Annotated in this window: 46 protein-coding genes and 1 pseudogene (1 of these 47 running past the window's edge); 27 read left to right on the top strand and 20 right to left on the bottom strand. The window is 56.0% G+C overall.

Annotated features, from left to right (window positions below):
* A protein-coding gene (gene pcs, locus ACP5OT_RS13375; RefSeq protein ID WP_424676047.1) for a propionyl-CoA synthase subunit Pcs crosses the window boundary here: on the bottom strand, positions 1 to 476 show its beginning. It extends 4,996 nt beyond the left edge of the window; the window shows 476 of its 5,472 coding nt (coding positions 1-476); the start codon lies at positions 474 to 476; its stop codon lies beyond the left edge, outside the window.
* Positions 477 to 937: 461 nt separating this feature from the next.
* Between pcs and ACP5OT_RS13370 the strand changes: the two genes are divergently transcribed.
* A complete protein-coding gene (locus tag ACP5OT_RS13370) occupies positions 938 to 3,136 on the top strand; it encodes a serine/threonine protein phosphatase (RefSeq protein WP_424676048.1) in 2,199 nt (732 codons plus the stop codon).
* A gap of 53 nt (positions 3,137 to 3,189) precedes the next feature.
* Here ACP5OT_RS13370 and ACP5OT_RS13365 read toward each other — a convergent pair whose 3' ends face one another.
* Complete coding sequence (locus tag ACP5OT_RS13365; RefSeq protein ID WP_428132394.1) at positions 3,190 to 3,627, bottom strand: hypothetical protein; 438 nt, start codon at positions 3,625 to 3,627, stop codon at positions 3,190 to 3,192.
* Positions 3,628 to 3,889: 262 nt separating this feature from the next.
* On the opposite strand from ACP5OT_RS13365, the gene guaB reads away from it, so the two are divergent.
* On the top strand, positions 3,890 to 5,371 hold the full coding sequence (gene guaB, locus ACP5OT_RS13360) for an IMP dehydrogenase (protein ID WP_424676050.1): 1,482 nt from the start codon (positions 3,890 to 3,892) through the stop codon (positions 5,369 to 5,371).
* 15 nt (positions 5,372 to 5,386) lie between these two features.
* Positions 5,387 to 6,556: a diphosphomevalonate/mevalonate 3,5-bisphosphate decarboxylase family protein gene (locus ACP5OT_RS13355; RefSeq protein ID WP_428113067.1), complete on the top strand. Its 1,170-nt coding sequence runs from the start codon at positions 5,387 to 5,389 to the stop codon at positions 6,554 to 6,556.
* A gap of 48 nt (positions 6,557 to 6,604) precedes the next feature.
* Here ACP5OT_RS13355 and ACP5OT_RS13350 read toward each other — a convergent pair whose 3' ends face one another.
* Together ACP5OT_RS13350 and ychF are read right to left on the bottom strand one after the other, a co-directional pair.
* The gene (locus ACP5OT_RS13350; RefSeq protein ID WP_424676052.1) at positions 6,605 to 7,966 is read right to left on the bottom strand and encodes a glycerate kinase type-2 family protein; all 1,362 of its coding nucleotides are present in this window, start codon (positions 7,964 to 7,966) and stop codon (positions 6,605 to 6,607) included.
* Entirely contained in the window at positions 7,959 to 9,041 is a 1,083-nt protein-coding gene (ychF, locus tag ACP5OT_RS13345) for a redox-regulated ATPase YchF (protein ID WP_424676053.1), read from the bottom strand. The genes ACP5OT_RS13350 and ychF overlap by 8 nt, the downstream gene beginning before the upstream one ends.
* A 386-nt stretch (positions 9,042 to 9,427) precedes the next feature.
* Between ychF and ACP5OT_RS13340 the strand changes: the two genes are divergently transcribed.
* The 7 genes from ACP5OT_RS13340 to ACP5OT_RS13310 all read left to right on the top strand — a co-directional run bounded on the left by ACP5OT_RS13340 (position 9,428) and on the right by ACP5OT_RS13310 (position 17,511).
* A complete protein-coding gene (locus ACP5OT_RS13340; protein WP_015942078.1) occupies positions 9,428 to 10,087 on the top strand; it encodes a cytochrome c3 family protein in 660 nt (219 codons plus the stop codon).
* A gap of 79 nt (positions 10,088 to 10,166) precedes the next feature.
* Positions 10,167 to 13,256, top strand: coding sequence for a TAT-variant-translocated molybdopterin oxidoreductase (locus ACP5OT_RS13335; RefSeq protein ID WP_428132392.1), 3,090 nt, complete (start codon positions 10,167 to 10,169; stop codon positions 13,254 to 13,256).
* A 2-nt stretch (positions 13,257 to 13,258) separates the two neighbouring features.
* Entirely contained in the window at positions 13,259 to 14,728 is a 1,470-nt protein-coding gene (nrfD, locus tag ACP5OT_RS13330) for an NrfD/PsrC family molybdoenzyme membrane anchor subunit (RefSeq protein WP_424676055.1), read from the top strand.
* A gap of 12 nt (positions 14,729 to 14,740) precedes the next feature.
* Positions 14,741 to 15,280, top strand: coding sequence for a DUF3341 domain-containing protein (locus ACP5OT_RS13325; RefSeq protein WP_428132389.1), 540 nt, complete (start codon positions 14,741 to 14,743; stop codon positions 15,278 to 15,280).
* 9 nt (positions 15,281 to 15,289) lie between these two features.
* Complete coding sequence (locus ACP5OT_RS13320; protein WP_428132387.1) at positions 15,290 to 15,907, top strand: c-type cytochrome; 618 nt, start codon at positions 15,290 to 15,292, stop codon at positions 15,905 to 15,907.
* A gap of 18 nt (positions 15,908 to 15,925) precedes the next feature.
* On the top strand, positions 15,926 to 17,161 hold the full coding sequence (locus ACP5OT_RS13315; protein WP_428113060.1) for a hypothetical protein: 1,236 nt from the start codon (positions 15,926 to 15,928) through the stop codon (positions 17,159 to 17,161).
* Positions 17,162 to 17,184: 23 nt separating this feature from the next.
* Positions 17,185 to 17,511: a hypothetical protein gene (locus ACP5OT_RS13310; protein ID WP_424676059.1), complete on the top strand. Its 327-nt coding sequence runs from the start codon at positions 17,185 to 17,187 to the stop codon at positions 17,509 to 17,511.
* A 302-nt stretch (positions 17,512 to 17,813) separates the two neighbouring features.
* On the opposite strand, the gene ACP5OT_RS13305 is transcribed toward ACP5OT_RS13310, so the two are convergent.
* Positions 17,814 to 18,269, bottom strand: coding sequence for a GIY-YIG nuclease family protein (locus ACP5OT_RS13305; protein WP_424677413.1), 456 nt, complete (start codon positions 18,267 to 18,269; stop codon positions 17,814 to 17,816).
* Between the two features lie 104 nt (positions 18,270 to 18,373).
* Between ACP5OT_RS13305 and purD the strand changes: the two genes are divergently transcribed.
* Together purD and purN are read left to right on the top strand one after the other, a co-directional pair.
* Positions 18,374 to 19,618 (top strand): phosphoribosylamine--glycine ligase, encoded by a 1,245-nt coding sequence (gene purD, locus ACP5OT_RS13300; protein ID WP_424677412.1) that lies wholly within the window; start codon positions 18,374 to 18,376, stop codon positions 19,616 to 19,618.
* A 3-nt stretch (positions 19,619 to 19,621) separates the two neighbouring features.
* Positions 19,622 to 20,239: a phosphoribosylglycinamide formyltransferase gene (gene purN / locus ACP5OT_RS13295; protein WP_424677411.1), complete on the top strand. Its 618-nt coding sequence runs from the start codon at positions 19,622 to 19,624 to the stop codon at positions 20,237 to 20,239.
* Positions 20,240 to 20,252: 13 nt separating this feature from the next.
* Here the strand turns inward: purN and ACP5OT_RS13290 are convergent, their stop codons facing one another.
* Both ACP5OT_RS13290 and ACP5OT_RS13285 read right to left on the bottom strand, forming a co-directional pair.
* On the bottom strand, positions 20,253 to 21,926 hold the full coding sequence (locus ACP5OT_RS13290) for an ABC1 kinase family protein (RefSeq protein ID WP_424677410.1): 1,674 nt from the start codon (positions 21,924 to 21,926) through the stop codon (positions 20,253 to 20,255).
* 165 nt (positions 21,927 to 22,091) lie between these two features.
* Positions 22,092 to 22,487, bottom strand: a complete 396-nt coding sequence (locus ACP5OT_RS13285) for a diacylglycerol kinase family protein (protein ID WP_424677409.1) — start codon at positions 22,485 to 22,487, stop codon at positions 22,092 to 22,094.
* 192 nt (positions 22,488 to 22,679) lie between these two features.
* Here ACP5OT_RS13285 and ACP5OT_RS13280 point away from each other — a divergent pair, with 192 nt between their 5' ends.
* Positions 22,680 to 23,321 carry a histidine phosphatase family protein gene (locus ACP5OT_RS13280; protein WP_424677408.1) on the top strand — a complete coding sequence of 214 codons (642 nt, stop codon included), beginning with the start codon at positions 22,680 to 22,682 and terminating at the stop codon, positions 23,319 to 23,321.
* A gap of 52 nt (positions 23,322 to 23,373) precedes the next feature.
* Here ACP5OT_RS13280 and ACP5OT_RS13275 read toward each other — a convergent pair whose 3' ends face one another.
* Both ACP5OT_RS13275 and ACP5OT_RS13270 read right to left on the bottom strand, forming a co-directional pair.
* Positions 23,374 to 24,837 (bottom strand): glycosyltransferase family 39 protein, encoded by a 1,464-nt coding sequence (locus ACP5OT_RS13275; protein ID WP_424677407.1) that lies wholly within the window; start codon positions 24,835 to 24,837, stop codon positions 23,374 to 23,376.
* Between the two features lie 242 nt (positions 24,838 to 25,079).
* Positions 25,080 to 25,208 carry a hypothetical protein gene (locus tag ACP5OT_RS13270; protein ID WP_428132383.1) on the bottom strand — a complete coding sequence of 43 codons (129 nt, stop codon included), beginning with the start codon at positions 25,206 to 25,208 and terminating at the stop codon, positions 25,080 to 25,082.
* Positions 25,209 to 25,348: 140 nt separating this feature from the next.
* Here ACP5OT_RS13270 and ACP5OT_RS13265 point away from each other — a divergent pair, with 140 nt between their 5' ends.
* The 3 genes from ACP5OT_RS13265 (at position 25,349) to ACP5OT_RS13255 (ending at position 29,810) form a co-directional block, all read left to right on the top strand.
* Positions 25,349 to 26,437 (top strand): imelysin family protein, encoded by a 1,089-nt coding sequence (locus tag ACP5OT_RS13265; RefSeq protein ID WP_428132381.1) that lies wholly within the window; start codon positions 25,349 to 25,351, stop codon positions 26,435 to 26,437.
* A 42-nt stretch (positions 26,438 to 26,479) separates the two neighbouring features.
* Positions 26,480 to 28,825 carry an FTR1 family iron permease gene (locus tag ACP5OT_RS13260; protein ID WP_428132379.1) on the top strand — a complete coding sequence of 782 codons (2,346 nt, stop codon included), beginning with the start codon at positions 26,480 to 26,482 and terminating at the stop codon, positions 28,823 to 28,825.
* Between the two features lie 67 nt (positions 28,826 to 28,892).
* Positions 28,893 to 29,810 (top strand): nitroreductase family protein, encoded by a 918-nt coding sequence (locus ACP5OT_RS13255; protein ID WP_428132377.1) that lies wholly within the window; start codon positions 28,893 to 28,895, stop codon positions 29,808 to 29,810.
* A gap of 109 nt (positions 29,811 to 29,919) precedes the next feature.
* Here the strand turns inward: ACP5OT_RS13255 and ACP5OT_RS13250 are convergent, their stop codons facing one another.
* From ACP5OT_RS13250 to ACP5OT_RS13225, 6 genes are all read right to left on the bottom strand, one after another.
* On the bottom strand, positions 29,920 to 32,241 hold the full coding sequence (locus ACP5OT_RS13250) for an exo-alpha-sialidase (protein ID WP_428132375.1): 2,322 nt from the start codon (positions 32,239 to 32,241) through the stop codon (positions 29,920 to 29,922).
* Positions 32,242 to 32,301: 60 nt separating this feature from the next.
* Positions 32,302 to 33,072 (bottom strand): hypothetical protein, encoded by a 771-nt coding sequence (locus tag ACP5OT_RS13245; protein ID WP_424677565.1) that lies wholly within the window; start codon positions 33,070 to 33,072, stop codon positions 32,302 to 32,304.
* 252 nt (positions 33,073 to 33,324) lie between these two features.
* Positions 33,325 to 35,670 (bottom strand): sialidase family protein, encoded by a 2,346-nt coding sequence (locus ACP5OT_RS13240; protein ID WP_428132373.1) that lies wholly within the window; start codon positions 35,668 to 35,670, stop codon positions 33,325 to 33,327.
* Between the two features lie 22 nt (positions 35,671 to 35,692).
* Positions 35,693 to 36,463 carry a hypothetical protein gene (locus ACP5OT_RS13235; protein WP_428132371.1) on the bottom strand — a complete coding sequence of 257 codons (771 nt, stop codon included), beginning with the start codon at positions 36,461 to 36,463 and terminating at the stop codon, positions 35,693 to 35,695.
* 37 nt (positions 36,464 to 36,500) lie between these two features.
* Positions 36,501 to 37,769, bottom strand: a complete 1,269-nt coding sequence (locus ACP5OT_RS13230) for a glycosyltransferase family 4 protein (protein WP_424677075.1) — start codon at positions 37,767 to 37,769, stop codon at positions 36,501 to 36,503.
* Positions 37,770 to 37,881: 112 nt separating this feature from the next.
* The gene (locus tag ACP5OT_RS13225) at positions 37,882 to 38,733 is read right to left on the bottom strand and encodes a class I SAM-dependent methyltransferase (protein ID WP_428113045.1); all 852 of its coding nucleotides are present in this window, start codon (positions 38,731 to 38,733) and stop codon (positions 37,882 to 37,884) included.
* 348 nt (positions 38,734 to 39,081) lie between these two features.
* On the opposite strand from ACP5OT_RS13225, the gene hemN reads away from it, so the two are divergent.
* From hemN to ACP5OT_RS13210, 3 genes are all read left to right on the top strand, one after another.
* A complete protein-coding gene (hemN, locus tag ACP5OT_RS13220; RefSeq protein WP_424677073.1) occupies positions 39,082 to 40,455 on the top strand; it encodes an oxygen-independent coproporphyrinogen III oxidase in 1,374 nt (457 codons plus the stop codon).
* Between the two features lie 12 nt (positions 40,456 to 40,467).
* Positions 40,468 to 41,892, top strand: coding sequence for a protoporphyrinogen oxidase (hemG, locus tag ACP5OT_RS13215; RefSeq protein WP_424677072.1), 1,425 nt, complete (start codon positions 40,468 to 40,470; stop codon positions 41,890 to 41,892).
* 113 nt (positions 41,893 to 42,005) lie between these two features.
* Positions 42,006 to 42,932: an ADP-ribosylglycohydrolase family protein gene (locus tag ACP5OT_RS13210; RefSeq protein ID WP_424677071.1), complete on the top strand. Its 927-nt coding sequence runs from the start codon at positions 42,006 to 42,008 to the stop codon at positions 42,930 to 42,932.
* A 9-nt stretch (positions 42,933 to 42,941) separates the two neighbouring features.
* Here ACP5OT_RS13210 and ACP5OT_RS13205 read toward each other — a convergent pair whose 3' ends face one another.
* Entirely contained in the window at positions 42,942 to 44,081 is a 1,140-nt protein-coding gene (locus ACP5OT_RS13205) for an MGDG synthase family glycosyltransferase (protein ID WP_424677070.1), read from the bottom strand.
* A 4-nt stretch (positions 44,082 to 44,085) separates the two neighbouring features.
* Entirely contained in the window at positions 44,086 to 45,225 is a 1,140-nt protein-coding gene (locus tag ACP5OT_RS13200; protein ID WP_424677069.1) for an MGDG synthase family glycosyltransferase, read from the bottom strand.
* A gap of 309 nt (positions 45,226 to 45,534) precedes the next feature.
* Between ACP5OT_RS13200 and pyrR the strand changes: the two genes are divergently transcribed.
* The 7 genes from pyrR (at position 45,535) to ACP5OT_RS13165 (ending at position 53,669) form a co-directional block, all read left to right on the top strand.
* Positions 45,535 to 46,083, top strand: coding sequence for a bifunctional pyr operon transcriptional regulator/uracil phosphoribosyltransferase PyrR (gene pyrR / locus ACP5OT_RS13195; RefSeq protein WP_015942053.1), 549 nt, complete (start codon positions 45,535 to 45,537; stop codon positions 46,081 to 46,083).
* The gene (locus ACP5OT_RS13190) at positions 46,076 to 47,002 is read left to right on the top strand and encodes an aspartate carbamoyltransferase catalytic subunit (RefSeq protein ID WP_424677068.1); all 927 of its coding nucleotides are present in this window, start codon (positions 46,076 to 46,078) and stop codon (positions 47,000 to 47,002) included. The genes pyrR and ACP5OT_RS13190 overlap by 8 nt, the downstream gene beginning before the upstream one ends.
* 12 nt (positions 47,003 to 47,014) lie before the next feature.
* Positions 47,015 to 48,481 carry a dihydroorotase gene (locus tag ACP5OT_RS13185; protein WP_424677067.1) on the top strand — a complete coding sequence of 489 codons (1,467 nt, stop codon included), beginning with the start codon at positions 47,015 to 47,017 and terminating at the stop codon, positions 48,479 to 48,481.
* Positions 48,482 to 48,575: 94 nt separating this feature from the next.
* On the top strand, positions 48,576 to 49,235 hold the full coding sequence (locus tag ACP5OT_RS13180; protein WP_424677066.1) for a response regulator: 660 nt from the start codon (positions 48,576 to 48,578) through the stop codon (positions 49,233 to 49,235).
* A gap of 511 nt (positions 49,236 to 49,746) precedes the next feature.
* Positions 49,747 to 50,640, top strand: a complete 894-nt coding sequence (locus tag ACP5OT_RS13175; RefSeq protein WP_424677065.1) for a zinc metalloprotease HtpX — start codon at positions 49,747 to 49,749, stop codon at positions 50,638 to 50,640.
* 171 nt (positions 50,641 to 50,811) lie between these two features.
* On the top strand, positions 50,812 to 52,812 hold the full coding sequence (locus tag ACP5OT_RS13170; protein WP_428113052.1) for a hypothetical protein: 2,001 nt from the start codon (positions 50,812 to 50,814) through the stop codon (positions 52,810 to 52,812).
* A 38-nt stretch (positions 52,813 to 52,850) separates the two neighbouring features.
* Positions 52,851 to 53,669 carry a hypothetical protein gene (locus ACP5OT_RS13165; protein ID WP_428132369.1) on the top strand — a complete coding sequence of 273 codons (819 nt, stop codon included), beginning with the start codon at positions 52,851 to 52,853 and terminating at the stop codon, positions 53,667 to 53,669.
* 60 nt (positions 53,670 to 53,729) lie between these two features.
* Here ACP5OT_RS13165 and ACP5OT_RS13160 read toward each other — a convergent pair whose 3' ends face one another.
* From ACP5OT_RS13160 to ACP5OT_RS13150, 3 genes and pseudogenes are all read right to left on the bottom strand, one after another.
* A complete protein-coding gene (locus ACP5OT_RS13160; RefSeq protein WP_424677062.1) occupies positions 53,730 to 55,148 on the bottom strand; it encodes a malic enzyme-like NAD(P)-binding protein in 1,419 nt (472 codons plus the stop codon).
* A gap of 288 nt (positions 55,149 to 55,436) precedes the next feature.
* Complete coding sequence (locus ACP5OT_RS13155) at positions 55,437 to 55,730, bottom strand: helix-turn-helix transcriptional regulator (protein WP_424677077.1); 294 nt, start codon at positions 55,728 to 55,730, stop codon at positions 55,437 to 55,439.
* A gap of 72 nt (positions 55,731 to 55,802) precedes the next feature.
* A pseudogene (locus tag ACP5OT_RS13150) lies at positions 55,803 to 56,375 on the bottom strand (cupin domain-containing protein); the annotation flags it as partial.
* A 175-nt stretch (positions 56,376 to 56,550) separates the two neighbouring features.
* On the opposite strand from ACP5OT_RS13150, the gene ACP5OT_RS13145 reads away from it, so the two are divergent.
* Positions 56,551 to 56,919 carry a DUF2269 family protein gene (locus tag ACP5OT_RS13145; RefSeq protein WP_424677076.1) on the top strand — a complete coding sequence of 123 codons (369 nt, stop codon included), beginning with the start codon at positions 56,551 to 56,553 and terminating at the stop codon, positions 56,917 to 56,919.
* The last annotated feature ends 752 nt before the right edge of the window (positions 56,920 to 57,671 follow it).

Here is a 57,671-nt window from a genome sequence, read left to right as displayed (position 1 = left end):
AAGCGTCGCCGGGTAATCGTCTCTTGTACAACCGGCCCACCACGCCCGTTGTTGAGCGAGTTATCCCAACGGTCGCCTTCAAAATAGTAAGCGACCTCATCGCCGTAACCCATCATAACGTGCCGATCAACCTCGTTGAAGCAGGCGTTCGTCAGACCACCATAAAACCAGCGGTAGAACGGTGCTTCACTATCGTCAAAAGCCTGCTGCCACGGCTGATAGTCGGCGGGATAATCGACCGTGACCGGTGTACCGGTAGCAGCATCGAGACCTTCCCAACGCTGGCTACTCTCATCGAAGCGAATCCAGCAATTGTGCTTCGGATCGTACCAATGGATTACCGTGCGGGCAATGGCACCGTGAAACGCGCCGGGATTAGCAAGCGCTACTGCGCGCTGGGTTTCCCAATCAACACGATCCCGTATTGGGTTGGAACGGGGCGCCCGTGAGGGGGCAGGGGGCGCAGTGTCGATCATCGACAGTCCTCCTCCATGCAAGTCATGATCTGTACCGGTTGTGATAGATATAACAAGGGGTGCATACTATAGACTACTCTCGATAACGCACTTCGTCAAGCCCTCAATAATTGAGAATTGTTCACTATTTGCCCAGAATGAGCGAACAAAACCGTGATCTAGGCTCAATCACGGTAGATCAAATCGAGAATAGCGGTATGCACGTCATGCATTGCTCTTTCAAAACGCTTATTCGCATCATGAAAACAACCTAGGAAGTTCCCGTTACGGTACTCCGTCACAAGTTCAGACTTACCGGCTTAGGTGGTATACTCTATAATATACAGTGCAGTTACAAACAATCATACTCCATCTCACCCTTCAACTCGGCACTGTACACCGTACACATGGGCAACGATGCTCTACCAACCGGCCACACACCCAGGCTAACGTAGCGCTGAGTTTATACATCTTTACAATCCATGTTCTTTCAACCAGTGATCGACGACCAATTAATCATCGATGGGATTACCTATCAGGTTTGCGCCCACCCGGCCATTCCCGGTCGACCGTTCGTCCAAGCAGGCTCCCATAGTCATGTTGTTCAATTGCGAACCGCAGGTGGGTTTGTCGCGCTCAAGGTGCAATCGCAATTGCGCGATCCGGCTCTTGTAAACCACGCGCAACAATTGCAAAGTCTGAGCACCATTCCCGGTCTCCAGGCAGCACGCCGCCTGGTCATTACCGCAGCGAATCAACCGTCACTGGTAGCAGCATGGCCTGAACTCGACTATGCCATTCTGATGCCCTGGTTACACGGACCAACCTGGCAAGAGTTGATCCGGCACCGTCGTCCGCTCAGCCCTACCCAAAGTTTGAGCCTTGCCCGCGCTCTTGCCAATCTGCTCACCGAGATTGAGCAGCGTGGTCTCGCCCACGGTGATTTGCAACCGGCGAACATAATGCTCCCCGGCCTGATCGATCCGGCGGCCACTGCTCCCATCGCCCTCGTCGACCTTGAAACTATGCACGGCGTTGGGATCCGACATTTACCGTTATCAACACCAGAGGGGCCATACCAACACCCAGTTGCCACAACGGGTTTGGCCGTGGATCGCTTCGGCGGTGCATTACTTATACTTGAACTACTCGGTTGGTGTGATGAACAGGTACGTGCGGCATCGGCTGATGAAAGCTTCTTTGCGCCAGAAGATTTGCTGCGGCCTACCGAACGCTTCCACATTCTGCGCGATGCGCTGGCGCAACGCTGGGGACTCGGTCCGGCTCAAATGCTTGAACGTCTCTGGCAATGCCAAACCCCAATGGCCTGCCCGCTGCTCAAAGAGTGGCAAGCTATCTTGCCATCATCGTCGCTGGCAATAGATGAACCGCTGAGTCCTGAGTCCACAATGCCGTCCTTTCCCGATCCGGTGATTGCGTTGATCGACAACGCCGATACGTTGCGCTCTCAAGGGCAACCTGCCCAAGCCCTCAGTATCTACCGCGACGCACTTGATCGACTGCCCACCGGCGATCCGCGCACGAGTGAGGTGATGCGCACCATCGACTCGCTCGAACGCGAAATCGCCCAAACGAGCGCATTGCCTGAGCAACAAGCCACATTGAGCTGGTCGCTCCCCCTGGCAATTGGCATCATGACGATTGTGATATTGATGATCCTTGCGGCAATTGGCCTGAATCGCACGACGCTTTCGACGATAACAAACCTACCAACCGCTGAACCAACTGCCAACTCGTTACCGACACCGGAGCCATCGCTAACATCGGTTTTACCATCTCCCACCAGCCCGCGTCTGTCGCTCACGGTCGATAGGATCACTCCGGCTGAACTTTATATCGGGACGAGTCCGCTTGAACTTACCGTACAGGGAGACGGTTTAAGCACGGTGAAGACCGCTATCTTGCGTGCCGCCGGCTATGAGCCGATCGCTCTCACCATTGTGGCCGGCAGCAGCAACCGAGAATTGCGCTTGCAGATCAACAATCTGAATATTGATATCGTCGGTGCGATTCCATTTACCCTCGAACTGAATGGTACACCGGTACCCGGCGCTGCCATTACGTTACGCGACTACAGCAGTGTGCGGGTAATCGCCGGTGTCCGACCTGAATACGTCTACACAGAGCGGATTACCGTGGATGCAAACGGGGCATTTACCCTCATGCACGAAGAACCATCACCGGAAAGCGCATTAACCTATCCGGTGCGTAATGGTGATGAGGTTGAAGTCTTGAGTACCCAACCTGAAGGCTGGTATCAGTTACGCATCCGCACCAGCGGCGATCAGAACTTGATCGGGCAGATCGGTTACCTTGAACGCTGGCTGGTCGACAATACTGATGTACCGACGCCACCAACCCCAACGCCGACCGTGCCATCTGAGCTGCCTCGTCTGCGCTTCGTCAAATTGAGCGAAAATGAAGATACGCGCTGCATTTTAGTTCAAATTACCGGTATCAGTACGTTCGGATGGGGCATAAGTATTGATGGATTACAGTTACGCAGCGCTTTCGATAGCAATGGCAACGCGCGCGTCTGTGGCCTGCGTGTCCGCCAAGAAGTAACGTTTACCGTCCGTGATGAACAGGGTGTGGCTGTACGTGGTGGGGTTGGGGTACCGACCCGCGGTGGCGATGTGATGTTCGCCGAGTGGCGATGAAGATGTCGATAGAGGCGGATAGGTTCCGCCTCCGCCTCACAGGTGTCGCCGTTCTACACCAAATGACTGTAATCAGCGTGTGGTTCAGGCGTCGAGGGGTTGAGTTTGTCAACCAGTACCTCTTCCAGAACTACAGCAACAATGGGCAAGATTGGCACCAGACTCAGATTATACCGTTCACCGGTTTCACCCTGAAGCCGCAATACCCGCTGACCGAAAAAGATCAGTGCCGGAAGTAAGCCTGGTAATACAGCCATGACGATCCCGCGCGGCAACCAACGCTCTCGTGGCAACTTACCGATAAGGGCTTGTCCAGCCGTAACCACCAGCAGAGTGTTGAACAGCAGGCGCGAGTGCTCCAATGTACTTTCGTTACGTAAACTCAGATAGGGAATCTTCGGCCAAAATTGGCGTGAGTTGCCATGCAAGATGATCATGACGATCACATTGGCGACGACGAAGGCCAGCCCACGGAGAATTCGCTTACCCATAATCACTACTCCTTACCCATGCTGCATTGTGTTATGCTTTATCATAGCATCTCTTTTCTCATAAGAGAATACCCGTCATGACAGAGTAGTAGCAAGTTTTCATGCTAACGTACACTCCTTTGTTTGACGAGGCGGCGCGGTCGGAGTATAGTTAAGATCAATCGGCACGTATCTATACGGTGCCGTTCTGTGTCAGCAGTCGTTCATTCCCCTGCGCTGGCCGCGGGGGTTTTTTGTACATCTTCGTTCTACGGAGGCAATCATGGGTATCGCATGGGAAGAAAAGTTCGCCCGCGAAGGACTCACGTTTGATGATGTGCTCCTCATCCCGGCCGAATCGAACGTCTTACCCTCTACTGTTGACGTTTCAACTTGGCTCACCCGCACTATCCGTCTGAACATTCCCATCGTTAGCGCCGCGATGGATACTGTGACCGAACATCGCTTGGCAATCGCACTGGCCCGTGAAGGTGGGATTGGCATCATTCATAAAAACATGCCGATTGCACAGCAGGCCGAGATGGTGCGTAAAGTCAAACGTTCGGAAAGTGGGATGATCACCGATCCCATCACGTTACCACCCGACCGTACCGTCGGCGATGCACTCGACTTGATGGCCGAATACAAAATCTCCGGTGTACCCGTCACCACTGCCGATGGTGATCTGATCGGTATCATCACTAACCGCGATCTCCGCTTCGAGACCGACCGCACTCGCCCCATCCGCGAACTGATGACATCGCGCAATTTGGTCACAGTACCGGAAGGAACAACTCTCGAAGAAGCGAAAGAGGTCTTGCACCGTCATCGGATCGAGAAAGTGCTCGTCGTGGACGAACGTGGCAAGCTGAGCGGGATGATTACCGTGAAAGACATTATGAAACGGATCGAATACCCGAACGCTTGCAAAGACGAGAAAGGACGGCTGCGCGTCGGCGCAGCCGTTGGTGTTAGCGGCGATTATATCGAGCGGGCCACTGAACTCGTGCGAGCCGGTGTTGATGTGTTGGTGATTGATACGGCCCACGGCCATTCGCGCGGTGTGCTCGATGCCGTCGTCAAGTTACGCGAACTCTTTCCGCGTGTTCAACTCATCGGCGGCAATGTTTCTACCGCAGTCGCGACCATCGCGCTCATCGAACGTGGTGTCGATGGCGTGAAAGTCGGTCAAGGGCCGGGTTCGATCTGCACGACCCGTGTCGTCACCGGCGCCGGGATGCCACAGATCACGGCGATTTTCGACTGCGCACGTGCTGCTGAGCCGTATGGCATTCCCATTATCGCTGATGGTGGGATCAAGTATTCCGGTGATATTCCGAAAGCAATCGCTGCCGGTGCCCATAGCGTGATGATCGGTTCGATTTTTGCCGGAACTGAAGAGAGTCCGGGCGAACTGATCCTCTATGAAGGCCGCAGCTACAAGAGCTATCGCGGTATGGGCAGTATTGGGGCTATGCAGCGCGGTGGTGGCGATAGGTACTTCCAGACCAACGTTACTGAAGCACGTAAACTAGTAGCTGAAGGCATCGAGGGTATGGTTCCGTTTAAAGGTCCACTGAGCGACACAGTGTATCAGCTAGTAGGTGGGTTGCGCGCCGGAATGGGGTACGTTGGAGCTGCCAATATCGAGGCCCTCCGCCGCGATGCGCGTTTCATCCGCATTACCACCGCCGGCCAGATCGAGAGCCATCCGCACGATGTAGTTATCACGAAGCAAGCCCCTAATTATAGTGGTCGCCAGTAAGATGAGGAACGCACCGTGAATGAGTCGTCAATCCCGCAAGGTTTTGCCGATCTAGTGGTCCCGATGCGGACGGCACACGAACGGATCATAGCCGATCTGCGTCGTCACCACATTGAGTTGCCGTCACCACCGCACCTCCCACCTGCTCGCAGGCAGGGTATTGCTGCCGCGCGCGCCTTTCCAATGCAGGGAGTGCTGAAGTATCACGGTCTCAGCGACTGGGTACAACGCATTGCGTTTTTGCCATCGATCTCGATCAACAACGCTGCTGCCCACACCACGACCCTGGTCGAGTTTGATCCGGCGCTTCCCGCCGATAGTGCGGTTATCGGTGGTGTCCCTGCCCACGGGCGTGAACTTGAGCGGATCGTACACGTACTCGATACGATACGATCATTGGGCGGTATCACCAGCCACGCGCGCGTTGTGTCACGCAATATCGTGCGTACTCGCACGACCGGCAAGGGGTTGGGGACAAGTGCCTCTGCTGCTGCTGCCCTTGCCTGTGCAGCGGTTGGGGCGATCTTTGGCCCCGAACTCGCCGGTCACACCCGCTTTCTGTCAATCCTCGCCCGTCGGCTGGCCGGTTCTGGCTGCCGAAGTGCTGCCGGTGGCCTTGCCCTTTGGCTAAGCTATCCCGGTATTCCACCCGACGAAAGTTTTGCCGTTCGTCTCGACCAAGATCACGAACTCGACGATCTCGCCTTAATTACGGTCCCTATCGATTCGCGGATCGGGCTGAAGACCGAACAGGCGCACCACGACGCGCCGCAGAGTATTTTCTTCCGCGCCTGGATGCTCGCTCGCGGTGACGAAGTTCGCGAATGTATCGCCGCTGCCCGGCGTGGCGATTGGCAAACGATCGGTCAATTGGCCGAACTCGACAGTATACGTCTCCACGGTGTCACGATGTCCGGTTCGCGTGAACAGAAGATTATCGGGTGGGAACCGGAAAATATCACCCTGTTCCGCCTTTGTAACGATCTGCGCGCCCGTGGCGTGCCGGTCTATGCCAGCACCGATACCGGCCCGACGGTAGTGTTCATCACCCGTCGCGATTTCGCCCCGATTGTGACGGATGCGATTCACCATTCGGGGTTGAATGTGGAGACAGTCATAGCACCGATCGGTGGCCCGGCCCATCTCATCCCGGTCGAAGAGGCGCTCAGCGAGCTGCAATCGTAAGCATTTCATATGACGAAGGGGCGCAACACAGGCGTCCCTTCGTCATCTTTAGCCGGCTACGACAAAGAGCAGATCGTTCACATTTGTCCCCGTAGGACCGGGAAGGAGCAAATCACCCAGCGTGGCAAAGAAGGGATACGCATCGTTATTACGCAGATGAGCCACTGGATCAAGACCCAGGATACGCGCCCGCAACACCGTATCACCGGTCGCAACCGCACCGGCAGCATCGGTTGGCCCATCACCGCCATCGGTTGCCAATGCGACTACCGCCACATCGGTCAACCCTTCCAACGCAATTGCTGCACTGAGCGCCAACTCCTGGTTTCGGCCGCCACGTCCGCTCCCACGGAGCGTCACGGTCGTTTCACCGCCGGCAATCATCAGCGCCGGTCGGGACAATGGACGATGATGGGTCGCAATCTCGCGTGCAATCGCGGCCAGCACCTGACCAACGTCGCGCGCCTCACCTTCGAGATAGGTGGTCAGCAGCATAGCGTTAAACCCGACCGCCCGTGCAGCCACCAATGCTGCCTCTGCCGCCTGCGCATTACTGCCGATCAGCACATTCTGCACTGATGCCAAACGCGGATCATCTGGCTTGAGGGTTTCCGGGCGCTCACCCCGTACACCGGCGCTCAGATAATTGATAATGGCCGGCGGGCAGTCGGCACGCAGGTCGTACCGATCGAGCAACGCCAACGCCTCGGCAAACGTCGTTGGATCGGCTACCGTCGGCCCAGACGCGATCACATCGAGCGGACTACCAACCACATCAGAGAGGATCAGGGCGACAACAGTAGCGGGCGCAGCCAAACGGACAAACCCACCACCTTTAATCTGATCGAGATGTTTACGCAGCGTATTAATCGCACCGATCGGCGCACCACAGGCAAGCAATTTATGGGTCAGACCCTGAATATCGGCGAGCGAGACACCGGCGACCGGTAGATTAAGCAAGGCAGAACCACCACCCGAAATCAGCGCCAGCACCAAATCGCGCTCACCAGCCTGCGTCAACAGGGTCGCGATTTGCTGTCCGGCATGTACGCTTCGCTCATCAGGGGTAGGATGGGCAGCGCGCACCATGTCTACACCGACCAATACGGGCAACGGTGCGCCATCATCTTTCACCACAATAATCCCGCCACTCAAGCGATCACCTAATACCGTCATCGCCGCTTGGGCCATCGCTGCACCGGCTTTACCGGCCCCAACCAACCACACGTGGTCATACGCAGTCAGATCGTACTCCCGCGTACCAACCAACAATCGGTCACCATCACGTCGCAACGCAGCGGCAGTCGCCCGCGCCGGTTCGATGGCGGCCAATGCAGCCGCCATCACCTGGGCCACTGCATAGCCCCACGGCACGGAGCGCAGGGACGTCGTCAATAAACGTTCAGACATTGAAGAGAAAGTGGCAGATGTCTCCATCTTGGATAATGTATTGTTTACCTTCCATGCGCACGTGGCCCGCCTTTTTCGCCTCGTGCATACTACCGGCAGCAACGAGGTCGTGGTACGCAACAATTTCGGCTCGGATAAACCCACGCTGAATATCCGAATGGATCACACCTGCTGCTTCCACAGCCGGAGTACCGCGAGGGATTGGCCATGCGCGCACCTCGTCGGGGCCGGCGGTAAGGAAGCTGATCAGGCCGAGCAACTGATAACTAGCAGCAATCACCCGGTCACGGGCAGGCGCCGTAATACCCAGATCATCCATAAATACTCGGGCCTCGGCATCGTCGAGCTGCGCCAACTCAGCCTCGATCTTGCCACAGATCGGCTCGACGGCACTATTGCGGTGCGGATAGGCAATGGACGGCGGATTGGCAATCTCCGCTTCGCCAATATTCGGCACGATCAGCAAGGGCTTGGCCGTCAAGAACTGATAACCGCGAATCATCCGCGCTTCGTCGTCGGTCAACTCAAGGGTACGGATCGGAACCTCACCTTCGAGCACCTCTCGCAATCGCTGCAAGAGATCACGTTCGGCGATCCGCTGTTCCTTCTCTTTAGCCGGCAATTTCGGAATCTCAGCGTTCAGTCGGTTGAGTCGGCGCTCAATAATACTCAAATCAGAAAACGCCAATTCTAGATCAACAGCGGCAATATCACGTTGCGGATCAATCGAACCGTTCGGATGGGGAACGGTAGGATCATCAAATGCACGCACCACATGCAGCAATGCATCGGCGGAAGCAATGTAATTGAGCAATACCGGTGGCAAACCACTACCGCTGCGTCCACTACCGCTCAGACCGCCAATATCGACATACTGCACATCGGCATAAGTCACTTTACGCGGTTTAAACATCTGCACCAACACCTCAAGACGTGGATCGGGCACTTTGACCGTCGCCAAATTCGGTTCTAATTGCCCTGACGAATACGCCGCCGTCTCGGCATGACCGCGGGTAAGAGCGTTAAAGACGGTCGTTTTACCACTGTTCGCTAAGCCAATAATCGCAATTTTCATCGGACATTCCTTGTGGACTGCGGTTCATCGCTGCACCACTATACCATAACTTTCAGCCCAATTCCGGTGCGACCGGCTCGTCAAATTTGCGACACTTGTCACAGAATTGCCGACATTTTGCACACAAAATTGTGGTACTATAGGAACAGAAGTTGGTCATCGTTATGAAGCACAACGAGGGTACACGTATGACAAGTCACCGACAGTCAATGCAAAATATGCAAAAAACCTGCAACTTAAACCACGCTGTCTGTTTCGTATTTCCAGCATCAGACTAGGTAAAAAATGATAAGTTCGCGTCCAAGTATTTGACGCAAAAGCAAAACAGTTCTATAATACTGGCAGGCCGACACCGTGCAATTCGCTTCCTGGATAGGGTACGCAGCATGGCACAGATCTTTCCCCGCAACGCCAATCTTCTAGCCCGTCTCAGCATCTTCGCACTGGTCTTGCTCGTCGTCGAAGGTATCTTGATACTCGGCGTCTATTTTCGCTCCAACTACTTCCGGCAGGTCAATGTGGCCATTGAGCAGCCGGTGGCGTTCAGCCACCAACTGCATGTCAACGTGGTCGGTATAGATTGTCGCTACTGTCACGTCTCGGTCGATCAATCCTATTTTGCCAACATTCCGGCCACCGAAACCTGCATGACCTGCCACTCGCAGATCAAGACTTACAGTCCTCTGTTGGAGAAGGTGCGCGAGAGCTATGCCACCGGTAAACCGATTGAGTGGGTAAAGGTGTACGATCTACCCAACTTCGTTTACTTCAACCACTCGATCCACGTGAACAAAGGTATTGGCTGTTCAACGTGCCATGGCCAGGTGAACAATATGCCGGTGGTCTGGCAGCAGCAAGCGCTCTATATGGGCTGGTGCTTAAACTGCCATCGCAACCCAGAACTCTACGTTCGGCCACGGGAGGAGGTCTACAACATGGACTACGTCCCGCCGGCGAATCAGGTAGAGATTGGGCGCCGACTGGTGGCCGAATATGGAATTATGCCACCGGAGCAGTTGACCAACTGCTATGTGTGCCATCGCTAGATCGCCCGCTTGCACATTCCAAAGTGAAATGTGCCGAAGTGCCCGCTGAATTCATTAGCAACGGTGGTGGTAAACAACCATGACACAGCAGCAATCTGATCTTGAGGCCATTCGCGCTCAGTTGCGCGACGCGCGCGGACCACAGTTCTGGCGTTCGCTCGACCAATTGGCCGATTCGCCGGCGTTCCGTGAATTGGTGGAGCGCGAATTTCCGCGTGGTGCGAGCGAGATGAGCGATGGAATGAACCGGCGCACGTTCCTCAAGCTGATGGGTGCCTCACTCGCCCTAGCCGGTGTAACGGCTTGTACCTATCAGCCACGCCAGTATATCGCGCCATTTGATCGCCAACCCGAAGGGCGTATTCCTGGAGTACCACAATTCTTCGCGTCGACACTGACGCTCGGTGGGTACGGTACCGGCGTACTGGTACGTGCGAATGAGGGCCGCCCGACGAAGGTCGAGGGAAACCCTCGCCATCCGGCCAGTCTCGGTAGCACCGATCTGTTTGCTCAGGCCGAGATTCTGACGATGTATGACCCTGATCGCTCAACGAGGGTGCTGCGCCAAGGGGCACCCAGTACGTGGGCCGAATTTACCACGACCCTCGCGAATGCATTGACGGCAGCGCAGGCAACCCAAGGCGCCGGCGTCCGTCTCTTGACCACGACAGTGACGTCGCCATCGCTGGCTGCCCAAATTGAGCAGTTCTTGCGGGCCTATCCACAGGCACGCTGGTACCAATACGAGCCGGTAAATCGCGATAATGTTGTGGAAGGCGCGCGCCTTGCTTTTGGCCGTGATGTTACCACGCGCTACGATCTGGCAGCCGCCCAGGTAATTGTCAGCCTCGACGCCGACTTCCTCGCGCCCGGTCCCGGCTTCATCGCATATGCCCGTGCCTTCGCCGATGGCCGTAAGGTGCGCAAAGATAGCACCGGTATGAACCGGCTGTACGTGATTGAGGCAAGTCCCTCAACAACCGGCACGGCAGCCGATCACCGACTGGCATTACGGGCCGATACGATTGCTGCGTTTGCCGGCGCTTTGGCCCACGAACTTGGTATTGGTGGAGCACCGGCAACCCTTGCAGCGAAGGCTGAAGAGTTCTTGAAGGCGATTGCCAAAGACCTTGAAGAGCATCGCGGGCGCTCGGTGGTCATTGCCGGCGACCAGCAGCCACCTATCGTGCATGCCCTTGCCCACCTGATCAACGCTGAGCTAGGCAATGTCGGTAAGACGGTCTTCTATCACGAACCGGTAGAAGCGCGCCCGACCAATCAAACAAACGAGCTGGTAACGCTGGTCAGCGAGATGGCTGCCGGTCGAGTAGAGCTGTTAGTTATGATCGGCGGCAACCCGGTCTACAATGCTCCTGGCGATCTGCGTTTTGCCGAACGGATGACCACGGTTCCGCTGACCGTTCATTTAAGCCAGTTCGTCGACGAAACATCGGTACAGGCGACATGGCATATTCCGCAGGCCCACCCACTGGAGAGCTGGGGTGATGCGCGCGCCTTTGACGGGACTGCCAGTATCGTGCAACCACTGATCGAGCCACTCTACGGTGGTAAAACGGCCAACGAGTTGCTGGCGGCAATGCTCGGTCAACCCGATGCGGAAAGTTACGATCTAGTGCGCGGTTACTGGGAGGAACGAATCGGCAATACCAATTGGAATGTAGCACTCGCCACCGGCGTGATCGCCGATACGGCCGCTCCGGTGATCAATCCCACGCTCAACGAAGAAGCGATTCGCGCCACCGCGATACCCCAACCTGGTGATGGTGTTGAAATTGTCTTCCGGCCAGACCCGTCAGTTTTCGATGGTTTCTATGCAAATAACGGTTGGCTGCAAGAGCTACCACGCCCACTCACCAAGCTGGTTTGGGATAACGCCGCGTTGATGAGTCCACGGACTGCGATCAAACTCCTCGGTCTACCCTTCAGTGCCGACCGACTGGTAGGTAACGAAGTCGATGATCGCGAGCGCCAACGCTACCTCGAACAACTCTCGAAAGTCAACGGTACGATTGCGCGGATCGAGTACCGTGGCGGAGTTGTTGAACTGCCCATCTGGCTCCTCCCTGGTCACGCCGAAGATTCCATTACCCTCAACCTTGGCTACGGTCGTACCAATGCCGGACGGGTTGGCAATGGCGTCGGTATCGACGTTTATCCGATTCGGACTAGCGATAGCCCGTGGTTTGGAGCTGGTGCGCGTGTCACTAATACCGGCCGCACCTACTTGCTAGTCAGCACCCAAGATCACTGGACACTCGAAGGACGCGATATCTATCGCATTGGCGAGTTCAAGAAGTTTAAGGAAGACCCCAAATATATCGCCAAAGAGGTGTACAAAGAGGAGTATGGTCGCGAAGCGCCTAACTATCTCTCGTTACAACCCGGCGATAACTACGCCGGACGTAACGCCTGGGGCATGACCATCAACCTCAATGCGTGTATCGGCTGCAATGCCTGCGTTGTCGCTTGCCAAGCTGAAAATAATATCGCGGTTGTTGGTAAAGATCAAGTCTCACGCGGTCGCGAAATGCACTGGATCCGCATCGACCGGTACTTCGCGGGTGAAGATCTCGACAACCCGGTCATCTACATGATGCCTGTCAACTGTATGCAGTGTGAAAAGGCGCCGTGTGAGGTCGTTTGCCCGGTTGCTGCCACCGTGCATGATTACGAAGGTCTGAACAACATGGTGTATAATCGCTGTGTCGGCACGAAGTATTGCTCGAACAACTGCCCATATAAAGTACGGCGGTTCAACTTCTTGCAATACAGCGATACGACAACCGAGACCTTCAAGCTCGCGTTCAATCCAGATGTGACGGTGCGCGTTCGAGGTGTGATGGAGAAGTGTACCTATTGTGTGCAACGCATTAGCGGCGCACGCATTGCTGCTAAACGCGCCGCAGTACAGGCTGGACAATCGTCGTATGTCATTAGCGATGGCGCCATTCAAACCGCTTGTGAACAGGCATGTCCGACCGGTGCAATCGTGTTTGGCGACATCAACGATCCGAACAGCCGTGTCGCGAAGTGGAAGGCGGAAGGTCACAACTACAGCCTCCTCGGCTTCCTCAACACCTTACCGCGCACGACATATCTGGCTCGTGTCCGCAACCCGTCTGAGGATCTAGAAAAGGTGGAAGGCTAGCGATGGCACAGGCGCAACCACTCCGAACCCGGCCCATCGATGACGGTGAAGCGTACTTGCTGCCGGGGGAAACCTACACGTCGATCACGCAAAAGATCGGCGATGTCCCGTTAACGCCGCCGCTGAAGACCCCAAAGGGCTGGCTGGCCGGCTTTAGCGTGGCGTTCTTCTTGTTAATGATCTTCTTCGTGTCGGTGACGTGGCTGTTCATCCGCGGCGTCGGTATCTGGGGTATTAATATCCCGGTCGGCTGGGGTATGGACATCATCAACTTCGTGTGGTGGATCGGTATCGGTCACGCCGGTACACTGATCTCAGCAATCTTGTTGCTGCTCAATCAGGGGTGGCGCAACTCGATCAACCGGTTTGCCGAGGCAATGACGTTGTTTGCTGTGGCATGCGCCGGTCTTTACCCGATCCTGCACCTCGGCCGGCCATGGCTATTTTACTGGCTGATCCCGTACCCGAACACGCACGGCATGTGGCCACAGTTCCGCAGCGCACTGGCGTGGGACGTGTTCGCGATCTCGACCTATGCCACCGTGTCACTGGTGTTCTGGCTGGTCGGTCTGATTCCCGACTTTGCCACGCTCCGTGATCGGGCCAAGAACATCTGGGTCAAGCGCCTCTATGGTATTGCAGCGCTTGGCTGGCGCGGCTCGGCCCGCCACTGGCACCGCTACGAGATAGCCTCGATCCTGCTGGCCGGTCTCTCGACCCCGCTGGTAGTCTCGGTTCACTCGATCATTTCGCTCGACTTCGCCATTTCGCAAGTCCCCGGCTGGCAAGTCACGGTCTTCCCGCCCTACTTCGTGGCCGGCGCCGTGTTTGCCGGATTTGCGATGGTGCTCCTCCTGATGATCCCGGTACGCACCTTCTACGGCTTTGAGAGCTACATCACCATCCACCACCTCGATGTGATGGCGAAAGTGATGCTCGCTACCGGTATGATCGTCGTCTACGGCTACTTCATGGAAGTTTTCGCCTCGCTTTATAGCGGCAATGAATTCGAGGAATACCTCCTCTATAACCGCCTCTTCGGGCCAAGCTCGTGGGCCTACTGGGGCCTGCTCTTCTGCAACGCGATAGCCATTCAACCCTTGTGGTTTAAGAAGGTGCGCCAGAACATCCCAGCCCTGTTGATCATCTCGCTGATCGTCAGTGTGGGTATGTGGCTTGAACGCTACGTAATCATCGTGATCTCGCTCGAACGCGATTTCTTGCCCTCGTCGTGGGACATCTACATCCCGACGATTTGGGATTGGTCGCTCTACCTTGGTACCTTTGGTCTCTTCTTTACCTTGCTCTTCCTCTTCATCCGCGTCTTACCGATGATCAACATCTTTGAGATGCGGCTGTTCCTCCATCAAGAGACAGAGAAGGCGAAGCGGCGGGCAGAGCATGGCGCGCACGAGCATGGGCACGGGCACAGCGATCACGGCGCGGCCCACGGCGCAGCCTCGGCAGACTAGAGGAGGAGAACGATGCGTAACGATGTCTACGGCGTGATGGCAGAATTCCCTACGCCAGAAGCGTTGATCGAAGCAACCCGGAAAGCCAAAGCAGCAGGCTACACAAAGATGGACGCCTTCTCACCTTTCCCAATCGAAGAGGTGATTGAAGAGATTGCCCACGGCGATACCGGTGTGCCACGCTTAGTGCTGCTATTCGGCCTGATCGGTGCCGCTACCGGGTTTATTCTGCAGTATATTGGTAATCTGGTTAATTACCCGCTGAATATCGGTGGTCGTCCCCTCGATATTACCAACTGGCCGGCAATGATCCCGATCACCTTCGAGAGCGGGATTCTGCTCGCTTCATTTGCCTCGGCCATTGGAATGGTGGTGCTCAATGGCCTGCCGGCTCCGTACCACCCGGTCTTCAACGTGCCACGGTTTCAGCATGCGTCGCAAGACGCCTTCTTCTTGTGCATTGAGTCGACGGATCCGCTGTTTGATCGCTCGCGCACTTCGCAATTCCTGCGCTCGCTTAACCCGATGCAGGTTTCAGAAGTGCCATACTGAGGGAAACCCATGCAGACGCCTCGCCTCACATCGCGCATTATTCGCTTTGGTTGGATTGGCCTGTTGGTGTTCTTGTTAACTGCATGTCACCAAGACATGTACGACCAGCAGAAGTACACAACCTACGAACCGAGCAGCTTTTTTACCGATGGCCGTTCGTCGCGGCCAAATGTACCGGGGGCAATCCCGTATGAGGTGATTAAGACCGATGAGTTTCTCTACACCGGTCTCGTCGATGGCAAGGAAGTGGACGCGATGCCCTTCCCGGTGACCAAAGACCTGCTGCTGCGCGGGCAACTGAAGTACAACATTTATTGTGCGGTGTGCCACGGCGAGGCAGGGTACGGAGCAAGTATGGTCGCTGAGCGGGGTGGTATCGTACCGGCGAATTTTCACCAACAGCGCTTGCGTGAAGCACCGCTCAGCCATTTCTTCGTGATTATAACGAACGGTGTGTATCGCGGCGATCCGAACAACGGCGGCTATCAGTCAATGTATAGCTACGCTTCGCGGATTACACCCGAAGATCGCTGGGCTATTGCCGCATACATCCGGGCTTTGCAACTGAGCCAGAATGCAACTATCGATGACGTGCCTCCCGCTGAGCGCGCAAAGCTCGGCAATTAGGCTGGAAGGTTAGGATCCATGGCTACGACAAGTATCTCGCAGACCCGCATTCCCCAGCTTGGGCAGGTTCAGATGCTCGGCCTGACCGCTGCCGTGATAGGAATCGGTGTTTTGGTTGCCGGATATTTTCTCAACCCAACCTCGTTCTTCGAGTCGTATATCTATGGCTACTATGTAGCAATGACTATCCCGCTCGGCTGCCTCGGTTTTCTGATGGTGCAGCACCTTACGGGCGGCGCATGGGGCGTCACCGTGCGGCGAATGCTCGAAGCCGGTGCAGCAACGCTGCCGATCATGGGGCTGCTCTTCATTCCAATTGCGCTCGGCTATTTCGATACGTACAAGGCGCTTGGGCTTGAACACCCACTGTACGAGTGGGCTAACCCCGAAATCGTGACCCCTGGTGGTACTGAGTACGACCCGATTATCGCGCACAAGGTGCCATGGCTTAGCCCAATCTGGGTCACCGCTCGTATTGCCATTTTCTTCGCGATCTGGACGCTGCTCGCCTATACGCTGCGAAGCTGGTCACGCCAGCAGGACGCCGGCGGTGATCCGAAGAAGTTGGCGACCCGTATGCGCCGACTGAGCGGTATCGGCGTGGCTCTGTTTGTAATCACCGTAACCTTCTTCTCGTTCGATGTGACGATGTCGCTCGACCCACACTGGTTCTCGACGATTTACGGTGCGCACTATATTGCTAACTCCGGCCTCATGACGCTGGCATTCCTTGCGCTGATGATGAACCGCGTGCGCGATGCGAGCCTCTTCCGTGAATACGTGTCGGTGAAGCCGATCCACGATATTGGCAAGCTCATGTTTGCCTTCACCGTCCTGTGGACATATATGTCCTACGGTCAGTTGGTGATTATCTGGTCGGGTGATGTGGCCGAATTTACGCCATGGTACATACATCGCACGCAGCACGGTTGGGTCTTTGTGGCGTTGGCCCTGATGCTATTTGCGTTCGCGTTGCCCTTCTTCGTCTTACTGTTCCGTGGTACCAAGCGCAATCTGACAACCCTTGCGACAATTGCCGGTTGGATTGTCTTTATGCGCTTCGTTGACATGGCGTGGATCGTGCTTCCGGAGTTCCGCGAGCATGTGTGGGATATTACCTTGACCGATATTGCCGCACCGATTGGTTTGATCGGCCTGGTAGTTGCCCTCTTTGCTGCTAATGTGCAACAAGCACCGCTGTTGCCGCTGCGTGATCCCAATATGGAGCAGTTGCAGAATAGCGGTCATCACTAACCTAATGCTGAGGAGAGACGACTATGAGCTATCGCCCAACCTATTCTGCACCACGGTATGCGCCACGACCGGCTCAGCAGACCCGCACGATGGCTGAACCACCTCTGAGCCGCCTGATGATTGCCGGTTTAATGGTGTTTATTATGTTAAGCCTAGTGGTGTTGTTAGCAGGGCGTGTACCCTTCACCCCACAACCGGCGCCGGTGACAGGGAATACCTATCGCAGTTATGTCTCCGAGGCGCGGACACTCCTCAATAGCTATGGCTATACGATGGAGGGTAAGGTACATATCCCAATCGACCGGGCGATGGATCTGATCGTTGAACGCGGCTTGCCGGTACGTGAGTAGGACGAAGATCTGATCGGGGGTAACAAGACCCCGCGCTCCGCTCGGGGTGACAAGACCGGACGGTCACGGCAACACGCTACCGCCTTCGTGCCATTCCGCGCGTGATGCCACCTTTTTGTCATTCCGCGCCTGATACCACCCTTTTGTCATTCCGAGCGGAGCGAGGAATCTGAGCGGGTTGGGTACGACCCCGCGCTCCGCGCGGGGTGACAATGGAGGACGGTCACGGGCAACACGATCAGAGCGTGAATCTGTTTCAGATAGGTGCAGGAGTGGGTTGTGAACTCACTCCTGTGTTATTGTCAATTACCGACCAGCCACGTAGCAATGTTCGGTACAGCCATCGTAGCGTAAAACAGGTGCCCACCACAACCCGTATCAGATGCTCCGAAGTGTGGAATAGGACGCACTAACCCAGGTACCGTTGCTAAAGCAGTACACCAACGGCACTCCAACCGCTCTTTCCCCGTCGCTACCCATATCATTTCGAGTTCGAGATAGGGGCGTAGGTAATCGATGTGCCAATGCGGACGTTTGTTCACGAGACAATGTCGCCGGAGCCGCGCCGCCAGGCCACCTGCCCCAAACGCACTGCCGACATAGTAATAGTGACCGGCAGCCAGATCAAACCTGCCCAGTCGCCCGATTGCAAGCTGGTTGAGCGGTTGGGTTAAGCGTAGATGTAAGAGATATGTACCTGACGTGCGTAGGTACGGCAGTTTGCTCAACATACCCGGCGCTACGGCAAAGACTTCCATGTAGTCGCTACTCCAGTCACATCGATTGTCGAATAATCGCCAGACCCATGCTATACTTACGGCGATGGTATGGCAACCGGCCGTTCAACGTGATTGAAAAGCTTATGAACGTACTACTTATTGGTTCCGGCGGACGCGAGCACGCATTGGCGTGGAAAATTGCCAACTCACCTAACTTTACCAAACTTCTCACCATCCCTGGCAATCCCGGTACCGGACGGTATGGCCGGAATGTTCCTTTTCCGCTTGACGATCACCCCGCACTGATCGACCTCGCTCAGCAAGAAAAGATCGATCTGGTGGTAGTTGGCCCCGATAACCCGCTCGCCGATGGGATTGTCGATGCATTTCAAGCTGCCGGTATCCCGGCATTCGGCCCAACAGCCGCCGCGGCCCGGATTGAAAGTAGTAAATCGTTCGCTAAAGAGATCATGGCGGCGACCGGCGTACCAACTGCACAAAGCCATGTCTTTGCTTCGGCTACCGAAGCTGCCGAGTTTGCCCGCGCCAGCGGCAAGGCTTGGGTCGTCAAAGCCGATGGCCTGGCGCTCGGCAAAGGCGTGATCGTAGCTGAGACACTTGACGAGACGATAGAAGCAATTGCCAAACTGAGTACCATTCCCGCAGGGCATCATCTCTTGCTCGAGGAGCGTTTGTACGGACGGGAAGTGTCGGTGCAGGCGCTTTGCGATGGTACACGGTTGTGGCCATTACCACCGGCTCGCGATCACAAGCGGCTAGAAGAGGGCGACCGCGGACCCAACACCGGTGGAATGGGAGTGATCGCTCCGGTTAATGAGGTGACACCGGCGCTGCTCGATGAAATCGTCAATCGCTGTATGCAGCCGGTCGTCAATGAGCTAGCCCGACGGGGGACGCCGTTCCGTGGCCTGTTATACGCCGGCATTATCCTCACCGCCGACGGCCCAAAAGTACTGGAGTTCAATGCACGGTTTGGTGATCCGGAAGCACAGACGGTGTTGCCGCTGCTCGAAGGCGATTTTCTCGGTGCTTTGTACGCTTGTGCTACCGACCAATTGCAGCCGGATATGCTCCGCTGGCGCAAACGGTATGCCGTCTGTGTCGTGTTGTGTGCCGCCGGTTACCCCAGTCGTCCGCGAAAGGGTGATCTGATCCGCGGAGTTGAGGCACTCGACGAGGATCAGGTATTGGTCTTCCACGCAGGAACTGCGGTTGGCCCGAACGGTCTATGCACCGCCGGCGGACGTGTGCTCGGCGTAACCGGCCTTGGCTCAACGCTGAAACAAGCGCGCGAACGAGCCTACACGACTGTCGAGCAGATCCGCTTCGAGGGTAAGCATTTCCGCCGCGATATTGGACAGGAGTAGATTGTGCCTGGCATCGCGGTCCTGCTGAGCGGCAGTGGCAGTAATCTGCAAGCGCTCCTTGATGCCCAAGCTGCCGGTGCATTGGCCGGCGAGGTGACATTGGTCGTCAGCGATCGGGCACAATCGTATGGCCTACAACGTGCGCTTAAGGCCGGTATTGCCGCTGCCCACATCCCTCTCACCGCATCACGTGGTCCACTCCGGCAACAGTGGGAACAACGGTTGGCCGGTGTTATCGCCTGTTTTGAACCAGATCTCATTGTATTGGCCGGTTTTATGCGCGTGCTTTCGCCGGTATTTCTCGAACGGTTTCCGGATAAGGTCATCAATCAACATCCGGCTCTGTTGCCCACCGACGGCGGTGATACAGTCACAACTAGCAATGGAATCGTGATTCCGGCTCTACGTGGTGCCCACGTCGTCGCCGACGCTATCCGCCTTAAGTTGCCGGTAACCGGTTGCACGATTCATCGGGTGACACCGCGGGTTGACGATGGCCCCGTCTTGGCAAGAGCTGAAGTGCCGGTCCTACCTGATGACACTGTTGAGTCGCTCCACGAGCGGATCAAAACAGTGGAACGACGGTTGATTGTAGAGACGGTAAATCGATTATTAGGGTAACAAACCGCTACGCTTATTCACGGCGCAACAATGCTAATGTCAACATGATCCCGCCGGTCACCACTCCACCAATCCCAACAAACAGGAGTGTCCACGGTAAAATACCGTACCAATCGAGCATACGCATTGCTACCGCCACGACGGCCACTCCGATAATAAACGCCGACACCACGATCGCGAGCGCCAGGCGGTTGGCTGCACCGATCAGTGCACCGGCCACCCGGCGTAACTCCAATTCGCGGGTTTGCAGACGCAGCTCACCCTCGTTGAGGCGGTGGAGACTTTGGCTAATCTGCTCAGGTATTTCAAATGCCAACTCACCGAGTTCACGCCCACTCGCCAGAGCCTGCGCCCCCAAAACAGCCGGAGAGACCTGTTCACGCAGCGCTTGCTGAATGTAGGGACGGGCAGCCTCGAACACGTTCAAGGTCGGATCGAGCTGCATGCCTAATCCTTCCATCATCACCACCGTCTTCAGGAGTGTTGCCAGGGGGCCGGGAATGACCAGTCGGTGCCGACGGAGCAGCGTAGTAAGACCATCAAACGTTTCACGTGCCGATATCATACCGAGCGGGCGGTCGACAAATCCCTCCACGAAGCGTTCCAAATCGCGCCGCAGTGCTGCCGTGGCTGCACGACGTTGGATGACGCCAAGCCGTTCAAGAGCGCGGAGAAGCGCTTGACTATCGTGGTTAACTAACGCGCCCATCATCCACAACAAGCCCTGCACCGTGGTCTGATCCAGCGTGCCAACCTGACCAAAATCGACCACTCCGAGTACCTCGCCATCGATCACAAAAAAGTTGCCCGGATGGGGATCGCTATGAAAGAAGCCATATTCGAAGATCTCGGTCAACGTAATGTTAACACTAGCCCGGGCCAACCGGGCCAAATCAACACCGGCAGCGCGGAGGGTAGCCATATCGTTCAGTTTAATGCCGAACACCCGCTCGGTCGTCAAGATGCGCGTGTCAGTATACTCCCAGTAGACACACGGAATGAAGATATGCGGATTGGCGCAAAACATCTGGCGAAAGCGATCGGTGTTGCGAGCTTCGCGCACATAATCAAGTTCGGCGCGTAGAGTAGCACTGAACTCCCAAATGATCTCGCTCAGATTGTACTGAGCGGCGAACGCGAGTCGTTCTTGGGCCAAGGCAGCCAAATCAGCCAGAATCGCCAAATCGGTCTGAATACGCGCCGCAATATCGGGCCGCTGCACCTTTACCACCACCGCTGTACCGTTGGGCAGAGTGGCAGCATGAACTTGCCCCAACGAAGCGGCTGCGAGGGGCTGCGGATCAAAGGTTTGAAAGAGTTGTTCGATTGGCCGACCGAACGTAGTTTCGATCAGATTAATCGCCTGTTGGCCGGGAAACGGAGGCACTGTATCTTGCAGTTTGCTCAACTCGGCGATCAAATCGGCAGGAAGCAGATCGGGACGAGTACTCAAGGCCTGCCCTAATTTGACAAACGTCGGTCCAAGTTCGATCAAGGCTTCACGGAGGCGCTCGGCATTATTGAGCGGAGACGGTGTCGGTGCGCGAAGGATCACGCGACGTGGCAGCGACAAAAGAGAGGTTAATCCAAGCTGATCGACCAGATAGCCAAAACCGTGATGAACTAAGACTTGCACGATTTCACGGTAACGGCCAAGATGGCGGGCCTGCCGAACCAGTGGCCACATACGTTGTTTTACCTAATAGCCCAATAACGCTAAAACCACAGTCATACCAAAGCGACGCCGATGGCTTCACGTTCGATTAGCGGGGTACGTACATCTGCACGGGTAGTATACTCTAATTTTGGCCGGAAGTGGTGATGTTATCGCGCTATGCGGTTGATGTTGGCTTCACGACGTTAGCCCAAGCCACAGCATCCACAAACGTGGCCCAAACATGAGGATACCGATAACAACGGCGATACAGGCACAGATTAAGACGGTGCCGGCAGCTACGTCTTTGGCGATCTGGGCCAGGGGATGACGTTCGCGGGTCGCTAAATCGACAACCGCTTCGATTGCGGTATTAAAACCCTCTGCCGCCAAAACCATCCCAATCGTCAGGCTTAAGATCATCCATTCCGCGTGCGTGATGCGGAGGACAATCCCCAGGGCAATCGCGATTGATCCGATGAGGAGATGGATCTGAAAGTTACGTTGAGTACGCGCCAGATAGCCAATACCGGTAAAGGCGTAGCGGAATGCGGCTAATAAACGACGTGTGCTGCGATCGATCGGCGCAGCCATACAGATCATTCCTCTCTTAGCAATGACGATAGCATCGTGTCAATGATACCAAATACGGCTAGAAACGATGCCACTACTCACTCTATGCGCTCTGTCTCCCAACACTCGTACATGAACATACGAGAGATACCACCTTCAGCTATAATAGCCCTGCGTGATCGACAGCTTCACTACATCAAGGGCACGGTATATATGCGACTGATTATTGTACGCCATGGCGAGAGCGAATGGAACCGGATTAATCGATATCAAGGTCAACAAGACGCACCGCTCTCTGAATTAGGCCGGCAACAGGCACTGGCATTGGGCGAGCGCCTTCGCCACGAAAAGATCGATGTGGTATACAGCAGCCGGCTCCAACGAGCAGCTCATACTGCGCAAGCCATCGTTGCCCATCACCCCGGCCTCAACATCATTTACGATGACGCCTTACTTGAGATCAACCACGGCGAGTGGGAAGGGAAGTATATCCACGAGATCATGGAGAAATACGCCGATGGATTGCGTGAGTGGCGACAACACCCTACCCGCTCACAGATGCCGGGCGGCGAGAGTTTCTCGAATGTACTAAAGCGTGTCCTCGATTTTCGTGAGCGGATCTGTGTTGAGCATGCGCACCAAACCGTCTTAATCAGTACCCATGATGTGATCGTCAAGATTTTGGTCGCCGACGCACTGGGGATGAATATGGATCGAATTAATCGGATTTGGGTAACGAATGCCAGTATTAGCGTGATCGAATACGGCGACGATCTCCCCTATCTGATTAGTCTCAGCGAGGCATGCCACCTTGGTCATTTGGCAACAACGCGCGAACAGCAGCATGCGTTGTGACAGCGGGCAGCAGATCGGAGCAATCGGTGGTTGCTCCGATCTGCACCGACGATCAGCAATTGATGATCAAGCTACAGCGATTGAACAAAATATCAGAGAGCCGCATAAGAATCTGGAGCGGAACTTGTAATTGATAATACAACATTCCATCCCAGATCAGCCCCTTCCGTAACTCGGTGCGAAGAAATGTCCACTGAGCAATTAATCCCACATTCCACGCGACGAAAACAAGTGAACCGATCAGTAATGGCTTCCAACCCACCCGCGACTGAAGCCAAGCGATCAATGCTGCCAGTCCGAGGGTAAAGATCGGCGTACACTCAATGAGACGCCGAAACCCGAACGAGCCACTCAGATGCCACGTAGTACCGAAGGCACCGTTAATGTAGACTTGAGCCAGAAAACCGATCAAAAGGAGTAATGCCAACGGTCCATCACGCCAAAAGAGCCAGGGTAGGCCGATGAGCGCGACAACGAGGATCGGACTCCACAGGAACGCGCCATGAGCGGGATCGAGGAGCGTACCGAAAAAGTGAGGGCTAACAAGTAATGGAAACGGGCCAAGATGCACCACCCCTAATTTACTTTCCACCGTCGTCGAGGGACCGATCCGCCCATTGAGCACCCAATAGGCGGCCAGTTGTGGCGTGAGTGCCAAGATAAAAACGCCAAGAAACACGGCATGGCCTATGATCAGCTCGCGCATCACCGCCCATTGCCGTCGCCGGAGTGCCCCAACATACGCCGCCAGCGCCTCAAATGCCGGAATGATTAAGAGCAGCCCCAACTGCTCACGGGTCATAACCATTAATCCGGCAACAACACCCAACGCAAGCCAGACACTCCAATGCCGTCGCCCATCGCTTTGGCCGATGTTCCCCTCACGCCCACGGAGCCAGATCGTGAGAAAGAGGGCAAATAAAAAAAATCCATTGGCATGCGACCACGCCATGGCGAGGTAGGTATAGAAAACCAGTGGAGTAGCGAGAAAGATAGTGAGTGTAGACAGCAAAGCCGGTAACTGACCGGCATAGATACGTGCCAGCCGGTAGGTCAGTAATAAACCGGCTAAGCTATACAGCGCCGACATGAAGCAAACAGCAGTAATGTAGGGCGGACTGAAACCATCGCGTGCGATCTCTGCACCGAACGTGTTCGCCACTTGCACCCACACATCGGCCAGGAAAAAACCGGGAAACCAAAGAATTGCCGAACCAACGGGGGCAACATTGCGTAGTTTGCCGGTCACTGGGTTGGGATTGTTATCATCGGGGCGCAGCAAGGCATTGAATACTGCCAGGTCATTCCGTTGCAGCCCGATTGTAGCGAAGTGTTGATACTCATTGTAAAAATCGAGATCGTGATCAAAGTAGAGCGAGCGCAGATAGGCGTAATACTGTACCTCATCGCTCAGCGCAATCCGAGGTAGGCTGATGGGCAAGAGCACAACAAAGACCAACACGATCACGAATGGCCCAAACTCACGCCGCGCCAAGAACGTGCGTATCGGTTCCATCCATCTCATGAGCCGAGTATGAACGAAGGTTGGCATATAGTCCTTCAACAAGAACAAAACAAAAACGAATAGGTGCAATCTGATAAACACACAGCTTTGCGATGCCGGTAATACAGCACTAGCAACTCGTTTGCTATTGTACGACGAATCATCACCAACGCTGCACTGCTCAGCAGCACAAATTCAACAGATGGACACGATGATGGCGTCCATCTGTTGGTCAAGGAAGATTGTATGCCAGGCTACCGCAGCACCATCGGGAGCATCACCTGCGGCAACGTCACCTGTTCAATCGAGATGGTTGCTACCGGTAAGGCCGTTGCACTCGGATTACCGGCTCCATCGTACAACGAATCGTCACTGTCGGCCACAGCAGGTGTCGTTATTTTTAGAAGTTTTTGTTTGACAAACTTGATTTATTAGCATATTCTAAATAACGAGGTTGCTATCTTTTGCCGGAACCAATAAGTATCTACATGGGGTGTACATTACGTGACAGAGGAAACAAACTATGATCCGCTTGCTTCGTCTTAATCTTGTCGTTGGTTTGCTTACCCTATTCAGTTTCAGTGTGGGTGCATGCAGTCAAGCAAGTACACCAACCCCAACTGTCGTGACAATGACCACTGACTTAACCGGGATCAAAACCTATTTGTTGGAACAGACCAACGCACTTGTAATCACTACTGCCCAATTACAAACTGCCGCTAATCGTTACTACGACCTCGCCCAAACTTTCGGGTTCGATTATGCGACACTCTGGCAACAGCAAACGCAAGCAGCCATGAATGTAATTACGACCGCTCGCGAGGCTTGGATAACGGCCAGTCCTATCTATGAAAAGATGGAAGGCATTGTTGCCGGTACGCCAGTATTAGCTCAATTTGATGTTGACCTCGATGCCGGTACTGCTGGTGACGAAGACCCTGCTAATGCTGTCTCTTTTGATCTCATTCTTCCCGACGGTCGTGTCTTATCGAAACCGGGTAATCTCTTTGGCGTAACGGAAAGTACGCTATGGGGAACAGAACCGGCCTTCACGACAGCCGTACCCACCGATTGGAACGGTAACGGCGTAATCGAATTTGGCGAAATATTGCCCGATGCTCAGGTTTTAAAGGCTAGCACCGACCAATTAGCAGTCATGGCCAGTGAACTTAATGCTGCAGCGCAATCGTGGGTACCGACCGAAAGAGACGCCTTCACAGCCCTCGTTGTCATGGTACCAACGATGAGCGAATACTTCGCTTCGTGGCGCGATTCACGCTTTGTACTCGGCGAGGCCACAACGCAACGCGACTTTAATGTCATTTCGCGCTTGGCCGACATCCAGGATATTCTCAGTGGTCTAGAGATTGTCTATACCCAAATCCGACCACGGGTAGCAATGGTCGATCCGGTACAAGCTGAGCAAATCGCTATCGGTCTAAGGGACCTAAAGGCATTTGTCGCCGATATTTATACCCAGGAACGTAATGGCCGGCGCTTTACACCTGAAGAGGCTGACATCCTTGGGGCTGAAGCACAGAACCGTGCTACTGCGATTACCGGTCAAATTAGTCAGGTGGCGGGAGCACTCGGTATACCTATCACCGAGTAAGGCAATTGATGACTAACTCGTCTCTCTACTAGGGAGTAGCATATGAATCGCTGTATCCATCATCGTATTGTGCGATCCGGTTTGATTACCCTGCTTCTCATCACCATTGGATGCCACCTCAGTGCAACCGATAGCTCTGCTCAGACTGTTGCACCGGGTCAACTCGCTGAACACATTCGAGCTACATTGGTTACGCTGCAAATCGCCGGTCTGTCCGATCCAACAACAACCCAGCAGACTATCGATTACCTGCAGCAAGAATACAGCATGCTGGCGCCATCGATTATCCGATACGCACCAGACATCGACTCTGCGATCAAAGACGGCTTCGCGCTGGCCCGGCAAGCATCGGTAACGTCTGACCAACTACTGTTTGCAGCTGCCCGGACTCGAATTTGGACTGCACTGCTGAAAGGCAGTTATACTATCGTCACCGAATCACTACGAGCTGGTGATCCCGCTACTGCCCAACAATGGCTAGCCGTGCGCGAATTCCGCCATGCTAATCGCTTTACCCGTCCAAATGCCGATGCAACCAAAGCAGTACTCGCCGCAACAGCCGGTATGATAGCACCCGTAGAAGCACTCGCTGCGGTAGAGGCCGACCTACTCGATACCTATCAAGCACGCCTGTATGAAGCGTTAACGACCTTGGCAGCAGTCGACGAACAGGGTTTTGCCATCCGACGGGCTGAAGCAGCCAGTCTAGCAACCGGCTACTTTGCGATTATCACCCCTGCTTACGCTACCCAACGTGGAAATGAGGCCGCTACTACTACACAACACGTGTTTAGCGAACTCGAACGTGCTGCCCTCACCGGTCGGCCAATCGATTATTGGCTAATACAGGCCCACGCGATGTTGAGCGGGTTTCGTGCTGCCCCGCTCAGCGCTACTGAAAGAGTTCGGCGCAGCAGCCAGTTATTGCGATTCTTGAAACTCGTCCCGATTGAATACGAACGAGGAGTACGCAACGGGCAAGTCACCGTTGATCTGGAAATTCGTGAAGCCATAACCTTTCACGCTGGGGCATTAGCCGCCTTTACCGACTTGCACGATCTCCTGGAGCAGCGCAATCCAACACTCACCGCCAAGGTGATGACCCAGTTTACTGAATTAGGCACCGTATTAGCACAAACCGGTAATCGGCAAACTGTGGCCGATCCGGCAATGATTCGTGCGGCTACCGAGAACCTCATCACCGATCTCTACACTCTCTTACCACCGGAATGGCAGAAGCAAGATAATAGCGCCGATTTTGATGTAATCCGCTCGATCCTCGATCAGATGGAGCATGCCGTTCGTGCCGGTGAATACGAACTAGCCGAATCGGCCCGTCTTGAGGCTTATGCGATGATGGAGATCGGACCTGAGGCCAAGCTGATCGCGTTTGCTCCCCAATACAAACCGATCATTGAGAACTATTTCTGGTACGGACAACACGATCACAAAGGATTGGCCTATCTGATCGAACAGCGCGCATCGTCAACTGAGATTGCCGCCACGAGGGAGGCACTGGATCAAGTACTTAGCGAGGCCGAACAAGCCTTAGCCGGCAGCAATGCGCCACCGGCTATTATTACCAATGCGGCCGTAATTGTCTTTCGTGAAGGGCTCGAAGCTGTACTGATCTTAGCTTCACTAATGGGTAGTTTCAAAACGGCGGCTCAACGCCGATTGCGGCGACCGCTCTGGATTGGCGCCGGATTGGCGCTCTTCGCGACAATGTTAACATGGTTCCTTGCCCAAGGTGCATTAATGGCAATGGCCCGTTTCGGTGAAACGCTGGAAGCCATTGTATCATTGATCGCAATTGCCGTCCTTCTTCTGATTACCAATTGGTTTTTCCACGATATCTATTGGAAGGATTGGATGTCATCATTCCATCAGCAGAAAAAGCAGATTTTGGGCCAGCAAACTGGACAATGGTTTGGTCTCATTGCCCTTGGATTTGCCAGTATTTACCGTGAGGGGTTTGAGACGGTACTATTCTTACAGGCACTTACACTTGAAGGAACCGTCACCATTGTCTTGCTCGGTGTCGGTTTAGGGCTAGCATTAACTAGCTTAGTCGGAGTGGCCGTCTTTGTGATGCAAGCTAAATTGCCACACAAAAAGATGTTGATCGTGACCGGTATTCTGATCGGAGCGGTTCTCCTGCAAATGGTCGGGCATACCGTCAATATCTTACAAGTCATTGGTTGGCTACCGATCCACCCAATTCGCCAGCTCGAACTACCGTACTGGAGCGGTTTCTGGTTTGGCCTCTACCCAACGTGGGAAGGGATCGGTCTACAACTAGCAGCGGCCGTTTTTGTTATCGGCAGTTACTATCTCGCCGAATATATGCAGCGGCGCGAACAATATCGATACACAGCGGCGAGGTAGGTTACCGCGTTTGCTACATCGAGAAATGAAACGATACGTAAGTCAATGAATTACCCGAGGAACTACTATGATCACCGATCAAGATCCAATTGCTGCCTTGGCAGCAAAGGCCATTGAACACATGAATAGTGACCACGCCGACGTAGTGCTGATGTATGCCCGCGGATTAGCAGGTATATCTTGGGCGCAGACGGCCTGCTTGACCGTGCTCCAAGCCGACGGGATGGAACTCCACGTTAGTGGACACGGCCAAACAGCATCGGTGTGGATTCCATTCCATCCACCGCTTCGCCAAGCCGAACAACTACGATCGCGATTGATTGAATTGATGCAGCAAGCTAGCGACCGATTGGACGCCGAAACCATGATCGTTTCACCACCCCCTATTGATGATCCAGTCGATCCTCAACACCTGTATAATCTCATTGCCACACGCCGAAGTTTTGCCTTGACCGACATCGCACCCGATCCACTCGATTTTCAGACCGTAACAACCTTGCTCGAAGCGGCTAATTGGGCACCCAGCCACGGTCAAACCGAACCGTGGCGTTTTAGCGTATACAGCGGTTCAGCGCGGCAAACCCTCGGTGAGGCTTTTGCCACCGCATACCGATTACTGAATCCAGACCAACCTGCTAATAGCGCCGGGGAAGAAGTTCAACGCCGACGAGTCTGGAAAGCACCGGTTTGGATTGCTATCGGGATGCACCCAAACCCCAAACGGCCAGAGTGGGAAGAATTGATCGCCGTCGGTTGTGCTGTACACAACATGCATCTCATGGCGAGTGCATTTCGATTGGCGGGTAAATGGACGAGCGGTGCCTGTGCGATTCACCCTCATGTTGCCGAAGTCGTCGGTTTTACCCCGCCAACCCGCCTGCTTGGCTTTTTCTACGTCGGTCGCTCAGCCCGCAATGATTGGCCACAGGCTCAACGCCGATCACTAACGGGCAAGGTCGTGTGGCATGGTGATCCATCGGCATAAGTTATTCGCTTCCGGTTGGAATACCACGTGTGCTATCCCGACCGGAAGCTACTGTATGATACCTACTGCTCTAAACCGCCTTACGCCACCGCCGGCACCGAATATAGCACTACCGGTTCAGTAGCGGTAGAAACACCGTCGGTAGAGTAACTTGCTCTAACGTGATCGAGGCCACCGGTAACACCGCTGCACTCGGATTACCGGCTCCATCAAGCACCCGGGCATAGACGTAATAGTCTCCCGGTGTGAGTTGCGCTTCCGGCAACCCACTTGCCAGACTCCAGACGATACGAAAAGTACCGGTATCTCCCGGTGCTTCGACCGGTATCCACACGAGATTGGGATCGTTCGCCGGATCGGCCACGGTTGTTCGACTATTGGCTAACCAGACTCCCCAAAACCCACGACCAGGATAAAGGTTATCGGTCACACTGAGGCTGCTAAATTGGAGCTCGACCAAGATCGTTGGCGCAGCAGGGATGGCGAGTGCTTGAAGCGTACCACCGTTCAGCACCGGCGGTGTGACATCGTAGGTCAAGGTGCGAACGACCTGCATCGTATTGCCAAGGGCATCTCGCATTTGCACGACCACCGGCATTGGGCCTTCACCGATGGTACCGGGATAGGGTAACACGTTGGCAAACCGACCATTGCTAATCGCCAGATTATTCACGCTGTTCAACGTTGCCGTGTTGGGAGCAAGGGCAAAACGTTGTAACCCGCTACAATCACCGAGACTACGTGCTTCGACGAAGAGCGCCGGCACGCGGGTATAATTGGAGTGACCATCGCTCGCGCCGCCCTCACCGATCAGATCGGCAAGCGTCACCGAGGTAAACGGTGAAGTCTTCCAGCGGGAGAAGGGATTGGCAATCAAGATACCACCCAATACGGATGTATCGATGATCACACCATCAGCCTCAACCTGACCGACCAAACCGTCGGTCGAGCGACGGAGCTGTGTGTACAAGACACGTTCCACACAGCCGATGTCGGTCTGCAATGTCGCCGGGATCGGAACCGTCAAGACGCTGGTTGGGCCGGTCGGGGTAAACGGTTGCCAACCACCCGAGTCGTTCTCGGTATCGGTCGGCGGTGCACCCCACCGCCAGCGCACCTGATCGGGAAGGTTCGTCGTCGAGAGATTGGGGAAGGTGATATTCACGGTATTTCTGCCCACGCCACCAACGATGGGAGCTCCATTTTCGATGAGTGGTGGCGAATCAGGCAAACCACCTGGCGCGCGGAAAAGGACGTAGCGCGGCTTCGGTAGGGTACCCTGAAAGATCTCGTGTGCGACATGCATATATGCGCGACTGCCGGCGCGGGCTTTCCCCCAAGCGTTAAACACTGGGGCAACGGTTGGTGCACTAACCACCGGCAAGAACCCTTGCCCCACTGGGCGAGCGGTGTAAAACAATTGATTGGCATTGCGATTGTCGCGCGCCCCTTGTCTAATCCATGTAAGGTGCAGATTACCAAGCCGATCGTAGTCGACGGATACCCGACCATCACCTTTGCCACCGATGATTTGCACCGCCGACCACGGACTGCCTATGGCGGTTACCGGCTTTTCGGCGATAAAGATGCCATCATCGGCGCCACGAAATGCCACGACAATGCGGGTATTCGGAGCGGGATCTGGACTGAAGGAAACACTGGCATCGGCAAAGACGGCCGATGTGCTGCCGTTGACATCAATCGGGGTATTGAACGACGTACCGTTCCAGAGAGCGACCATCACGTGGAGGGGACGCGGGGTGTCGCGGGTAAAGGTAATGGCCACCTCGCCGTTGGGACCGGCAGCTAATGCCGTTTGCGACTTGTAGGCAGCGACCGCGGTAATCATTCCTACCGGTGACCATGTTGCGCCACGGTCATTGGAAAAGGCGAAATTGATGTTCTTACCGTCACGCCATGCGGCAATGAGCTGACCGTTGCTGCGCACGGCCAGGGCCGGCTCGACGGCAAAGCTATCACTACTCATCCGTATCACTTCAAACGTAGCCGGATGCCAGTTGCCACCCGGCTCGCGTCGGCGCAGATGAATTCTCTTGGCCTTTTGATCAATCCACAACACGTACACCTCACCCGTCGGTGCGGTTGCAACGGCGGTTTGCACCCAATCTTGGGCAATACCGGCTTCAACGGTGCCAAGCTGGAGCGGGGCGGGAAAAGCAGCATCTTCTTCACCCTTCACCCACAGCTTCACCATACCTCGCTCGGTCGCAGAGATACCGTCGGTTGCACTCACGTAGACTCCGTTGGCGTTCACCGCGAGTTGCGGGTATTTCGTATTACTGGCAACCAGATCGATTTCACGCACGAAGGCAGCACCTTCTTGAGCTTGGGAATGATGGGGAAAGAGGCTCACCAGGAGGGTTATGATCAGTAGCATAATGGCGGTACTCACGGAGATACTGCGCGCCATACGGTCTTCTCCTTATTCGTTCAGTGACTAGGATGCGGAGACGATAGACAATGCTCGTATCTAAGGAGCAACGATAACGTCATCAAACATGATCCCACCGAGGGCACGGGTATAGACCCCCACCCGACCGGCCGGCAGCGGCTGGGCGTCCTCCGCCTGCAGCAGCACCTTGCCGTTGAACCGCACCGTCAGCGCGCCCCCGCGCAGCTCGAACTCAACCACATGCCACTGCCGTGGCGCAAACCCCGGCCCCTCCACCGTCGCTAATGGCGTGACCACGCCTTCGACCACCTTCTCCAGCGCGTACTTCGGCGTCGCTGCGTACTCGTTCTTGAGCAGGCGGACCCGGTAGTAGCTCGCTTCGTAGCCCACCTCCCCCTGATAGCGCGCCACCAGCCCGGCAATCCCGTTGAACTCATCGTAGAAGCTCACCCGCACAACCCCATCGCCGACCGTGACGGGCGCGAGGGCCGCAACTTGGGTGAGGGCACTGTTGCGCAGTTCACCGGCAAAGTTCTGGCGCAACCGCCCGTTGTCGATCAGCCAGTTGCCTTCATCGCCGGCGATAACGAAATCGAGGTCGACCAACGTCCACGCCGCCAGACTATCGGCGGTCGCGAAATCGGCGACAAACCGTGGGCCGGCGGCCAAGCCGGCGGGAACGGTCGGGTTCGGGCCGACGGTCGGCGCCGGTGGTTCGGGTGGATACTGCAAAATCGGGCCACCTTCTTCAGCTTGACTCGGTCGCAGCGAAAGCCAGATAGCGCCGCCCAAGCCCAAGAGTATGCAGAATAGAGCAAAACCAAGCAACTGTGGTCGTCGAGGCTGCATTGCCGATTCCTTTCTCTCATACTTGCTTACCGATTGTACAACGTCGCCGGCTACCTTGGTAGTCTTAGGATACAGGTAAAAAGTCCTAAAAACGGTACCATTTTTGCAAAACTTTTGCGAACCTATGGTCGGGTTTGACGCATATATAAGAACGGTGTGGTAAGGGGGTGGAGGAGAGAGGTGTGGTTCTGACTCACCACTACTCCGGTCGTACCGAAGCAGTGGTGAGCAGAGAAGGACTGTTCAGTCCGATCACTTTAGGGTGAGGGGGAGGAAGGTACGCACCGGTGAGAGGGTGCTGGTCGCCGTCGTTTCGAGAATGGTATCGCCAATATTCCCCGCCCGGTCGATGAGCCGGATGTAGAGATAGAACGTCTGCTCGGCCACACTCGTCGTCGCCATCGTGACGCCAGGAGCATTGGCCACACTCCACGATGACACGGTAAATTGGCCACCGTTGTAATCCACCGGTACGGCAATCCATTGTAAGGTTGATGCCGTAGCCGGGTTGGTCACGGCATTCGGACTGACCGCAATGAGGACGCCGATGATACCGTTCGCTTCAACGAGGGTCGCCGTTGAGAGATCGAACGTAATGTCTTGAAGTATATCACCCATTGGCGAGTCGGTGACGGTAATGACCTCGCTCCCACTCAACGAAAGCTGCGGTGATACGCGATCTAATCGGATCGTCTTGGTGATAGTCTTGGAATTGCCCAGCGCATCGTAGACCCGCACCACAACCGGATAGTAACCATCGGGTGACGGTGGGATGAAGGTGAAGCCGGGCAGCGGCACAATTGCCGTCAACTCGTCATCGACATCGAGATCGGTGTTGACCGCTAATGCCGCAGACGAATTTGCCACCCGAACGCGCGTGATCTGCGAACAATCCCTATCATCGATCACTCGCAGCATCACTTGGGGCAGGGGCGTACTACCGGGATCAAGATCACGCACGGTGAAGTTGCTTGCATACCAACTAGAGGTATCGTACAGAAGCGGATTCTGGACCTCGACCCGCGCAGCAACAGAGGTATCGATAATAACCGATGCACTCTGCTCTCGGCTTTCGATGATGTTATCCGGATTACGCCGCAATTGCGTATAGAGGGTGCGGGGGGTACAGTCGTTGCTATTCAGGAATGCCGCCGGAATCGGGACGGTTAGCTCGGTACTCGCTGTGGCATTGGGAGCCAGCACGACCCAGCCGCCCGAATCATTCTCCGTATCGGTGGGTGGCGCACCCCAGCGCCAGCGGACACTGACATTCTGTGGTGTCGCTTCTAAACCGGGGAAGGTTACCCTGATCGACGTGCGACCATCGCCACCAACCCGACTCGCACCACCTTCGATGAGTGGTGGTGACCCAAACGGCGAGCCGGGAGCTTTGAAGAGAGCATAGCGCAAGTATGGAAAACCACCATCGAACATCTCGTGCGCGACATGCATATAGAACCCGCTGTTCGCACTACTGACGCCCCATGTATTAAACAACGATCCGCTGGTGGCCGACTCGATCGGGCCAAGGAAGGTTCCATTGGCCAACCGTACCGCATAGCCGAGCCGGTTCTGAGAGCGTCCTCCCGCAGGCGTACGGATCCACGAAAAATGGAGGTTGCCATACGGATCGGCACTGACTGATACTTGTCCATCGCCCTTCTCACCGAGGAGGCGTGATCGTGGCCACGGTTGATTATCGAACAGATTGGCAAGCGGTTTTTCGGCATAAAAAATACCGTTATCCACATGGCGATAGCCGACGTATATCCGGCCATTGGCGATAGCCACACTGCTATCGACATACTGCTCGCCGTCACCAACATTCACATCGACCGGCGCACTAAACCCGCTCCCCATCCACAACGCCACCGAGATATGCATCGGACGCGGGGCATCACGCGTAAAGGTGAGGACCACTTCACCGTTTGTACCGGTGGCCAATTGGACCACGGCCTTATAGGATTTCTGACCAAAGGCACGGGTTACCGGCGCCCATGTTGCACCACCGGTATCGGAATAGGTGTAGTAGATACCCTCATTGTTGGCATTCGGTGCCGAATCATCACGCCAGACGGCGATCAAACGACCGTTCTGCGGTCCGCCGTTGACGACGGCCAACGCCGGACGGACCGGGAAAACGACAGTACGGTTCACTTCAAAGACCGGCCCCCAATTGCCGGCGGTATCTCGCTTGCGCACTCGTACAATCTTTGCCTCCTGATCGATCCAGAGTGCATACACCTCACCGTTCGGAGCGGTAGCAATCGCTCCGTTCACATATTCGGAATTAATCTTCGTGCGCGTCGTTGTCCCCAGCGTCGCCGGTAGGCTAAAGCTGGAGTCCCTTTCGTTTTTCCCCCAGACCCGGGCTTTGCCTTCCGAGGCAACACTCGATTCGGGGATGCCGAACAGATAGACTTGATCACCGGCTATTGCTGCCTGTGGCAATTTGGTATTGAAACTGTTGGGGAGCACCGTCTCGACCATCAACTGCGGACCGGATTGGGCGGCAAGCGGTATCGCCGCCGGTGCCGTCGTGATACCCACTGCGAAGAGCATCATCAGCACAACCGTGGTGCGTATGATTGGTGACATGGATCTCTTTCCTCCTGCCAACTTAGGGAGCAACGATAACGTCATCAAACATGATCCCACCGAGGGCACGGGTATAGACCCCCACCCGACCGGCCGGCAGCGGCTGGGCGTCCTCCGCCTGCAGCAGCACCTTGCCGTTGAACCGCACCGTCAGCGCGCCCCCGCGCAGCTCGAACTCAACCACATGCCACTGCCGTGGCGCAAACCCCGGCCCCTCCACCGTCGCTAATGGCGTGACCACGCCTTCGACCACCTTCTCCAGCGCGTACTTCGGCGTCGCTGCGTACTCGTTCTTGAGCAGGCGGACCCGGTAGTAGCTCGCTTCGTAGCCCACCTCCCCCTGATAGCGCGCCACCAGCCCGGCAATCCCGTTGAACTCATCGTAGAAGCTCACCCGCACAACCCCATCGCCGACCGTGACGGGCGCGAGGGCCGCAACTTGGGTGAGGGCACTGTTGCGCAGTTCACCGGCAAAGTTCTGGCGCAACCGCCCGTTGTCGATCAGCCAGTTGCCTTCATCGCCGGCGATAACGAAATCGAGGTCGACCAACGTCCACGCCGCCAGACTATCGGTGGTCGCGAAATCGGCGACAAACCGTGGGCCGGCGGCCAAGCCGGCGGGAACGGTCGGGTTCGGGCCGACGGTCGGCGCCGGTGGTTCGGGTGGATACTGCAAAATCGGGCCACCTTCTTCGGCTTGACCGGGACGGAGGGTCATGAGCAAGGCAACCGCCACGGCAATCGTGACTGCAGCAATTGCGATGAGAGGCGTAAGTTTCATATGTCGGGCCATACACATTCCTCCTTACATCACTATCCAACATAGGCGATCATTGGCCGATTGCTATCGGTGCCGGCAGTGGTCCACCACGCAGCGCGGCGTGGTAAGTCTGCGCAAGATCGGCAGCAATCCGCTGTGACGTGAATTGACGGGACAAAGCAACCGCTCGCGCACTATACGCACGCCACGTTGTCGGGTCGTGAAGCAAGGCGGCGATGGCCGTACCAATTGCCGGACCAGAACGCGGTTCGACCACCATACCGGCTTGGGCTGCCGCCACATACGCACTCGCGCCGGTCGTGCGGGTAACGACCGGCGGTGTTCCGGCGGCACAGGCTTCAATCACAACCCGACTGAACGACTCGGCCACCGAGGGCACCACCGCCACATCAGCGGCAGCCAAATAGGTCAGCGCTTCGTGGTGGGGAATAGCCCCGGTCAACACCACGTCGGCTGCCGCTCCCAATTCGGCAGCGCGACGACACAACAATGCACCATAATCACCGAAGCGTGGTGTCGAACGGTTCGGGCCAACGATCACAATCTGAGGGGCCAACCCTGCCGCACGCAGGGTCGGGATTGCCTCAACCAGAAAGGCGATGCCCTTGAACGGATGCAACCGATTGAGGCTCAGAATAATCGGGCGGTGCGGATCGAGCTGATGACGAGCGACCACCGCCGCCCGACTACGACTCCGAAATTCAGCAAGCGATACATCGGGCGGTGGAAAGCTATCAACCGTAATGTTATACGGGATCGCGGTTACCTTCGTTGGTGACGCACCCCGCGCAATCGCCAATTCCCGAATCTGAGGCGCATCAGCACGGATCACCAACGCACGGCGAAAAACGAGGGGCAAGATCGCGCGCACGGCCGGAAAACGGGCATAGCCGTAATCGTACTCTGGCTCGGCCATCACATCGGCACCGGGCAGGGTAACCGCTAATGGAGGGGAGTGGCGAGGGGCCACTACCGCAGCAAAACCTAGGGGGAAAGCTGTCTCGATGTGGCAGAGATCAAACGGGGGAGCGGTAGCAAAGAACTGCCGTAACCCAGCGATAGCGGCTGCGAGATAGGGATAGGGAAAGATCGTAGCTAACGCGCGGTTCGCGAACCGTATCGGTAAGGTACCACCCGATGGCAACCGATGAACGACGATCCCGTCTTCGACAGTACGAGAGGGGGAACGCCGATCGGTGGTGAAACTCAGCACCTCCGCATCAATCCCCATCGAGCGCCACGCAAGAATAATCTCGGTATGAATACGGTTACCCATTGCCGCCTGATCATAGCGCGGCAAAATATATAGAAGGCGCATGCTAGATCCCATGATTGAATATACCGTGCCATGATGAAGACGCTGATCGGCATCATTTTGTTCCCGATTGCACGCAAATCTGATTGGCGCATGCTACCATGCTCACCCCTCATCAGGAAACGGGCGTAGTTGAGGCAGGCTTGCGTAGGGTAAACATAACATAGAGCGGATCGGTACGATCAAACCGCTCTTCAAGCGGATGAACAATCCAGGCCAACAACAAATCTTTCAGGATAAACGTGCGCCAAAAGCGGGTTAACTTCGTCTCGTGATAACGCCAATTGAGGATTGAGCGACCAAACCCACACAACGGACTGATCTGCAATCCAGCGGGTTGGACATACACCCGTTGAATATCCGCATCGTTGTAGAAGCGAAAAAACGAACCAGGCTTTCCCTCTTGGACGAAAGCGTTGCGGGCCACCCGCTTGAAGCGTCGAATCCCCTCGAAGAAGCCGGTACGCTCACCGCTGGTATACGGAATAGTAATCACGGCAATACCATTTGGGGCTAACACCCGGCCAATTTCACGACCAACCGCCTCATCATCAGGGATATGTTCGAGAGTCGAGACGGCAGCGATCCGGGCCACCGAATCGGATCGAAACGGCATCGCCGCAGCGCTGGCAACAATCGGAAAAAACCGGCCATCGCCGGGGCGCGCCGTTGCCGCACGTTTGGCCTGCTGCCACCGCACCCGATCCGGATCAAGCTCAAGCACCACCACATCTACCCCTTCTTTGGCCAACATATGGGGAAACGAGGAGGTACCCGATCCAATATCAACGACCAAGTCACCACGACGAACATCGAGTGCCTTGGTCGCCCACGGATATTCGATCAATCGCCAGAGGCTAAAATCGTTAACGGTCCGGCGCAGAATTCGCCAACCGTTGAGCGCTACTTCGTAAGCAATACAGCGCAATGCGCTCAGCCTAATCGGTCGATGTTGCGAACGGTTCATACCCAATACCACTTCATCCACGATACCGCCAGATGCGGCGTCTCAGTATAGCATGAGAATTACGGTAAAATGCAGACCGATAGCAGACAACGAAAAAAATTAGTCATTGATGGTTACGCTTTCGCAACTCTTGCAACAAGACAAACCATCGTAGATCGCATTGGTACGAGCTAAACTGACTTTTAACAGGTAGCAGCAACTATTTACTCAAATCATCAAATGATTGACTATCATGCTACAATCAGAGTCGATCATGCGCTTTTACTCTAGAGTTCACGAGCAAAGTCTTTTCATGTTCGCGTAGTTTGCAAACAGAACTACACCGATCCATAGGCAAAAGGGGCTGTTATGACTGTCGAGATCACCCGCGCAACGATCGACCGCTACAACCGTCCCGGCCCGCGCTACACCAGCTACCCGACCGTTCCCCATTGGCAGAGCGATTTTACCGCCGAGGATTACCTAGCAGCCCTCTGCGAAGTCGCCACCACGACCGACCCCATCAGCGTCTATGTCCATCTACCCTTCTGTGCCGAACGATGCGCCTATTGCGGATGCAATGCCACTGCAACCAAACGGACAGATGTCGTCGATCACTACCTCGACCGGCTAGAGCGCGAACTCGAATTGGTCACGGCGACGTTAGGTACAGGGCGGCAGGTGGTACAATTGCACTGGGGTGGTGGCACGCCCAATTTCTTGAACGAAGCGCAGAGTCGACGCCTGATGAAACTCTTGCACACCGTCTTTACCATTGATCCGGCGGCAGAGGTAGCGTTAGAAGTTGATCCGCGCATCGGCAGTCGCGAGCAAATCTTTCTCTTCCGCGAATTAGGGTTTAACCGGATCAGTTTTGGGGTACAAGACATTGCGCACAACGTGCAAGTGGCTATCGGGCGCATCCAACCACTCAACCAGACCCAAACGGTCGTCTATGCTGCCCGAGATGCCGGATTCACCAGTATCAACATCGACCTCGTGTACGGGCTACCGTATCAGACACCAACAAGCTTTGCCACGACATTACAGGCGATCATTGATTTACGCCCCGACCGCATTGCCTGTTTTAGCTATGCGCACTTACCGCAAGCGCGCCCGAATCAGAAACGGGTCGATGCTCGTCAACTGCCGACCGGTTACGAGAAGTTCCAGCTTTTCCGGCAAGCAATTGATACGCTTACCGCAGTTGGATACGACTGGATCGGTATGGATCACTTTGCGTTGGCCGATGATGAACTGGCAATCGCAGCCCGCGAGCGACGGTTGCAACGCAATTTTATGGGGTATACCGTTTTACCTGCGCCACACCAGATCGGGTTCGGTATGAGTGCTATCGGTGATTTGGCCGGTCGGTATGCCCAAAATGATGCGCACCTCGGCCATTACCAGCGCGCAATTGACGCCGGACGGTTACCGATCACGCGCGGTATGCGGCTGAGCGATGATGATCTGATGCGGCGGAAGGCGATCATGCATCTGATGTGCAACCTCGAAGTACCGTTTGATCTGAAACTACCTCCAACAGGTCAACGTCTTGGTGATGTTTTTCCTGCCGAAATCGAGCGAATCGCTGCATACGCCGATGATGGCTTGATCGAGGTTGAATCACACCGCTTGCGGGTAACCGAACGTGGACGGTTTTTTGTCCGTAATTTGGCAATGGAGTTGGATCGCTATCTCCAGCAGACAACGACACGGCCACTCTTTTCGAGCACAGTATGAGGAGTCACGACGATGATGGCAAACTACGACAGTGTCGTGATCGGGGGTGGTATTGGCGGGTTGGCGGCAGCCTATACCCTCTATAAACGAGGGTACCGCGTGTTGGTGATCGAAGCTGCCAATCGGGTCGGCGGCGTGATCCACAGCATTACCACGCCCGAAGGTTTCACACTCGACTGCGGGCCAAATACGATTGGGACGAATGACGTGCGTCTGTGGCAGGAGTTGATCGATCTCGGTCTGCATGATCGGATCAGACCGGCAGCACGGTGTGGCAGACGACGATACATTTTGATCAACGGCACGCCGATAGAGATTCCGTCGTCGCCGGTAGGACTGATCACGACCCGTTTGCTCTCGTGGCGCGGTAAATTGCGTGTGCTGGGCGAACCATTTGTCAATATCGGTACACCTACCGGTGAAGAGAGTGTTGCCGCTTTCTTCAGCCGACGGATCGGCCATGAAGCAGTTGCTCACTTGCTCGATCCGTTTGTGGCCGGAGTCTACGCCGGCGATCCCAATCAACTGTCGGCGGCGGCAGTCTTCCCCTCGCTCTGGGAAGCGGCGCAGCGCGGCGGGAGTATCGTGCGCGGGATGCTCAAGCGTCCGAAGCAAAAAACACTCATCAGCGAACCCAAGATGCGGAGTCGAACCTTCAGTTTTCAAGGCGGATTAGCCGATTGGCCGCGAGCTATCGCCCGCGCCCTTGGCGCCGGCAATGTCTGGACAGGGCGTAGGGCTGTCGGCCTGCGTGATCTCGGCACGTATTGGGAAGTGACGGTTGATGGAACAGGCCGTCTTGAGACGATCACGACGCGCAGTGTGATCATCGCAACACCGGCCTACGTCGCCGCCGAACTCGTTGAAGCGCTTGATCCGGCGGCAGCGAGCGCGCTCCGCAGCATCCCATATGCACCGGTATCCGTCGTTCACCTCGGTTTTCGCCGCGATCAGCTCTCGCACGAACTGAACGGATTTGGGGTTTTGGCTCCTTCAAGCGAACGTCGGCAGTTTTTGGGGATTTTATGGGCGTCTAGCCTCTTCCCACACGTGGCCCCGCCTGACCGTGTCTTAACGATCACGTTGTCGGGTGGTGCGATCCGGCCAGAAGTTGCTGAACAGAGCGAAGAGGCGCTGATCGAATCGGCCATCCGTGACAATCAAGAAGTGTTGGGTATTCGGGGCCAACCACTGCTGACCCACGTCACGCGCTGGCGCCACGCAATTGCACAATACACGATCGGTCATCGTGAGCGGATCGCAACCCTCGAACGGCTCGAACAGCGGCGTCCAACATTGCAACTGACCGGTAGTTACCGCGGTGGGATCGGTGTCCCGAAGACGTGGGCTAGCGGTGTTGGAGCGGGCGAACGGATTGCAGCAGCGCTCGACGCGCAAGGCACGACTACCGATACGCTGGAACAGGCACGCGGGTAAGCAGGAGCGGGCAGTTGGCATCGTGTGAGAACACGCGACGGCTTGGGGCGACCCACCGAGTCGCCCGTACCAGGTGGGCGGGGGATGGCCGGTGATGTAAGGATGCAACCGCAATGAATCGGCATGATCGGATTGCAGGTGGGTTATTCGGTCTGCTCATCGGCGATGCCATAGGTGTGCCATACGAATTTCATCCACCGGAAGCATTGCCACCGATCACAGCGATCGATCTACAGCCGCCGGATGGATTTGCACGCAGTCATCCAACGATCCCGGTGGGAACGTGGTCGGACGATGGAGCGCTGGCGTTGGCCCTCCTCGATTCGTTACTGACGTGCGACCGGCTTGATCTGAACGATTTTGCCCGCAAGATACAGGCGTGGTACGAGCAGGGAGCCTACACACCTGACGGAATCGTCTTTGACGTAGGTTCGCAAACGCGGCGCGCGATACGGACGTTGCAGAACGGTGTATCGCCATACCGCGCCGGGCCGGCGGGCGAGTTTGACAACGGCAATGGCGCGCTGATGCGAGTCTTGCCGCTGGCGTTATGGCATCGTGGTCATGACCGCGAGTTGGTCGCCGATGCGCATCTGCAATCACTGCCCACCCATGGTCATCTCCGGTCACAAATCTGTTGCGCCCTCTACTGCCTATGGGCGCGCTACGAATTAGCGGGCGACGGTGATGCGTGGAACACCGCTACCAAGCGGCTGCGCGACATCTACGGTAACGGGCAAGCGCGGATCGAACTAGAAACCCATATCGAACCCGACAAACTCGTACCAGGGGAGAGCAAGGGGTATGTCGTCGACACACTCCGTTCGGCGCGGTGGGTCGTAGCGCAAGGCAGCGACTACGCTCACGTTGTTCGGCTCGCTATCGCCCTTGGCTACGACACCGACACGACGGCGTGCGTTGCCGGCGGGATTGCCGGGATCCGTTACGGGATCGAAGGCATTCCCACCAATTGGCGGCAGCAGTTACGCGGGCAACCTCTGGTTCACGAACTCCTAACCCGCTTGTTGCAACGCGGATGACATATACCGTTACCGTACCGGTCGCAAGCTTAACTGCTGATGAATAACCCGTGCAATCTGCATCGCTCCGTCACGAGGGACGGCATGCTTGAGCCGTTCGACCGTCGCAGCATAGCGGGCTGGGTCTTCGAGACTAGTAATAGCGGCGACGATCCGCTCGGTCGTCGGACAGAAGAACCCAAGCTCGTAGTTCAGCACAAAATCAATATTACCGTGTTCTTGAATCCCAACCGCTTCAGTGACAATCACCGGCTTACGCATCACCAACGCCTCCATCAGCGTACCAGGGCCGGCCTTCGTCACCACCACATCACTTGCGGCCATCAATTCTTCCATGTTATTAACGAAACCGAACACATGGGTATGCGGCAAACGTGGCCCACGCCGCAAATCCTCGTAGAGCGCGCGATTTTTACCGGTCACAACGAGGAGCTGCTTATCAGGGAGCTGTTGTTCAAGGGAATGAACCAATTGACCAAGACGACCGGCGCCGACACCACCGGCGGTTAGCAAGACAGTAAAGCGATCGGGATCGAACCCCAAATCGCGGCGAGCAGTGGGAGCATCACGATTTTCGGCGGCAAACTTCGGATGGACCGGGAAGCCGCAGCGCTGCAACTGACTCGGCTTCATGCCACGCTTGCGCATCAGGTGATATGCTTCATCGGTGGGGGTCAACGCCAAATCCACGCTGGGATAACTCCAGGCGGCGTGGAGCGTGACCAAATCGGTCACGACAGTTACTACGCGAAACGCATTGTGGCGACGGCGAGCGGCACAGACAAGACGATGGACAAGGGGATGGGTGACGATCACCAAGCGTGGGTGGCGTTCGACGAGCAGGCGTTCGAGATTTTGGCGGGCAATCAGATACACGATCCGCGACAAAAACCCTACCGTCGAACGCGAGTTGGTCAACTGAAACGAAACATTGTACAACTTCAGCCAACGGGTGGAAAGCTGGTCGTAGATACCGGGTGCACTCCGAATACCGGGCACATTGGTCGCCTGCAAGAGATCTTCGATGGCCCATGTAATCTCACCACCCGACAACTGTTCAAGCGCGGCACTAATCGCCACCGCAGCACTGCGATGACCGCCGCCGGTATCTGAAATAGCAAATAACACATCAATTGGTTGACGATTCATACGCTTAGGCGTGACGATAACTCTCAAGATCGGCGATCACCTTTTCGGCAATATCGAGAGCTGCATTGGGATGCGACGCTGCCTTTGCACACCGTCGCATTTCAGCCAGCATTGTAGGGTGATTCAGCAGATTGAGCACAGCCCGTGCGGTCGATTCGCACATGCGCAATTGGATCCCGCTACCGGTACTAACGACGTAATCGGCGTTCCACTCCTCTTGGCCGAGAATAGGATCAATGATAATCATCGGTGTACCCCGGGCGAGAATCTCGCTCACGATCAGCCCACCCGCTTTCGTAATCACCAAATCGCTCGCTGTAATCAGATCATCGACATAATCGATAAATCCCAAGACCCGCAGATCGATATTCGGGGTTGAAATAAAATCGCTTAACGACTCGACCAGGGTCGTATTACGCCCGGCGACCACCACCAGCGTCGCCTTTAGTGGACTTTGCAGAAGTTGGCTAACGATCAGCCGCACGTGATCATCGTCAACCCCACCACCAAACAGCGTCACCACCGTCGCCTCTGGCGGCAGGTTACGACGTATCCGGGCTTCACGGCTATCGTTCGGTTGGGCGAAGCATGGATCGATCGGAATACCGCTCACAACCACTTGCTGTGGGCTAACACCACGCTCGATGAGCTGTGCGCGTGTCTGTTCATCACCGACGAAATAGCCATCGATTTCGGTGTACGTCCAGAAGGTATGGGCGGCGTAATCGGTAATAACGCAGTAGACCGGTTCGGTCAGGCGCGCACTACGTTTATAGCTGACCAGCAGCTCCATCGGCAAGAAATGGGTACAAATAATAACATCGGGCTGAAAGGCGCGTAAGACCTCTTTCAGGCCGTTCGTCCCGATACTTTCAACCAACTTGCGAATATTGTTGGTGATCTCGGCTAGATTGGGGTCGGCGTTCGTTTGTGTGTAAAAATAGCCCCATACCAACGGCGCGCGATCGGTCAATTCAAGATAGGAACGAGCATATGCGAAGCGAAAGAGACGGGAGGTGTGATCGAGGACATCCTCGACACGCACTTCACCAGGCTGACGACGGCTAAAGGCGGCGGCCAGCGCTTCGGCAGCACGTTTATGACCGGTTCCTACTGACGCGTGTAAAATCAGCACTCGCGGCATACGATTATCTCCGGCGAGGCGCCACAGAGGCGCACGAATGTTCTACCCTAAACATTTACCTATCGCTATGGTACCATGTTTCTCCCTCAACGATAGCGGGAAGTTTTCCCGATAACCATTGACGCACGTGGCGGCCCGTGGTACGATAATGCAACCTTTAATACAGCCCCGTGAGGCTGTGAAGGAGTGAACTGAGTATGAACCAGCGTTTGAACCGGCCCCAACTGCCGTGCTCCCTTTGCCCCGTTCCGGCGGGCAAGGGGTTTTTTGTTGGCAAAATCTGCCGGATGTGGCATTGCGGAGGAAGGCATGAGCAACGAGAAACAGATATTATCAGCCGACGAAATACGCAGAGCACTGGTACGCATTGCCCACGAAATTGATGAACGTAACGGTGGTTTGCAGCATGTCGTCCTCGTCGGGATTCGCAGTCGGGGAGTACCACTGGCCGAACGGATCGCTGCTGCGATTGCCGACTTTGAGGGAACACGGGTGCCGGTCGGTCAACTCGATATTACGCTCTACCGTGATGATCTAAAGCTACGTGGGCCGGCGGCGCGCGTGTACAAAACGGATGTCCCGACGGATATAACCGGCAAAACGGTCGTGCTGGTCGATGATGTACTGTTCACCGGGCGGACGGTACGGGCAGCCCTCGACGCGATTGCCGATCTGGGTCGTCCGGCCCGCATTCAACTGGCCGTCCTCATCGACCGTGGTCATCGTGAATTACCGATTCGGGCCGATTATGTCGGTAAAAACGTGCCAACCTCGCTGTCGGAGCGGGTCAAGGTTCGCCTGCGCGAAACCGACGGGGTTGATGAAGTTGTCATTCTGCGAGGTACGAACAATGACTGAACGACGCCGCCACGCCATCGATCTCGACGACTTTACTGCCACCGAGATCGAGGAGATTTTAGAGACTGCTGAAAGCATGCGTGAGGTGCTTAGCCGCGAGATCAAGCAGGTACCGGCCTTACGTGGCAAGACGGTAGTCAATATGTTCTTTGAAGAGAGCACGCGCACCCGGATCTCGTTTGAGCTAGCAGCGCGTGCGTTGTCGGCCAACGTCGTCGCCTTTACGGCACGTGGCAGTAGCGTAGAAAAGGGTGAGTCACTGGTTGATACGGTGCGCACCCTCCAAGCATTAGGAGCCGACATCATTGTGATGCGGCACAGTCAGTCGGGAGCACCATACCTGGTTGCTCGTCATTTTCGTGGTGCGTTGATCAATGCGGGGGATGGTCGCCATGCCCATCCTACCCAAGCACTGCTCGACCTCTACACGATGCGCAGGCACCATGGTCAGATCCGCGATCTGAATGTGGTGATCGTGGGTGATATTCTGCACAGTCGGGTCGTGCGTTCAAACCTGTGGGGGCTTACCCAGCTTGGTGCGCGCGTAACCCTCTGTGGGCCACCGACACTGATCGGGCCGTCGGCATTTTGGACGGCCACATGGCCGACAGTGCGCATTGCCTACAACCTCGATCCGCTCTTGGCCGAGGCCGATGTGGTAATGGCGCTCCGGTTGCAGAAAGAGCGTATGCAACACGGCTTGTTGCCGGCGTTACGCGAATATACCCGCATATACGGTCTCACTGCCGAACGCCTTGCGCGCCTACCAGCACATGCAATTGTGATGCATCCTGGGCCGATGAATGAAGGGATCGAAATCTTTCCTGAAGTCGCTACATCTGCAACGGCAGTCATCGAGGAACAGGTAACCAACGGTGTCGCCGTGCGAATGGCGTTACTGTACCGAATGGCCGGTTGAGAGGTGAAAACGATGCGGTATCTCATAAAAAACGGCACAATTATCGATCCGGCCAACCGAGTGGCAACTATCGGTGATATTTTGGTCGCCGACGGCAAAGTTGAACGATTGTACGATCTGGCCGATCTCCACAGCGATCGCGAACCCATCGGGCCGGACGTGGAAGTAATTAACGCTCGTGGCTGTGTCGTCGCACCGGGTTTTACCGATCTCCACACCCACCTGCGACAGCCGGGCGAAGAACATCGAGAGACGATTAGCAGTGTGAGCGCGGCAGCAGCCGTTGGCGGCTTTACCACGCTGTGCGCCCGTCCCACAACGCACCCCACCCCGGATAACGCGGCGGCGATTCGGCAGTTGCGTGAATTGGTCGCGCACTTTGGGAGTGTGCGGATCGATGTGATCGGCGCGTTGACGTTGGGAAACGAAGGGCGTATGTTGAGCGAGATGCGCGAACTGGCCGAAGCTGGCTGTATTGCGTTTAGTGACGGTGGACGGACCATCGCCGACGCAGCGCTTATGCGGCATGCGTTATCGTATGCGGCAGCGCTCAATTTGCCGGTGATGGTGACGTGTCAAGACCCGTCGTTGGCTGCCGGTGGCGTCGCCCATGAAGGGGCAGTGAGTGTACGTTTAGGTCTACCGGGCATCCCTGCGGCCGCCGAAGAGGCCATTGTAGCCCGCGATATTGCTCTCGCCGAAGCGACCGGCGCTCATTTGCACATCAGCCGAGTGAGCACAGCCGGCAGCGTCGCACTGATCCGAGCTGCACGCGCGCGTGGAGTGCGGGTGACGGCAGAAGTGACGCCGCACCACCTGACGCTGACCGACCGCTGGCTGCTGGGCTGGTTGGAAGAGCGAAACGAGATCGAAACCAGCCGCGCCGGCGCCCATCCCGATCTGAGCTTACCATCGTGGCTTGAGCCAAGCCTATTACCGCCATACGACAGTTCAACGCGGGTTGAACCGCCCTTACGCAGCATTGAACATGTGGAAGCGTTGGTGGCCGGCTTGCGTGATGGCGTGATCGATGCGATTGCAGTTGATCACGCGCCGCTCGCACGTGTTGACCGTGAGTGCGAGTATGGGATTGCCCCACCCGGCATCAGCGGTCTGGAGACGGCACTGGCCCTTACGCTGACTCTCGTTCATCGCGGTGAGATGGATATTGTCAACCTGATTGCGAAACTCACCGAGGGGCCGGCGCAGGTACTCAACCGGTCGCCGGCGAACTTGCGGCCCGGGGCAACCGCCGATATCGTGATCTTCGATCCTGAGCGGAGCTGGGTGGTAGACCCCGATCACTTCCGGTCACGTGGGCGTAACACGCCGCTACGCGGCCAACGGTTGAAGGGACAGGTGATGTTGACGATGGCTGGCGGCAAGATTGTGTTCCGTCGCGGCGATTTTGGCCGGCAAGGACAAGCAGCACCACAACCCTCACGACTCGAAGGGATTTTGGAGAGTGAAGAGACATAATGCAAGATAGAAGAAGCGGGCATATTCCCCTGCCCTATCAACGGCACTCGTGGTAAGATGCTCATAGTCAATAACCAACACCAACGGGGAAGCTATGAGTAATCCGATCACGATTCTGATTGCTGATGACCATACCATGTTCCGGCAAGGCCTGCGTGAGATCCTTGAGCGCAAAGGTGGGTTCCAGGTTGTCGCCGAAGTGCGTGATGGTGCAGCAGCAGTCGAAGCGGCGAAAACGACAAAACCCGATGTTGCGCTCCTCGATGTTTCAATGCCGGTCATGACCGGCATTGAGGCGGCGCGCCAGATCGGGCATGTCAGTCCCCACACCCGCTGCGTCGTGCTAACGATGCACCGCGACGAGCAGACCGTGCTCGAAGCGTTACGGGCAGGTGCCAATGCTTATCTGCTGAAAGATGCAGATGCGTCAGAGCTGATCGAGGCGATTCACGTTGTGTATCGCGGTGAGGCGGCGTTGGCCAGCAGTGCTGCGGCGCGCGTGCTCGATCTGCTGCGACGCAACGATAACGCACCGGCGCTGCATGAGGTGCTGACCCCGCGTGAACGGGATATTCTGGCGCTCGTTGCCCAAGGTGACGATAACCGAGCGATTGCGCTGAAGCTGAGCCTTGCCGAAAAGACGGTCGGTAACCGCTTGAGCGAGATTTTTCAGAAGCTTGGGGTGAGTAATCGTACTCAGGCGGCCATTGTAGCCGTCCAACGCGGATTGGTACCACCACCAGAATTGCGGTAATCGCAAAGACGCAGTAGGGGCACACGGCAGTGTGCCCCACGGCAGTGTACCCCACGGCAGTGTGCCCCACGGCAGTGTGCCCCACGGCAGTGTGCCCCACGGCAGTGTGCCCCACCCAAACGCAAAGGTGCAGAGCGCGCAGAGGTCGCAGAGGAGTCCATCCCGTACTAGGGTTAGGCTGTGATAAATCATCAGCAAGAAACGCAAAGGTGCAGAGCGCGCAGAGGTCGCAGAGGAGTCCATCCCGTACTAGGGTTAGGCTGTGATAAATCATCAGCAAGAAACGCAAAGGTGCAGAGCGCGCAGAGGTCGCAGAGGGGGCCATTCCCACCCCACGTTGGAGGGCTGCCCCGCGGTGTTAACTGAAAGAGCGCGTTCCATACGAACATTGGGAACTTCTCCCCATTCGCAGAGGAAAGCCCCCCCTTGGCCTTCACAGCTTGGCTCGCTATACTAGCTCTGCAACTGTGCGATATTGTGCTGAATATAGAACGGCTGTGGAGGCAGCGTTATGACAATGTTGGTAAATAGTTTAAAGACTGTTGGCCTGCTCGGTCTATTGACCGGGTTGTTCATCGCAATTGGTGGCGCGGTCGGTGGACAGATCGGTATGATTATTGCGTTTGTGCTGGCCGTCGTGATGAATATGGGAGCTTGGTGGTTTTCCGACACGCTTGCCCTCAAGATGAGTGGGGCGCAAGAAGTCAGCCCAGACGAAGCACCTGAATTGCACGCAATGGTCGAGGAGCTGTCACGGCGAGCCGGGATACCCAAGCCGCGCGTCTATATTATCGATACTGATGCACCCAACGCTTTTGCGACCGGACGAGATCCGGCGCACGGTGCCGTAGCAGTAACGACCGGGATTGCTCGCTTGCTGACACGTGAGGAGCTAGCCGGCGTGATTGCACACGAGCTGGCCCACATCAAGCACCGCGATACACTGATCTCGTCAATTGCCGCGACGATTGCCGGCGCCATTGGGATGCTGGCCGATATGGTGATGTGGGGAATGATATTTGCCGGATTGGGCGGCAGTGATGAGGAGGAAGATGGCGGTATCGCCGGGCTGGTCGGTGGCATCCTGACCGCTATGTTAGCCCCGATTATGGCACTGATTATCCAGATGGCGATTTCGCGCTCGCGTGAGTACATGGCTGATGCCGGTGGCGCACAAATTCTTGGCAATCCGTTGCCGCTTGCCAGCGCACTTGAGAAGCTCGAGTGGGCCGCCGGTCGTATGCCAATGGAAGAAGCACGTCCGGCAACAGCGCATCTCTACATCGTTAACCCAATGTTGGGTGGATTGGCAAACCTGTTCCGCACGCACCCAGAGACGCACAAGCGTATCTCGCGGTTGCGGGCAATGGCTAACCGTAGCGGGAACACCGCCATCGTTGCCTAACACTCACACAGCGCGTTGACATAGATTCCATCCTTCCCCCTTCAGTGGGCGTCACTCAATGGCGAGTGGCGCCCATTTTACAGTACAATGCAGGTAGTATGAGCCGCAGAACCTGCTAACACGGGATGTGGCCCATTCCGACCTACCGATCTGTATCCTAACGGCTTCATTATGAGACGATTCCTTCTTATTATTGCACTCACCCTAATCACCGGCTGTATGCCATCGGTCGAGAGACCATCGGAAGACTACCGACCTACGGCGACACCTCGATCTGCTACCGGTACCATCCATGCTCCGCCACCACCACCGACGCCGGTAGCGATGGTTACTCCCACACCGAACAACGACGTAAATGAAATCGCACTGATCGATGCGGCTGCTCGTCTGCCGCGCGATCAAGTTGAGCTAGCCCGCCAACTCGGCACGTGTCGGCTGGCATCAGAGGATTGCCCCCATGTAGCGCGTACTACACCTCTTGACGTACAGCTTGGCGAACGCCGATCTTTTTTTGTAACCGATTTTAGTAACGATAGCCAATACGAAATCACTGCTGAGCTACGCTACATTGGGCCGGTGGTGTTGATGTACGTCGAAACCGGCGTGCCTTTCGATCAGGATGCACTGGAACGTGCTGCACGTACCTTTGAACAAGAGATTTACCCGCGTACCCGCGAGATCTTCGGCAGTGAGGTGCAACCCGGGGTTGACGGTGACAACCGGATTACCATTCTGAACGCGGTAGAGCGCAGTCGTCAGATCCTCGGTTATTATTCGTCGAGCGACTCATTACCGAAACAGGTCAACCGCTACAGCAATGAGCGTGAGATGTTCTTTATGAACATCGAGCTGATGCCGTTCGATAGCGATACCTATCTCGACGTGCTGGCCCACGAATTTCAACACATGATCCATCAGAACGAACAGCCGGGTAGTGCCTTGTGGCTCAATGAGGGAATGTCACAATTGGCCGAAGACCTCAACGGCTTTCAGAGCGAAGGCTTCATTCCGCTCTACCTAAGCAATACCGACATTCAATTGACCGGGTGGGGCTTTGCGCCCGGCCAGTCAGGCGTGCATTACGGCGCTGCTCATCTCTTTATGCGCTACATCTATGCCCAATACACCGGTCAAGACCAGTTACGCCCGTTGATTCGGGCCAACGCCGGTAACAATCTCGAAGCGTTCGTCGAGTTAGCCACACGTGTCCGACCCGATATTACGCACTTTCGGCAGATCATGACTGACTGGGCCGTTGCCAACTTACTCAACGACCCGCGGGTAGGCGATGGTCGTTACACCTACGACACCGGTACCGAATTGAGGAATCTCCTGCCGCATACAGTACGCCCAACACCGATCAATCGGCGATACCAAGACGATATTGTGCAGTTCGGCGTGGATTACCTTGCATTACCATCGAATACGCGCTCAGTAACCTTCCGTGGCGACACTACCGTGCGCATCGCCGGACAGATGCCACGGGGACGATACGCATGGTGGAGTAACCGCAGTGATGATAGTATTGCGACGCTCACGCGCAAGATCGATCTACGTGGGGTCAGTTCAGCGATACTCACCTTCGACACGTGGTTCGAGATCGAAGACGACTATGACTACGCCTTCGTCACTGTTTCGACTGACGGCGGGCGGACATGGGAGACCCTACCCGGCAAGTGGACGACCGACTACGATCCGCAGGGGGTGAATTATGGTCACGGTCTGACCGGTGTTTCGGGGAGACCGGAGGCCAATGTTGAAGACGGCTTGCGCGGGCGCTGGGTGAGCGAGCAGATGGATCTGACGCCGTTTGCCGGGCAAGAGGTGTTGCTGCGCTTTTGGTCGATCAACGATCAAGGGGTGCATGCACCTGGTATCTTGATTGACAACATTACCATCCCCGAAATCGGTTTTCGTGATACCGTCGAAGAGGGTGATAATGGCTGGGAGGCAGCAGGGTTTGTGCGCGTCGATGGCGATCTACCGCAGCAATGGGAATTACGGCTGGTGCGCACGGCGACCGATGGCCAGATCACGGTGGAGCCGCTGACGGTCAATGCCGATGGCGTTGCGACGGCAACCTTAAACAACGGCGAGCACGGGGTATTGGTGGTGATTGCGGTCACGCCGCACACCAGTGAACGGGCGCAATACGAGGTGATCAGCGAGTAGCGACGCACGAGCACAGTATCGCCTACGAAAGGCTACCAGTGACACTTACGCTAAGAACACGCTGGCTGATCATCGCCATCGTCGTGATCGTTGCGGCGGCGGTGATCACCATTAGTCGCGCCCATCAGCCGCGCCGCCTCGCCCCGCTGGTCGCTGATTTCAGCGGGGGCGGGGCTGCGCCGGCGATCGGCTGGTCAATGCTGCCGGTACAGGCTGACACTCTGCGGATCAGCGTTGCGCCACAGGCACTGCCAAGCGATGCCAGCCTCGACGCGATTACGGCGGAGCTGGTCACGGCACTGGAGTACGTTAGCGCACGCACCGGCACAGCGCCGGTGGGGCCGATCACGGTGCAGATCCTTGCAGACCCGCAATGCGCCTTGCACGGCGCCGCCTATACCCAAACCCGCGAAGTACACGTCACTACGTGCGCCGCCATCCCACCGGACCGCGCCGTCAACATTCTTGCCCACGAGTTTGTGCATCAGCTCGCTCACGATCACTTTGGCGAAGCTCATCTGCGTAGCGACCCGATCCTACTCGAAGGGTGGGCAACGTGGGATGCAGGTCGGTATTGGCTCAGTGGAGCGCAGGATTTTCGCACTTTTCTCGGCGGGCAAGCACCTCTACCACTGATCGCTACTCATCTAGGTAAGCCGGCTGCCGAGATGAACATGCTCTACTACCAATGGGCTAGTTTTGTCGAGTACTTACTCGTTACATACGGGCATGACACCTTCGAAGTTGTTTACCGCAGTGGTAACGGTGTAGTTGGAAGTGCCGACTATCACGGTGTCTACGGTGTCGATCTGGCAACACTCGAAGCGGCGTGGCGCACTTGGTTGCAAGACGATTAGGAGATAGGCACGGGGCGCGGTATGCGCCCCATGGTCCCCGTGGTGAAGCATTATCACCCGCTAATCGCCTGGCAAATGATTGCGACGCGCCACCCCATCGGCGATGGCAGCCTGTGCCACCGCACTTGCAATGGCCGGTACAATCTGGCGATTAAAGACGCTCGGCACGATATAGTCTTCGTTCATCTCCTCAATGGAAACCGCATTTGCTAACGCCTCAGCAGCAGCGAGACGCATCGCCGAGGTGATACGGCGGGCGTTGACATCAAGCGCACCACGAAAGATGCCGGGAAAACTGAGCACATTATTGATCTGATTCGGCTGATCGCTCCGTCCGGTTGCAACCACACGCGCGTACTGGCGCAGCATGTCGGGATCACCCTCAGGAATGGGATTGGCCAATGCAAACACGATTGGGTCAGCACTCATCGAGCGCATGTGGTCGGGGGTGAGAATATTCCCTCTCGACACTCCGATGAACACATCGGCGCCGTGGAGAGCGACGGTCAAATCGCCCCGCCGACGCTCACGGTTGGTGAGGGAAGCGATAATGCGTTGCATTGGCGTCTGACGGGCGTAGTCACCCTCAGCTAAAATCCCGAACCGATCCACTGCCGTAATCTCACCGACGCCGGCTTCGAGCAGTGTGCGAATAATGGCGGTGCCGGCAGCGCCGACGCCATTCACCACTACCCGCACATCGGCCAGCGTTTTGCCCACAAGACGCAAGGCATTGCGGAGGGCAGCCAGCACTACCACCGCAGTACCGTGCTGATCGTCGTGCATCACCGGCAGATCAAGGCTCTCTTCCAGTCGGCCCTCGACGATAAAGCAATTGGGGGCAGCAATATCTTCGAGATTGATGCCACCAAAGCTCGGTGCAATCTGTTCAACCGTCTGTACGATAATGTCGGGGTCTTGTGAGCGGAGACAAATCGGTACCGCATCGATATTGGCCAGCTCTTTAAACAGAATCGCCTTGCCTTCCATCACCGGCATCGCCGCTTCGGGGCCAAGATTGCCCAAACCGAGGATCGCCGAACCATCGCTGACCACGGCAACACTATTCCCTTTCCACGTGAGTGAATAGACCTTTTCAGGATCGTCGGCGATTGCACGGCAGACACGAGCCACGCCGGGCGTGTAGGCCAGGGAGAGATCATCACGAGTTTTTAGCGGAACCCGGCTCTGGGTAGTAAGCTTACCGCCGAGGTGGGTAAGGAGGACACGGTCGCTCACCTGAAGCACTTTAATGTTTTGCAGCGTATTGATTGCGGCTACCAGTTGCTCGCCGTGCTGTTCATCTTGTACGCGCACAGTAATATCGCGCACAAGAAAGTTACGTTCAGCGCGAACAATATCGATTGCGCCGATGTCGCCGCCAACCTCGCCGATCAGGGTCGTGAGCCGGCCCAACATACCGGGCCGATTTTCGATTTGGCAGCGCAAGGTCAGCGTATAAGCCACCCCAACGGACATACCCTTCACCTCGTTTTCTGGCTCAAAGATACAAAAATGCCCGTCACGGCGACGGGCATCACTGCCTTAATTTTTGTATAGTACCACAAGTAACAAAAATGGTGAGCAGGAACTGCCGGCCCGGCGGAGACCGGGCTAGGATGACGAAGCTTGCTGCGCGGAATGGGTTGGAATAGACACAAAACGACAAAAGAGTCACAAGTGGCGTCGCCGCAACAAGGCCCAAGCGGCACAATATACACGCTATATCTTGCGTCGTTTGTGGCGTTTGGTGGCTATTCGCAGCCTTTATTGCCGATACTTACGCGGCGCGACTCCCATTGCACGTTTGAACGCTTTGCTAAAAGCCGCTTCCGAATGGTAGCCAACCTGTTCGACAACCTCGTTTACCCGCGCATGGGGATGTTCGGCCAGTAACCGAGCAGCCAGTTGCATGCGCCAACGGGTGAGATAGACGATTGGCCCTTCGCCAGTCAGGGCAGAGAAACGAGCAGCAAAGGCCGATCGCGAGCAAGCCACTGACCGCGCTAACGCGGCGACTGTCCACGGCTGCTGGGGCTGGCTGTGGATGAGGCTGAGCACCTTGCCGATCAGCGGATCGTGCAGCGCGCCAAGCCAGCCGCAACGCTCCACACCTTGCAACTCAACCCAGCGCTGGATGATCTGAATGAACAAAATATTGGTCAACCGGCGCAAAACAGCCTCTTTGCCAGGCCGCGCCGCTTCGGCTTCTGCGGCCATCAGCGCCAGCACACCGGCAAGCGCACCGGCTTCACTGCGCAGAATATGAATGAGACGGGGCATTTGTTGCAAGATTGGCAGTAGCTCGCGTTGCTCAACATCGAATGTTCCACACAACACGATCGCGGTTGGGCGATCACTCCAGCGCATCAAAGCACATTCTCCCCACTAATCCAGCTCAAGATTGTGGAAGAGCGGTGCGGTAGGTGTTTCGCAGAGGATATGCTCATCGCCATACGGTAAGAGCAGCACATCTCCTTCGCATAACGACAGCAGAGTATCGTCGCTTGCTAACCGCACATAGCCGTTGCCACGATGTAGTACGTGAAAGACCGCGCACGCACGCGGCGCAACATGCAGCCCCCACGGCGATCCAAGTTCGGAACGGCAGTGGACACTGCTCCTAAGGCGTAACGTATCAAGGATTTGGGTTAATGCATCCACAACGAATAGACGATTGGCAAAGGAATTTGGATAGATCAACATAGATCATCCAGGATTGTTCCATTATAGTTTCGGCATAACCTGTCCGTCAAACGGAGAAACGCCTATGCATCCACCACCGGAAGGAGCAAATCCTCTCATCTACACACTGCTGGTCTTTCTACATATCGTCACTACAACGACCGCAGTTGGTTTGAACGCCAGTTACGCTATCTGAATCGCCCGCGGCACGCACGATTCTGCTAACTTGCCGTTTGCGCTGCGCGGCGTCAAGTTCATCGACGACTACGTTGCCAATCCGTGCTATCTCATCGGAGGCATCACCGGCGTACTTATGATTGCCATGGGTAAAAACGTTGCACCGTTTTTGTGGGTGGCAATCGCGGTTTATCTCGTAGCAATGGCGTTAGCATATGGGGTCTACACTCCCTTGCTGAGCCGGCAAATCAAGACGCTTGATGCCAAAGGGAGCGGCAACCCGGAGTATCAGACGCTAGCGCGCCGTTCCAATCAGGTTGGCGTCACCATAGGCTTACTGGTCATCATTATTCTGGCGCTCAAGATTTTTGAACCGCCGCTTTGGTAAGGACACCTTTGGATGCTCAGCATTCGGGAAGCGAGACATCTTTAGAGCCGGTCACGGTGAGCGGAGTGCACTGGATTGGCAGATTTCTCGCTGCGCTCGAAATGACAAAAGGGTGGCGTCGGAGTGCATCGGATGGCAAGATTGCTCGCTCCGCTCGAAATGACAAAAGGGGAGCATCGGAGTGTATCGGATGGCAAGATTTCTCGCTCCGCTCGAAAGGACAAAAGGTGAGTGACAAATGACAAAAGGTGGCTACCGGGCCGTGGGATGGTGAGCGCCGCGCGTCATCCTCCCCGTGTCATGTCGAGCGAAGCGAGACATCTTTAGAGCCGGTCACGGTGAGCGGAGTGCACCGGATTGGCAGATTTCTCGCTGCGCTCGAAATGACAAAAGGGGAGCATCGGAGTGCATCGGATGGCAAGATTTCTCGCTCCGCTCGAAAGGACAAAAGGGGAGCATCGGAGTGCATCGGATGGCAAGATTTCTCGCTCCGCTCGAAAGGACAAGGGGGCTGTTGGGGCGTAGGATGGTGAGCGCCGCGCGTCATCCTCCCTGTGTCATGTCGAGCGAAGCGAGACATCTTTAACCCGGTCACGGTGAGCGCCGCGCGTCATCCTCCCCGTGTCATGTCGAGCGAAGCGAGACATCTTTAACCTGGTCACGGTGAGCGCCGCGCGTCATCCTCCCTGTGTCATGTCGAGCGAAGCGAGACATCTTTAACTTGGTCACGGTGAGCGGCGCGCGTCATCCTC

It is taken from the genome of Chloroflexus sp., from assembly GCF_049970315.1.
Classification (GTDB): Bacteria; Chloroflexota; Chloroflexia; order Chloroflexales; family Chloroflexaceae; genus Chloroflexus.
Note: the sequence above shows the minus strand (reverse complement) of the source record. Positions and strands in the feature narration are given on the sequence as shown.

What these genes read in the sequence shown, in the direction of transcription:
- ACP5OT_RS13370 (WP_424676048.1), top strand. Translation starts at nt 938, where the DNA reads ATGTTCTTTCAACCAGTGATCGACGACCAATTAATCATCGATGGGATT.
- ACP5OT_RS13365 (WP_428132394.1), bottom strand. Translation starts at nt 3,627, where the DNA reads ATGGGTAAGCGAATTCTCCGTGGGCTGGCCTTCGTCGTCGCCAATGTG.
- guaB (WP_424676050.1), top strand. Translation starts at nt 3,890, where the DNA reads ATGGGTATCGCATGGGAAGAAAAGTTCGCCCGCGAAGGACTCACGTTT.
- ACP5OT_RS13350 (WP_424676052.1), bottom strand. Translation starts at nt 7,966, where the DNA reads ATGTCTGAACGTTTATTGACGACGTCCCTGCGCTCCGTGCCGTGGGGC.
- ychF (WP_424676053.1), bottom strand. Translation starts at nt 9,041, where the DNA reads ATGAAAATTGCGATTATTGGCTTAGCGAACAGTGGTAAAACGACCGTC.
- ACP5OT_RS13340 (WP_015942078.1), top strand. Translation starts at nt 9,428, where the DNA reads ATGGCACAGATCTTTCCCCGCAACGCCAATCTTCTAGCCCGTCTCAGC.
- ACP5OT_RS13335 (WP_428132392.1), top strand. Translation starts at nt 10,167, where the DNA reads ATGACACAGCAGCAATCTGATCTTGAGGCCATTCGCGCTCAGTTGCGC.
- nrfD (WP_424676055.1), top strand. Translation starts at nt 13,259, where the DNA reads ATGGCACAGGCGCAACCACTCCGAACCCGGCCCATCGATGACGGTGAA.
- ACP5OT_RS13325 (WP_428132389.1), top strand. Translation starts at nt 14,741, where the DNA reads ATGCGTAACGATGTCTACGGCGTGATGGCAGAATTCCCTACGCCAGAA.
- ACP5OT_RS13320 (WP_428132387.1), top strand. Translation starts at nt 15,290, where the DNA reads ATGCAGACGCCTCGCCTCACATCGCGCATTATTCGCTTTGGTTGGATT.
- ACP5OT_RS13315 (WP_428113060.1), top strand. Translation starts at nt 15,926, where the DNA reads ATGGCTACGACAAGTATCTCGCAGACCCGCATTCCCCAGCTTGGGCAG.
- ACP5OT_RS13310 (WP_424676059.1), top strand. Translation starts at nt 17,185, where the DNA reads ATGAGCTATCGCCCAACCTATTCTGCACCACGGTATGCGCCACGACCG.
- ACP5OT_RS13305 (WP_424677413.1), bottom strand. Translation starts at nt 18,269, where the DNA reads ATGGAAGTCTTTGCCGTAGCGCCGGGTATGTTGAGCAAACTGCCGTAC.
- purD (WP_424677412.1), top strand. Translation starts at nt 18,374, where the DNA reads ATGAACGTACTACTTATTGGTTCCGGCGGACGCGAGCACGCATTGGCG.
- ACP5OT_RS13290 (WP_424677410.1), bottom strand. Translation starts at nt 21,926, where the DNA reads ATGTGGCCACTGGTTCGGCAGGCCCGCCATCTTGGCCGTTACCGTGAA.
- ACP5OT_RS13285 (WP_424677409.1), bottom strand. Translation starts at nt 22,487, where the DNA reads ATGGCTGCGCCGATCGATCGCAGCACACGTCGTTTATTAGCCGCATTC.
- ACP5OT_RS13280 (WP_424677408.1), top strand. Translation starts at nt 22,680, where the DNA reads ATGCGACTGATTATTGTACGCCATGGCGAGAGCGAATGGAACCGGATT.
- ACP5OT_RS13275 (WP_424677407.1), bottom strand. Translation starts at nt 24,837, where the DNA reads ATGGAACCGATACGCACGTTCTTGGCGCGGCGTGAGTTTGGGCCATTC.
- ACP5OT_RS13265 (WP_428132381.1), top strand. Translation starts at nt 25,349, where the DNA reads ATGATCCGCTTGCTTCGTCTTAATCTTGTCGTTGGTTTGCTTACCCTA.
- ACP5OT_RS13260 (WP_428132379.1), top strand. Translation starts at nt 26,480, where the DNA reads ATGAATCGCTGTATCCATCATCGTATTGTGCGATCCGGTTTGATTACC.
- ACP5OT_RS13255 (WP_428132377.1), top strand. Translation starts at nt 28,893, where the DNA reads ATGATCACCGATCAAGATCCAATTGCTGCCTTGGCAGCAAAGGCCATT.
- ACP5OT_RS13250 (WP_428132375.1), bottom strand. Translation starts at nt 32,241, where the DNA reads ATGGCGCGCAGTATCTCCGTGAGTACCGCCATTATGCTACTGATCATA.
- ACP5OT_RS13245 (WP_424677565.1), bottom strand. Translation starts at nt 33,072, where the DNA reads ATGCAGCCTCGACGACCACAGTTGCTTGGTTTTGCTCTATTCTGCATA.
- ACP5OT_RS13240 (WP_428132373.1), bottom strand. Translation starts at nt 35,670, where the DNA reads ATGTCACCAATCATACGCACCACGGTTGTGCTGATGATGCTCTTCGCA.
- ACP5OT_RS13235 (WP_428132371.1), bottom strand. Translation starts at nt 36,463, where the DNA reads ATGGCCCGACATATGAAACTTACGCCTCTCATCGCAATTGCTGCAGTC.
- ACP5OT_RS13230 (WP_424677075.1), bottom strand. Translation starts at nt 37,769, where the DNA reads ATGCGCCTTCTATATATTTTGCCGCGCTATGATCAGGCGGCAATGGGT.
- ACP5OT_RS13225 (WP_428113045.1), bottom strand. Translation starts at nt 38,733, where the DNA reads ATGAACCGTTCGCAACATCGACCGATTAGGCTGAGCGCATTGCGCTGT.
- hemN (WP_424677073.1), top strand. Translation starts at nt 39,082, where the DNA reads ATGACTGTCGAGATCACCCGCGCAACGATCGACCGCTACAACCGTCCC.
- hemG (WP_424677072.1), top strand. Translation starts at nt 40,468, where the DNA reads ATGATGGCAAACTACGACAGTGTCGTGATCGGGGGTGGTATTGGCGGG.
- ACP5OT_RS13210 (WP_424677071.1), top strand. Translation starts at nt 42,006, where the DNA reads ATGAATCGGCATGATCGGATTGCAGGTGGGTTATTCGGTCTGCTCATC.
- ACP5OT_RS13205 (WP_424677070.1), bottom strand. Translation starts at nt 44,081, where the DNA reads ATGAATCGTCAACCAATTGATGTGTTATTTGCTATTTCAGATACCGGC.
- ACP5OT_RS13200 (WP_424677069.1), bottom strand. Translation starts at nt 45,225, where the DNA reads ATGCCGCGAGTGCTGATTTTACACGCGTCAGTAGGAACCGGTCATAAA.
- pyrR (WP_015942053.1), top strand. Translation starts at nt 45,535, where the DNA reads ATGAGCAACGAGAAACAGATATTATCAGCCGACGAAATACGCAGAGCA.
- ACP5OT_RS13190 (WP_424677068.1), top strand. Translation starts at nt 46,076, where the DNA reads ATGACTGAACGACGCCGCCACGCCATCGATCTCGACGACTTTACTGCC.
- ACP5OT_RS13185 (WP_424677067.1), top strand. Translation starts at nt 47,015, where the DNA reads ATGCGGTATCTCATAAAAAACGGCACAATTATCGATCCGGCCAACCGA.
- ACP5OT_RS13180 (WP_424677066.1), top strand. Translation starts at nt 48,576, where the DNA reads ATGAGTAATCCGATCACGATTCTGATTGCTGATGACCATACCATGTTC.
- ACP5OT_RS13175 (WP_424677065.1), top strand. Translation starts at nt 49,747, where the DNA reads ATGACAATGTTGGTAAATAGTTTAAAGACTGTTGGCCTGCTCGGTCTA.
- ACP5OT_RS13170 (WP_428113052.1), top strand. Translation starts at nt 50,812, where the DNA reads ATGAGACGATTCCTTCTTATTATTGCACTCACCCTAATCACCGGCTGT.
- ACP5OT_RS13160 (WP_424677062.1), bottom strand. Translation starts at nt 55,148, where the DNA reads ATGTCCGTTGGGGTGGCTTATACGCTGACCTTGCGCTGCCAAATCGAA.